The 57,254-nt window shown below is 61.8% G+C and carries 53 protein-coding genes and 1 tRNA gene (1 of these 54 running past the window's edge); 22 read left to right on the forward strand and 32 right to left on the reverse strand.

The genetic code is table 11. From position 1 onward, the window contains the following. The first annotated feature begins 70 nt into the window (after positions 1-70). Both dxs and ACK1VC_RS24090 read left to right on the forward strand, forming a co-directional pair. Positions 71-1,963 carry a 1-deoxy-D-xylulose-5-phosphate synthase gene (dxs, locus tag ACK1VC_RS24085; RefSeq protein ID WP_449118061.1) on the forward strand — a complete coding sequence of 631 codons (1,893 nt, stop codon included), beginning with the start codon at positions 71-73 and terminating at the stop codon, positions 1,961-1,963. Between the two features lie 124 nt (positions 1,964-2,087). After that, positions 2,088-3,959, forward strand: coding sequence for a TonB-dependent receptor domain-containing protein (locus tag ACK1VC_RS24090; protein WP_191087226.1), 1,872 nt, complete (start codon positions 2,088-2,090; stop codon positions 3,957-3,959). Here the strand turns inward: ACK1VC_RS24090 and ACK1VC_RS24095 are convergent. The 12 genes from ACK1VC_RS24095 to nrdR all read right to left on the reverse strand — a co-directional run bounded on the left by ACK1VC_RS24095 (position 3,937) and on the right by nrdR (position 12,742). Beyond that, entirely contained in the window at positions 3,937-4,749 is an 813-nt protein-coding gene (locus tag ACK1VC_RS24095) for a cobalamin-binding protein (protein WP_060519265.1), read from the reverse strand. The two genes, ACK1VC_RS24090 and ACK1VC_RS24095, sit on opposite strands and share 23 nt — an antisense overlap. Continuing rightward, complete coding sequence (locus tag ACK1VC_RS24100) at positions 4,749-5,168, reverse strand: hypothetical protein (protein ID WP_016484702.1); 420 nt, start codon at positions 5,166-5,168, stop codon at positions 4,749-4,751. Before ACK1VC_RS24100 ends, ACK1VC_RS24095 begins: the two co-directional genes overlap by 1 nt. Continuing rightward, positions 5,165-5,782: a GTP cyclohydrolase II gene (gene ribA, locus ACK1VC_RS24105; RefSeq protein WP_016484701.1), complete on the reverse strand. Its 618-nt coding sequence runs from the start codon at positions 5,780-5,782 to the stop codon at positions 5,165-5,167. Before ribA ends, ACK1VC_RS24100 begins: the two co-directional genes overlap by 4 nt. Before the next feature lie 233 nt (positions 5,783-6,015). Further along, positions 6,016-6,759: a substrate-binding periplasmic protein gene (locus tag ACK1VC_RS24110; protein WP_016484700.1), complete on the reverse strand. Its 744-nt coding sequence runs from the start codon at positions 6,757-6,759 to the stop codon at positions 6,016-6,018. A 15-nt stretch (positions 6,760-6,774) separates the two neighbouring features. Next, positions 6,775-7,278, reverse strand: a complete 504-nt coding sequence (locus ACK1VC_RS24115; RefSeq protein ID WP_003255391.1) for a phosphatidylglycerophosphatase A family protein — start codon at positions 7,276-7,278, stop codon at positions 6,775-6,777. Further along, complete coding sequence (gene thiL, locus ACK1VC_RS24120) at positions 7,275-8,243, reverse strand: thiamine-phosphate kinase (protein ID WP_016484699.1); 969 nt, start codon at positions 8,241-8,243, stop codon at positions 7,275-7,277. The genes ACK1VC_RS24115 and thiL overlap by 4 nt, the downstream gene beginning before the upstream one ends. An 18-nt stretch (positions 8,244-8,261) precedes the next feature. Beyond that, positions 8,262-8,762: a transcription antitermination factor NusB gene (gene nusB, locus ACK1VC_RS24125; protein WP_016484698.1), complete on the reverse strand. Its 501-nt coding sequence runs from the start codon at positions 8,760-8,762 to the stop codon at positions 8,262-8,264. Then, the gene (ribH, locus tag ACK1VC_RS24130) at positions 8,759-9,235 is read right to left on the reverse strand and encodes a 6,7-dimethyl-8-ribityllumazine synthase (RefSeq protein WP_003255395.1); all 477 of its coding nucleotides are present in this window, start codon (positions 9,233-9,235) and stop codon (positions 8,759-8,761) included. The genes nusB and ribH overlap by 4 nt, the downstream gene beginning before the upstream one ends. 91 nt (positions 9,236-9,326) lie before the next feature. Next, the gene (gene ribBA, locus ACK1VC_RS24135) at positions 9,327-10,418 is read right to left on the reverse strand and encodes a bifunctional 3,4-dihydroxy-2-butanone-4-phosphate synthase/GTP cyclohydrolase II (protein ID WP_016484697.1); all 1,092 of its coding nucleotides are present in this window, start codon (positions 10,416-10,418) and stop codon (positions 9,327-9,329) included. Positions 10,419-10,436: 18 nt separating this feature from the next. Next, positions 10,437-11,102: a riboflavin synthase gene (locus ACK1VC_RS24140; protein ID WP_016484696.1), complete on the reverse strand. Its 666-nt coding sequence runs from the start codon at positions 11,100-11,102 to the stop codon at positions 10,437-10,439. 42 nt (positions 11,103-11,144) lie between these two features. Further along, entirely contained in the window at positions 11,145-12,275 is a 1,131-nt protein-coding gene (gene ribD / locus ACK1VC_RS24145) for a bifunctional diaminohydroxyphosphoribosylaminopyrimidine deaminase/5-amino-6-(5-phosphoribosylamino)uracil reductase RibD (protein ID WP_016484695.1), read from the reverse strand. Between the two features lie 2 nt (positions 12,276-12,277). Then, positions 12,278-12,742 (reverse strand): transcriptional regulator NrdR, encoded by a 465-nt coding sequence (gene nrdR / locus ACK1VC_RS24150; protein ID WP_003255402.1) that lies wholly within the window; start codon positions 12,740-12,742, stop codon positions 12,278-12,280. A gap of 106 nt (positions 12,743-12,848) precedes the next feature. Between nrdR and ACK1VC_RS24155 the strand changes: the two genes are divergently transcribed. From ACK1VC_RS24155 to trxA, 3 genes are read left to right on the forward strand one after another with little or no spacing between them, the layout of a single operon-like run. Further along, positions 12,849-13,301 (forward strand): YbaY family lipoprotein, encoded by a 453-nt coding sequence (locus tag ACK1VC_RS24155; RefSeq protein WP_016484694.1) that lies wholly within the window; start codon positions 12,849-12,851, stop codon positions 13,299-13,301. Beyond that, complete coding sequence (locus tag ACK1VC_RS24160) at positions 13,302-13,961, forward strand: class I SAM-dependent methyltransferase (protein WP_016484693.1); 660 nt, start codon at positions 13,302-13,304, stop codon at positions 13,959-13,961. It abuts the gene before it with no gap. A gap of 31 nt (positions 13,962-13,992) precedes the next feature. Next, positions 13,993-14,865 (forward strand): thioredoxin, encoded by an 873-nt coding sequence (trxA, locus tag ACK1VC_RS24165; protein ID WP_016484692.1) that lies wholly within the window; start codon positions 13,993-13,995, stop codon positions 14,863-14,865. A gap of 135 nt (positions 14,866-15,000) precedes the next feature. Here trxA and ACK1VC_RS24170 read toward each other — a convergent pair whose 3' ends face one another. After that, positions 15,001-15,345: a hypothetical protein gene (locus ACK1VC_RS24170; RefSeq protein ID WP_191087225.1), complete on the reverse strand. Its 345-nt coding sequence runs from the start codon at positions 15,343-15,345 to the stop codon at positions 15,001-15,003. A gap of 130 nt (positions 15,346-15,475) precedes the next feature. On the opposite strand from ACK1VC_RS24170, the gene ACK1VC_RS24175 reads away from it, so the two are divergent. From ACK1VC_RS24175 to ACK1VC_RS24195, 5 genes are all read left to right on the forward strand, one after another. After that, positions 15,476-16,051: a DUF2796 domain-containing protein gene (locus tag ACK1VC_RS24175; protein WP_191087224.1), complete on the forward strand. Its 576-nt coding sequence runs from the start codon at positions 15,476-15,478 to the stop codon at positions 16,049-16,051. Continuing rightward, positions 16,052-16,762 (forward strand): ABC transporter ATP-binding protein, encoded by a 711-nt coding sequence (locus ACK1VC_RS24180; protein WP_191087223.1) that lies wholly within the window; start codon positions 16,052-16,054, stop codon positions 16,760-16,762. Continuing rightward, positions 16,762-18,027, forward strand: a complete 1,266-nt coding sequence (locus tag ACK1VC_RS24185) for an ABC transporter permease (RefSeq protein ID WP_191087222.1) — start codon at positions 16,762-16,764, stop codon at positions 18,025-18,027. The genes ACK1VC_RS24180 and ACK1VC_RS24185 overlap by 1 nt, the downstream gene beginning before the upstream one ends. Before the next feature lie 126 nt (positions 18,028-18,153). Further along, the gene (locus ACK1VC_RS24190; RefSeq protein ID WP_060519277.1) at positions 18,154-18,666 is read left to right on the forward strand and encodes a DUF3299 domain-containing protein; all 513 of its coding nucleotides are present in this window, start codon (positions 18,154-18,156) and stop codon (positions 18,664-18,666) included. A gap of 109 nt (positions 18,667-18,775) precedes the next feature. Then, entirely contained in the window at positions 18,776-19,459 is a 684-nt protein-coding gene (locus tag ACK1VC_RS24195) for an OmpW/AlkL family protein (protein WP_014589498.1), read from the forward strand. On the opposite strand, the gene ACK1VC_RS24200 is transcribed toward ACK1VC_RS24195, so the two are convergent. Next, positions 19,447-20,652: an MFS transporter gene (locus tag ACK1VC_RS24200; protein ID WP_191087221.1), complete on the reverse strand. Its 1,206-nt coding sequence runs from the start codon at positions 20,650-20,652 to the stop codon at positions 19,447-19,449. The genes ACK1VC_RS24195 and ACK1VC_RS24200 overlap by 13 nt on opposite strands. Positions 20,653-20,754: 102 nt before the next feature. On the opposite strand from ACK1VC_RS24200, the gene ACK1VC_RS24205 reads away from it, so the two are divergent. Continuing rightward, positions 20,755-21,198 (forward strand): winged helix-turn-helix transcriptional regulator, encoded by a 444-nt coding sequence (locus tag ACK1VC_RS24205; protein ID WP_070086749.1) that lies wholly within the window; start codon positions 20,755-20,757, stop codon positions 21,196-21,198. A gap of 131 nt (positions 21,199-21,329) precedes the next feature. Here ACK1VC_RS24205 and ACK1VC_RS24210 read toward each other — a convergent pair whose 3' ends face one another. Next, on the reverse strand, positions 21,330-22,262 hold the full coding sequence (locus tag ACK1VC_RS24210; protein WP_191087220.1) for an NAD-dependent epimerase/dehydratase family protein: 933 nt from the start codon (positions 22,260-22,262) through the stop codon (positions 21,330-21,332). Then, on the reverse strand, positions 22,255-23,139 hold the full coding sequence (locus ACK1VC_RS24215) for a sugar nucleotide-binding protein (protein WP_024717608.1): 885 nt from the start codon (positions 23,137-23,139) through the stop codon (positions 22,255-22,257). Before ACK1VC_RS24215 ends, ACK1VC_RS24210 begins: the two co-directional genes overlap by 8 nt. A 396-nt stretch (positions 23,140-23,535) precedes the next feature. On the opposite strand from ACK1VC_RS24215, the gene ACK1VC_RS24220 reads away from it, so the two are divergent. Next, the gene (locus ACK1VC_RS24220) at positions 23,536-24,438 is read left to right on the forward strand and encodes a hypothetical protein (protein WP_191087219.1); all 903 of its coding nucleotides are present in this window, start codon (positions 23,536-23,538) and stop codon (positions 24,436-24,438) included. 16 nt (positions 24,439-24,454) lie between these two features. Then, a complete protein-coding gene (locus ACK1VC_RS24225) occupies positions 24,455-25,249 on the forward strand; it encodes a TSUP family transporter (RefSeq protein WP_024717609.1) in 795 nt (264 codons plus the stop codon). A 76-nt stretch (positions 25,250-25,325) separates the two neighbouring features. Here ACK1VC_RS24225 and ACK1VC_RS24230 read toward each other — a convergent pair whose 3' ends face one another. Further along, positions 25,326-26,135: a helix-turn-helix domain-containing protein gene (locus tag ACK1VC_RS24230; protein WP_023047574.1), complete on the reverse strand. Its 810-nt coding sequence runs from the start codon at positions 26,133-26,135 to the stop codon at positions 25,326-25,328. A 178-nt stretch (positions 26,136-26,313) separates the two neighbouring features. Here ACK1VC_RS24230 and ACK1VC_RS24235 point away from each other — a divergent pair, with 178 nt between their 5' ends. Continuing rightward, entirely contained in the window at positions 26,314-27,756 is a 1,443-nt protein-coding gene (locus ACK1VC_RS24235; RefSeq protein ID WP_191087218.1) for an alanine/glycine:cation symporter family protein, read from the forward strand. Positions 27,757-27,828: 72 nt separating this feature from the next. After that, the gene (locus ACK1VC_RS24240) at positions 27,829-28,818 is read left to right on the forward strand and encodes an asparaginase (RefSeq protein ID WP_411911050.1); all 990 of its coding nucleotides are present in this window, start codon (positions 27,829-27,831) and stop codon (positions 28,816-28,818) included. A gap of 106 nt (positions 28,819-28,924) precedes the next feature. On the opposite strand, the gene ACK1VC_RS24245 is transcribed toward ACK1VC_RS24240, so the two are convergent. The 10 genes from ACK1VC_RS24245 to ACK1VC_RS24290 form a co-directional block, all read right to left on the reverse strand. Continuing rightward, positions 28,925-29,020: transfer RNA gene (locus ACK1VC_RS24245), tRNA-Sec, on the reverse strand. Between the two features lie 6 nt (positions 29,021-29,026). Continuing rightward, complete coding sequence (selB, locus tag ACK1VC_RS24250) at positions 29,027-30,949, reverse strand: selenocysteine-specific translation elongation factor (protein WP_197884294.1); 1,923 nt, start codon at positions 30,947-30,949, stop codon at positions 29,027-29,029. Then, complete coding sequence (selA, locus tag ACK1VC_RS24255; protein ID WP_060519289.1) at positions 30,946-32,373, reverse strand: L-seryl-tRNA(Sec) selenium transferase; 1,428 nt, start codon at positions 32,371-32,373, stop codon at positions 30,946-30,948. Before selA ends, selB begins: the two co-directional genes overlap by 4 nt. Positions 32,374-32,527: 154 nt before the next feature. Next, on the reverse strand, positions 32,528-33,454 hold the full coding sequence (fdhE, locus tag ACK1VC_RS24260; protein WP_191087216.1) for a formate dehydrogenase accessory protein FdhE: 927 nt from the start codon (positions 33,452-33,454) through the stop codon (positions 32,528-32,530). 4 nt (positions 33,455-33,458) lie between these two features. Further along, positions 33,459-34,115 (reverse strand): formate dehydrogenase subunit gamma, encoded by a 657-nt coding sequence (locus tag ACK1VC_RS24265; RefSeq protein ID WP_016484674.1) that lies wholly within the window; start codon positions 34,113-34,115, stop codon positions 33,459-33,461. Then, a complete protein-coding gene (gene fdxH / locus ACK1VC_RS24270; RefSeq protein WP_016484673.1) occupies positions 34,112-35,062 on the reverse strand; it encodes a formate dehydrogenase subunit beta in 951 nt (316 codons plus the stop codon). Before fdxH ends, ACK1VC_RS24265 begins: the two co-directional genes overlap by 4 nt. Then, positions 35,062-38,130 (reverse strand): formate dehydrogenase-N subunit alpha, encoded by a 3,069-nt coding sequence (fdnG, locus tag ACK1VC_RS24275; protein ID WP_139138803.1) that lies wholly within the window; start codon positions 38,128-38,130, stop codon positions 35,062-35,064. Before fdnG ends, fdxH begins: the two co-directional genes overlap by 1 nt. Before the next feature lie 128 nt (positions 38,131-38,258). Further along, positions 38,259-39,020 (reverse strand): SDR family NAD(P)-dependent oxidoreductase, encoded by a 762-nt coding sequence (locus tag ACK1VC_RS24280; protein WP_016484670.1) that lies wholly within the window; start codon positions 39,018-39,020, stop codon positions 38,259-38,261. Positions 39,021-39,044: 24 nt separating this feature from the next. Further along, the gene (locus ACK1VC_RS24285) at positions 39,045-39,830 is read right to left on the reverse strand and encodes a sulfite exporter TauE/SafE family protein (protein ID WP_016484669.1); all 786 of its coding nucleotides are present in this window, start codon (positions 39,828-39,830) and stop codon (positions 39,045-39,047) included. 31 nt (positions 39,831-39,861) lie between these two features. Next, positions 39,862-40,887, reverse strand: coding sequence for a TauD/TfdA family dioxygenase (locus ACK1VC_RS24290; RefSeq protein ID WP_060519291.1), 1,026 nt, complete (start codon positions 40,885-40,887; stop codon positions 39,862-39,864). 410 nt (positions 40,888-41,297) lie between these two features. Between ACK1VC_RS24290 and ACK1VC_RS24295 the strand changes: the two genes are divergently transcribed. Next, a complete protein-coding gene (locus ACK1VC_RS24295; protein ID WP_191087215.1) occupies positions 41,298-42,692 on the forward strand; it encodes an aminotransferase-like domain-containing protein in 1,395 nt (464 codons plus the stop codon). A 562-nt stretch (positions 42,693-43,254) separates the two neighbouring features. On the opposite strand, the gene ACK1VC_RS24300 is transcribed toward ACK1VC_RS24295, so the two are convergent. Beyond that, a complete protein-coding gene (locus tag ACK1VC_RS24300; RefSeq protein WP_191087214.1) occupies positions 43,255-44,148 on the reverse strand; it encodes a LysR family transcriptional regulator in 894 nt (297 codons plus the stop codon). 237 nt (positions 44,149-44,385) lie between these two features. Here ACK1VC_RS24300 and ACK1VC_RS24305 point away from each other — a divergent pair, with 237 nt between their 5' ends. From ACK1VC_RS24305 to ACK1VC_RS24325, 5 genes are all read left to right on the forward strand, one after another. After that, entirely contained in the window at positions 44,386-45,546 is a 1,161-nt protein-coding gene (locus ACK1VC_RS24305) for an alpha/beta hydrolase (RefSeq protein ID WP_224372430.1), read from the forward strand. A gap of 112 nt (positions 45,547-45,658) precedes the next feature. Then, entirely contained in the window at positions 45,659-46,879 is a 1,221-nt protein-coding gene (locus ACK1VC_RS24310) for an MFS transporter (protein WP_191087213.1), read from the forward strand. A gap of 138 nt (positions 46,880-47,017) precedes the next feature. Continuing rightward, complete coding sequence (locus ACK1VC_RS24315; protein ID WP_191087212.1) at positions 47,018-47,659, forward strand: NAD(P)H-binding protein; 642 nt, start codon at positions 47,018-47,020, stop codon at positions 47,657-47,659. Between the two features lie 104 nt (positions 47,660-47,763). Beyond that, the gene (locus ACK1VC_RS24320; protein ID WP_191087211.1) at positions 47,764-48,918 is read left to right on the forward strand and encodes an MBL fold metallo-hydrolase; all 1,155 of its coding nucleotides are present in this window, start codon (positions 47,764-47,766) and stop codon (positions 48,916-48,918) included. 77 nt (positions 48,919-48,995) lie between these two features. Then, positions 48,996-50,222 (forward strand): NTP/NDP exchange transporter, encoded by a 1,227-nt coding sequence (locus ACK1VC_RS24325; RefSeq protein WP_224372426.1) that lies wholly within the window; start codon positions 48,996-48,998, stop codon positions 50,220-50,222. Positions 50,223-50,498: 276 nt separating this feature from the next. Here the strand turns inward: ACK1VC_RS24325 and ACK1VC_RS24330 are convergent, their stop codons facing one another. Continuing rightward, positions 50,499-51,047: a single-stranded DNA-binding protein gene (locus tag ACK1VC_RS24330; RefSeq protein WP_016484656.1), complete on the reverse strand. Its 549-nt coding sequence runs from the start codon at positions 51,045-51,047 to the stop codon at positions 50,499-50,501. Between the two features lie 9 nt (positions 51,048-51,056). Beyond that, entirely contained in the window at positions 51,057-52,451 is a 1,395-nt protein-coding gene (locus ACK1VC_RS24335) for an MFS transporter (RefSeq protein WP_016484655.1), read from the reverse strand. A 129-nt stretch (positions 52,452-52,580) separates the two neighbouring features. Here ACK1VC_RS24335 and uvrA point away from each other — a divergent pair, with 129 nt between their 5' ends. Further along, positions 52,581-55,415 (forward strand): excinuclease ABC subunit UvrA, encoded by a 2,835-nt coding sequence (gene uvrA, locus ACK1VC_RS24340; RefSeq protein ID WP_023048326.1) that lies wholly within the window; start codon positions 52,581-52,583, stop codon positions 55,413-55,415. Between the two features lie 73 nt (positions 55,416-55,488). On the opposite strand, the gene bfr is transcribed toward uvrA, so the two are convergent. After that, the gene (bfr, locus tag ACK1VC_RS24345; protein ID WP_003255449.1) at positions 55,489-55,953 is read right to left on the reverse strand and encodes a bacterioferritin; all 465 of its coding nucleotides are present in this window, start codon (positions 55,951-55,953) and stop codon (positions 55,489-55,491) included. 163 nt (positions 55,954-56,116) lie between these two features. Next, positions 56,117-57,254, reverse strand: the 3' portion of a protein-coding gene (locus ACK1VC_RS24350) for a catalase (RefSeq protein WP_145913432.1). 302 nt of this gene lie beyond the right edge of the window; only the last 1,138 of its 1,440 coding nucleotides appear in the window; its start codon lies off the right edge, out of view; it ends in the stop codon at positions 56,117-56,119.

Consider the following 57,254-nt stretch of genomic DNA (forward strand, 5'->3'; position numbering starts at 1 on the left):
TGCAACCGGTCTTGGCCGCAGCAGCCCGGGTCCATCAGTTGCCGCTGACCAACTGGTGTGCCAGCTGGTTGTGGCGACGTTTCAAGAGATCCCCCGCGAACGCCCGGTCACGCCGTTGCTCGACCGCGCTGACACGCCTGTCGGCCTGCGCCGGTTGGCCGAAGCCGACCTGGAGACCCTGGCCGACGAACTGCGCCAGGAACTGCTCTACACCGTGGGTCAGACCGGTGGGCATTTTGGTGCCGGTCTGGGCGTGATCGAGCTGACCATCGCCCTGCACTACGTGTTCGACACCCCGGACGACCGGCTGGTGTGGGACGTGGGCCACCAGGCCTACCCGCACAAAATCCTCACCGGGCGCCGTAACCGCATGCTCAGCCTGCGCCAGAAGGACGGCATCGCCGCCTTCCCGCGCCGCAGCGAAAGCGAGTACGACACCTTTGGCGTCGGCCACTCCAGCACCTCGATCAGCGCCGCATTGGGCATGGCCATTGCCGCCCGTCTGCAGAACAGCGCACGCAAGTCGATCGCGGTGATCGGCGACGGTGCGCTGACTGCCGGCATGGCCTTCGAGGCGTTGAACCACGCCCAGGAAGTCAACGCCGACATGCTGGTGATCCTCAACGACAACGACATGTCGATTTCGCGCAATGTCGGCGGCCTGTCCAACTACCTGGCCAAGATTCTCTCCAGCCGCACCTACGCGAGCATGCGCGAAGGCAGCAAGAAAGTGCTGTCGCGCCTGCCGGGCGCCTGGGAAATCGCCCGCCGCACCGAGGAATACGCCAAAGGCATGCTGGTGCCGGGTACGCTGTTCGAAGAGCTGGGCTGGAACTACATCGGCCCGATCGACGGCCATGACCTGCCGACCATGATCGCCACCCTGCGCAACATGCGTGACCTGAAGGGCCCGCAGTTCCTGCATGTGGTGACCAAAAAGGGCAAGGGCTTCGCCCCGGCCGAGGTCGATCCGATCGGCTACCACGCCATCACCAAGCTGGAGCCGGCCGACAAGCCTGCCGCGCCGAAGACCGTCAGCGGCCCGAAATACTCCGCCGTGTTCGGCCAGTGGCTGTGCGACATGGCCGCTGCCGACAACCGCCTTGTGGGTATTACCCCGGCGATGAAGGAAGGCTCGGACCTGGTCGACTTCAGCGAGCGTTACCCGGAGCGCTACTTCGACGTGGCGATCGCCGAGCAACACGCTGTGACCTTGGCAGCCGGCATGGCCTGCGAAGGGAGCAAGCCGGTGGTGGCGATCTACTCCACCTTCCTGCAGCGTGCCTACGACCAGCTGATCCACGATGTAGCGGTGCAGAACCTCGACGTGCTGTTCGCCATCGACCGCGCCGGCCTGGTTGGCGAAGACGGCCCGACCCACGCAGGCAGCTACGACCTGTCTTACCTGCGCTGCATCCCGGGCATGCTGGTGATGACCCCGAGCGACGAAAACGAGCTGCGCAAGATGCTCAGCACCGGACACCTGTACAACGGCCCGGCAGCTGTGCGCTACCCGCGCGGTACCGGCCCGAATGCGCCGATCAGTGGCGATCTGGACCCACTGGAAATCGGCAAAGGCGTGGTTCGCCGCCAAGGCGAGAAAGTCGCCCTGCTGGTGTTCGGCGTGCAGCTGACCGAGGCCATGCAGGTGGCCGAGCAGATCAACGCCACGGTGGTCGACATGCGCTTCGTCAAGCCGCTGGACGAAGCCTTGGTGCTTGAACTGGCTGGCAGCCACGGGCTGCTGGTAACCATTGAAGAGAACGCCATCATGGGTGGCGCGGGTGCAGCGGTGGGCGAGTTCCTTGCCAGCCAGGCAGTGCTCAAGCCGCTGCTGCACCTGGGCTTGCCCGACATCTACGTCGAGCATGCCAAGCCTGCGCAGATGCTGGCTGAGTGCGGGCTGGATGCGGCCGGGATCGAAGCTTCGGTAAAAGCCCGCATGGCCAGGCTCGGCCTGTAATCCCTGGGGCCGCTTTGCGGCCCATTCGCGGGGCAAGCCAGCTCCCACAGGTCCATCACGCTTTTCGAGAACATTGACAATCCTGTGGGAGCGGGCTTGTCCCGCGAATACTTTGGGGCTGCCCATGAAACCATCCGCCTGTGCCGCACTACTCTGTGCCCCCACATTCCTGCTAGCCGCCGAGCGCGACGACGCCCTCAAGCTCCCCGACGTGCTGATCAGCGCCAGCCGCCAGGTCGAGTCGCGCACCGCCACCAGCGCTGCCAACACCGTCTTCACCCGTACTGACATCGATCGCCTGCAACCCGCCAGCGTCACCGACCTGCTCAGCCGCGTGCCCGGCGTGCAAGTGGCGCCAACCGGTGGCCGGGGCAGCCTGCCTGGCATCTTCATCCGCGGCACCAAGGCGGCACAAAGCCTGGTGCTGGTCGATGGGGTGCGCATTGCCAACGCTACCTCTGGCGACAGCGGCCTGCAGTTTCTGAACGTCCACCAGATCGAGCGGGTGGAAGTGCTGCGCGGCTCGCGCTCGGCGGTGTACGGCAGCGACGCCATTGGCGGGGTAATCCAGATCTTCACCCGTCGCAGCAATGGCCCCGGCCTGCAGCCGCGCCTGCGCATGGCCGCCGGCAGCAACCAGACATTCCAGCGCAGCCTGGGGCTTTCTGGCGGCAGCGACGCGACCCGCTTCAACCTTGGCGCCAGCCTGGATGAAACGGCCGGCATCGACTCGACCGGGCCGTCCTTCGCCAGCGATGGCGACCACGACGCCTACCGCAACAAGGCATTCAACCTGAGCCTGAGCCATACCTTTGGCGAACGCTTCGAGGCCGGCCTGAACCTGCTCGACAGCCGTGGCCGCAGCGAGTACGACAACCCGTTCGGCGGCTTCGACCCGGTTACCTTCGAAAGCTTCGGCCAACAGCCGTACACCGATTTCAGCGTCAGCAGCCTGGGCAGCTACTTCGACGCCCAGCTCACCGACATCTGGCATTCGCGGCTGGAACTGGCCCACAGCGAGAACCGCGACGACAAGCGCGACAAGCTCAGCGCCGAACGCTTCGTGTTCAACACCTACCGTGATCAAGTCACCTGGCAGAACGACCTGGCCCTGGGCGAGCGGAACAGCCTGCTGCTGGGTGGCGACTGGTACGAAGACCGCGTGCACGCCAGCACCGACTTTACCGAGGACAGCCGCTGGAACCGCGCCGTCTTCGTCCAGCACCGCTACCAGGGCGAGCAGTTCTCAACCGAGGTGGGCGTGCGCCATGACCGTAACCAGCAGTTCGGCGGCCAGACCACCTGGAGCGGCAGCCTGACCATACCGTTGAACGCACAGAATGATGTGCTGCTGTCCTACAGCGAGGGCTTTCGGGCGCCAACCTTCAACGACCTCTATTACCCCCAGTTCAGCAACCCGGACCTGGACCCCGAGCACTCCAGAAGCTACGAGCTGCAATGGCGCAGCCAACTGACGACGCACAGCCGCCTGGAAGCCTCGCTATACCGCACCGATCTGCGCGATGCGATCGTGTTTGGCCAGGACTCGGTACCCCGCAACGTGGCCTCGGCACAGATCAACGGTTTCGAAATGGCATTGGCGCAACAGTGGGACGCCTGGCACAGCCAGCTGGGCCTGGCACTGATCGACCCGCGTGACCGTGACAGCGGCCACACTCTCGCCCGCCGTGCACGCCGCACGTTAAGCCTGGATCTGGACCGTGAGCTCGGGCGTTTCGCCGCGGGGGCAAGCTGGCAAGCGGTCAGCGGCAGCTACGACGATGAGGCCAACCGCAACCGCATCGGCGGCTATGGTGTGCTCGGTCTGCGCGGTAGCTGGGCCGCCACTGATGAACTGAAACTGGAAGCGAAGCTGGATAACCTGCTGGACCGGTCTTACAGCCGCGCCCTGTACAGTTATGAGGGGGCCTATCACCCCTACCGTGAAGAAGGCCGTACGCTGCTGTTCAGCGTTACCTGGACGCCGGCGCTTTAGCCGCGAGCACTGCGCACAAACGGGCGGTGGCTTCGATCATCTGCCCACTGGGCCGCTCAATGCCTTTGTCGGGTATCACCAGCAAACTGCCATCGGCAACCGCACGCAGTTGCGGCCAGGCCTTCCAGCTTGCCAGTTGCGCTTGATCACCCGCCAGGATGACCTGTGGATTTCGCAGCAGCACAGACTCCACATTCACCTGCGGCGCTGGTTGGCTGAGGTCGGCGAACACATTGCGCGCCCCGCACACGGCCAGGGCATCGCTCACCACCTGCCGGCCACCCAGGGTGTACAACGGCTGGTCCCACACCTGATAGAACACCTGCAAGGGCTCGTCACGCCGGTACTGCTGGCGCAGCTGCCGCAGCCGTTCCCGCAGGGCCTGGGCATATTGATGGCCTTGCCCGGCACGGCCGATACGCTCGGCGATGGCTTCGATCTGCGCGATCAACTGGTCGATGTCACGGGGCTCTGCACTGAAGGTGGCAATGCCCAGGCGCTTGAGCTGGTCGCGCTGGGCAGGTGGCACGCTGCCCGGCCAGAGCAGCAGCAAGTCAGGGCGCAGGCTGAGCAGGCGCTCCATGTCCAGTTGACCTTGGCGCCCTACCGAGGGCAGGTCGCGCAGGGCTGCCGGCCGTTCGCCACCGTCGAGCACGCCGACCAGCAGGTCGTCGGCCTGCAGTTCAAGCATGATTTCAGTCATCGAAGGCGCCAGGCTGACCACCCGCAAGGGGTCAGCGGCCAGCGCGGTACAGGCGAACAGCGCCAGCAGGCCAGGGAGAAAGCGCATCAGCCCAGTTGGCGCGGAATGCGATAGAGGTACAGCACCACCACGGTGGACAACGCCAGCAGGATCTGCGGCACCGCCTCCAGGCCGACCAGTACAGACAGTGCGGCGACCCAGGCCGGCAAGCAGGCGTACAGCATGGCCATGCGCCGCACCCGCGCCAGTTCGATCCAGGCAGCGGGCTCTTCGCCCGTGCCGAGCACCTTGGAGGTGGCGATCAGTGCGCGCTTGTAAGCGCCGAAGCGCGGCAGGCTGAGGAACATGGTCGCCGCGCCGGCGATGAACAGTGGCATGGCCAGCACCGGGATCAGCGCGTCACCACCACCAAAGGCCCAGGCCATGACCGGCAGCGGCACCAGGCCAACAGCCAGGTACTGCCACCAGGCCAGTGCCAGGCGCCGCTTGACCTCGGCGCGGGTCACGCCTGGGGCACCTCGCCCTGGTGTTCATTGCCCAGCATGTGGCCGAGTTTACCGGCCTTGGTCGCCAAGTAGTAACGGTTGTGCGGGTTGTGGCCGGTGTGCAGCGGTACACGTTCGGCAACCACGATATTCATGTCGGTCAGGGCTTTGACCTTGCGCGGGTTATTGGTCATCAGGCGCAGGGCTTTCACGCCCAAGTGCTCCAGCATCGGCAAGCAGATGGCGTAGTCGCGCTGGTCGGCGGCAAAGCCCAGGCGTTCATTGGCTTCGACGGTATCGGCGCCACCATCCTGCAGCTCGTAGGCGCGAATCTTGTTCAACAGGCCGATGCCACGGCCTTCCTGACGCAGGTACAGCAGTACCCCACGGCCTTCACGGGCGATCGCCTGCAGCGCGGCTTCCAGCTGCGAACCGCAGTCACAGCGCTGGCTGAACAGGGCGTCGCCGGTCAGGCACTCGGAGTGCAGGCGCCCCAGCACCGGCTGGCCATCCGCAATGTCACCCAGGCTGAGCACTACGTGCTCGCGGCCAGTGGCTTCGTCGAGGAAGCCGTGCATGGTGAAGGTCGCGAATGGCGTCGGGAGTTTAGAGGCGGCAACAAAGACGACGGGCACGTTGTGCTCCTGGAATAAGTTGGAAATTTCTCGTGGGCCGATTGTATCAGCCGGTTGCAGGCTGTGGGCGGGCTGAATACCGCGGGTTAAGATCGAAAAGTTCGATGCTTAGGTTCACCAGGCCCGGCCTTATCGCCGGCAAGCCAGCGCCCACAGGTACTTCACAGGATCCGAAGCCGCGGTGATCCTGTGAGCGCTGGCTTGCCGGCGATGGAGTGCGAAGCGCCCCTGCTTCAATGGGGTTTGCTGTCTGCAGTGAACGGGTACGGCTGTTTCCAGTGCTCGAAAATCGGCTTCAGCTCGCCGCTGCGCACCAGTTCGTCCATGCGCTTGTCGAACAGGTCACTCAGGGCCTTGGCCTGGCCATTGTGGGCAAACGCCAGGTACAGCGGTAATTCGGCCACATGGTTAAGGCGGAAGCGCTCGGGGTGGGATGACTGGCTGAGGACGTAATTGACTTCGGTCAGCGCATCAATGTAGAAGTCCACCCGGTCATGCTCGAGCATCGGCAGAATGCCTTCGCGGCGCTGAATTTCACGGAATTCATGCACATCTGGCAGGTAGCTGCCGTAATCGTAGCCACGCACCCAGGCCAGGCGATACTTGCCCACGTCCTGCGCAGTGGGCACAGGTTTGCTGGCAAGCCCCAATGCGTAGATGTGGTCGACGTCGAAGTGCCAGCGTGGGTACAGGTTGTCGTCGTTCTCTTGCTTGTACGAGCCCACCCAGGCATCGGCTTCGCCGCGTTTGACCAGCCCGACTGCACGGCTGTAGGGCGCGCTCTGGGTCACCACCTGGACCCCTGCCGGCTCGAACACCTTGCGCAGTACGTCCCAGGCCACCCCGGTACCGTCAGCGTTGGTGTAATCGAGCCATTCTTCACTGACCAGGTGGATCTGCTTGGGCACGCCTTCAGCAGCTGCCACCCATGGGGCAACGCTCAGCAGCACTGCCAACAGCAACGTCCTTATGGCCATTCACGCGCTCCCTGTTCAGGCAACCGCCCACACCAGAACCTGCATGCCCAGCCAAGCAAACACGCCGGCCAGGATATCGTCGAGCATGATGCCGACACCCCCGTGCACATGGCGGTCGATCCAGCGGATCGGCCATGGCTTGAGGATGTCGAAGAAGCGGAACATCAGGAACCCTGCCAGCAACCACTGCCAGCCCTCCGGCACCAGCCAGAGGGTGATCCACATGCCGACAATCTCATCCCAGACAATGCCTTCATGGTCGTGTACGCGCAAGTCATTGGCGACTTTGCCGCACAACCAGAAGCCAAACAGCATGCTTACGCCCAGCAACAGCCAGTAGCCCCAGTCAGGCAGCATCTGCCACAACGGGATGAACGGTATGGCCACCAGCGAACCCCAGGTACCCGGGGCCTTGGGCAAGGTACCCGAACCGAAGCCAAAAGCGATGAAGTGCCACGGGTTGCGCCAGACCGAAGGCGGAACAAACTCCGCAGGCACCTGATTGGGGTGATCGGTCACGGTGTCTCCCTAAAGTGTTGATAGCCCCGCTGAACGGGGGTGATGTCCCGGCCCTGCACATCGCGCAAGGTGACGCCCTGCCCTTCGAGCACACGACCAATGGTATGCACCTCGACCACGCCAAGATCAGCCAAGGGTGCCAGCGCCTCAGGCGGCAGCGTAAAGGCCAGCACGTAATCATCGCCACCGGCGAGGGCTGCCTGCACTGCTGCTTCGCGGCCGAGGAAAGCCTCTACAGCAGGAGACACTGGCACCTGGGCCAGGTTCACCTCCAGCGCAACGCCGGACGCCTTGGCGATGTGCCCGCAATCAGCGAGCAGGCCGTCAGAGATGTCCAGCGCCGCCGTGGCCCGACCACGCAGCAGCGTTCCGAGGGTGAGCTGCGGCATTGGCGACCAGTAATGGGCCAGCAGCGGCTCGGCCTGTTCAGCAGGCGCCTCGCGCTCGCCCAGCACCAGCGGCAGCGCGCCGGCCGCCTTGCCCAGCACCCCGCCAACGCACAGCAGGTCGCCTGGCCGTGCACCGCTACGGCGCAACGCCTGGCCTGTCGGTACACGGCCAAACACGGTAACGGTTATGCTCAGCGGGCCTCGGGTAGTGTCACCCCCGATCAGGCTCATGCGGCAACGGTGGGCCATGCGGCTGAGGCCGTCAGCATAGGCTGCCAGCCAGTCAGGGCCAACATCAGGCAAGGTCAGGGCGAGGGTGAAGCCGATCGCAGTTGCACCCATGGCGGCCAGGTCACTGGCGGCCACGGCCAGCGAACGCTGGCCAAGCAGCAGCGGATCGCAAACAGCGGGAAAATGCACCCCGGCGACCAGGGTGTCGGTCGACACCGCCAGTTGCTCACCGGGGGGAAGGGCCAGCAGGGCGCAATCGTCGCCGATACCCAGGGCCACGCCTTCGCCGCCCTGCGCACAAGGCGCGGCGGCGAAGTAATGGTTGATCAGCTCGAACTCACCCATGGCTCGGCAGCGCCAGAATCAGCGCTTGTTCGCCTTGACTTCGGCTTCACGCAGCGACGGTGCCAGCTTGTCCAGCACGCCGTTGACGAACTTGTGGCCGTCGGTGGCACCAAAGACCTTGGCCAGCTCGACACCTTCGTTGATCACTACGCGGTACGGTACGTCGACGCGCTTGATGAACTCCCAGGTGGACAGACGCAGCACGGCCAGCTCGACCGGGTCGAGCTCTTCCAGCGTCATGGTCATGCAAGGCGCCAGGGCCTTGTCGATTTCGCCCTTGCTTGCCGGAACCCCATGCAGGATTTCACGGAAATAGGCACCGTCGACATCGGTGAAATCGTTATCCACCCGGAACTGCGCTTCGATCTCGTTCAGCGAATGCTGCGCCATGTGCCACTGGTACAGTGCCTGGGTCGCGAGCTTGCGGGCTTCGCGGCGCTTGGCGCTCTTCGAGGGCTTGCCGGCATCCGCAGGTTTTGGATCGCGCGGGTTGAAACGATCGCTTTCGTCGCTAATCACTTGGCCTCCAACTGCGCCAGCAGGCTGACCATTTCCAGTGCGGACAGGGCAGCTTCAGCACCTTTGTTGCCGGCCTTGGTGCCGGAACGCTCGATGGCTTGCTCGATGGAGTCGACGGTCAGTACGCCGAAGGCCACTGGAACACCGAACTCCATGGACACCTGGGCCAGGCCCTTGGTGCATTCGCCCGCCACGTATTCAAAGTGCGGGGTACCGCCACGGATCACAGCGCCCAGGGCGATGATCGCGTCGTAGGCGCCTTGCTGGGCGACCTTCTGTGCTACCAGCGGGATTTCAAATGCGCCCGGGGCACGGATGATGGTGATGTCGCTTTCGCTGACACCGTGGCGTACCAGGGCATCAACGGCACCGCTTACCAGGCTTTCAACGACGAAGCTGTTGAAGCGGCCAACCACCAAAGCATAGCGACCTTTGGGGGCGATGAAGGTACCTTCGATGGTCTTCAGGGTCATTCCGATATTCTCATCTTCAAGAGCGAGGCCGCATACAAGCGGCCTCGACAGGGGTCTGGACTCGAGCAGAGGGCGTCAATGCCGCCTCAAGTCACTCGGAGGGCACGTATTCTACAACTTCCAGATCGAATCCGGATATCGCGTTGAACTTCATCGGCGAACTCATCAGGCGCATCTTGCGCACACCGAGGTCGCGCAGGATCTGCGAACCGGCACCCACGGTGCTGTAGGTAGTCGGTGCCTTGGCGGGTGCATCGCCCGCGCTTTCGCGGATGTGGGCCAGCAACACGTCGCCGTCCAGCGGGTGACCCAGCAGCAGCACCACGCCACTGCCAGCCTCGGCCACGGCAGCCATGGCAGCACGCAGGCTCCAGCGGCCTGGCTGCTTGACCAGCAACAGGTCGCGCAGCGGGTCCATGTTGTGCACACGCACCAGGGTAGGCTCTTCGGCGCAGATCTTGCCCAGGGTCAGGGCCATGTGCACGTCGCCTTCGACCGCGTCGCGGTAGGTGACCAGGTTGAACTCGCCCAGCTCGCTCTCCACCGGCTGCTCGGAAACACGCTGCACGGTGCGCTCGTGGATCATGCGGTAGTGGATCAGGTCGGCGATGGTGCCGATCTTCAAGCCGTGCTCGGCGGCGAACACTTCCAGCTCGGCGCGACGCGACATGGTGCCGTCGTCGTTCATCACTTCGCAGATCACGCCGCTTGGCTCGAAACCGGCCATGCGTGCGAGGTCGCAGGCGGCTTCGGTGTGGCCGGCACGGGCCAGGGTACCGCCGGGCTGGGCCATCAGCGGGAAGATGTGGCCAGGGCTGACGATGTCTTCGGCCTTGGCGTCCTTGGCAGCGGCGGCCTGCACGGTGCGTGCTCGGTCGGCGGCGGAGATGCCGGTGGTTACGCCTTCGGCGGCTTCGATCGATACGGTGAACTTGGTGCCGAAGCCCGAGCCGTTGCGCGGCGCCATCAGCGGCAGCTTCAGCGTTTCGCAACGCTCGCGGGTCATCGGCATGCAGATCAGGCCACGGGCGTGCTTGGCCATGAAGTTGATATGTTCGGGCAGGCAGCATTCGGCCGCCATGATGATATCGCCTTCGTTCTCGCGGTCTTCGTCATCCATGAGGATGACCATTTTGCCCTGGCGGATGTCTTCGACCAGTTCTTCGATGCTGTTGAGCGCCACGCGGCACCCCCTTCTCAATCAGGATTTCAAGAAGCCGTTGGCGGCCAGGAAGCTTTCGGTAATGCCACTGCCCTTGCTCGGTTCGGCAGCCTTGTCACCCAGCAGCAAGCGCTCCAGGTAACGGGCCAGCAGGTCGACCTCAAGGTTTACCCGACGCCCTGCGCGGTAGTCGGCCATGATGGTTTCGGACAGGGTGTGCGGGACAATGGTCAGCTCGAACTCGGCGCCATTGACCTCATTGACCGTCAGGCTGGTGCCGTCGACGGTGATCGAACCCTTGTGGGCGATGTACTTGGCCAGCTCCTTGGGTGCACGCACACGGAACTGGATGGCGCGGGCGTTATCGCTGCGCGAGATGATTTCGCCGACGCCGTCGACATGGCCGCTGACCAGGTGCCCGCCCAGACGGGTGGTGGGGGTCAGGGCCTTTTCCAGGTTGACCTTGCTGCCGCTCTTGAGGTCGATGAATGCGGTGCGTTTGAGGGTTTCGACGCTGACATCGGCCCAGAAGCCATTGCCCGGCAGTTCGACGGCGGTCAGGCACACACCGTTGACGGCGATGCTGTCGCCGAGCTTGACGTCGCCCAGGTCAAGCTTGCCGGTGTCGACGTGGACGCGCACATCCCCCCCCTTGGGGGTGAGGCTGCGGATGGTGCCGATGGATTCGATGATGCCGGTGAACATGGGGTCTTCCTCAAAAACGGTTTGCACGGGGCAAGCCCGGCATTATACGCCGGGCGCCGGCAGGGGGATGGCCGTGACCCGCCAGTCATCGCCCACTGCGCGCATTTCGGTAATTTTCAATCGCGGCGCTTCGCTCATCTTGTCCAGCGGCCACTCCAGCAATGGGCGGGCGTCGGAGCCGAGGAAGGTGCCAGCGACGAACAGCTGATACTCGTCGACCAGGCCTTGGCGGGCAAAGGCGCCGACCAGGCCGGCACCGGCTTCCAGGAGGATTTCGTTGACGCCGCGGGCGGCCAGGGCCTGCAACAGCGCCGCAAGGTCGACCTGGCCATTGTCGCCCGGCAAGCTGAGCAGTTCGTGGCCGGCAGCGGCATAGCGCGGGTCATCTGCGACAGCGGTCACCACCAGTGCCGGGCCGGCCAGGAAGAACGGCGCAGCCAGTGGCAGGCGCAGGCGGCCATCGACCAGCACTCGCAGCGGGGTGCGGCTGAGTGCCAAGGCGGTGGTTTCGGCGTCCAGGCCCAGCTCGGCGCCACGTACGGTCATGCGCGCATTGTCGGCCAGCACACTGGCAGCGCTGGTCAGCACCACGCTGGCACGGGCACGCAGGCGCTGCACCGCCGAACGGGCAGCGGGGCCGGTGATCCACTGGCTTTCGCCGCTGGCCATCGCGGTGCGGCCATCCAGGCTCATGGCCAGCTTGGCGCGCACGAACGGCAGGCCGTGTTCCATACGCTTGAGAAAGCCTGGGTTGAGCGCGCGGGCCTCGGCTTCGAGCACGCCACTGGCCACTTCGATGCCAGCCTCGGCCAGGCGCCGCAGGCCCTGCCCTGCCACTTGCGGGTTAGGGTCCTGCATGGCTGCCACCACCCGCGCTACGCCAGCCTTCACCAGTGCTTCGGCGCACGGCGGCGTGCGGCCATGGTGGCTGCACGGCTCGAGGGTAACGTATGCACAGGCGCCACGGGCACGCTCACCGGCCTGGCGCAGGGCATGCACCTCGGCATGTGGCTCGCCAGCACGCACATGCCAGCCTTCGCCCACCACTTCGCCATCGCGTACGATCACGCAACCTACGCGCGGGTTGGGGTGGGTGGTGTACACGCCCTTACGCGCCAGCTGCAGCGCGCGGGCCATGTAGTGGGCGTCAAGGATGGCGGCTTGGCTGGGCATGTTCACTCTTTAGCCGGCTCACGGGCCAGGCGGTCGATTTCTTCGCGGAACTCGTCGAGGTCCTGGAAGCGTCGGTACACCGAGGCAAAGCGGATATAGGCCACCTCGTCGAGCTTGCGCAACTCGGCCATGACCATTTCTCCCACCACCAGCGATTTGACTTCGCGCTCGCCAGTGGCACGCAAGCGGCTTTTGATGTGCGCCAGCGCCGCTTCCAGGCGCTCGACGCTGACCGGCCGCTTTTCCAGCGCCCGCTGCATGCCGGCGCGCAGCTTTTCTTCGTCGAAAGGCTGGCGCGTGCCGTCCTGCTTGATCAGCCGGGGCAGCACCAGTTCGGCGGTTTCGAAGGTGGTGAAGCGCTCGCCACAGGCCACGCATTCGCGGCGGCGGCGCACCTGCTCGCCCTCGGCAACGAGGCGAGAGTCAATGACCTTGGTGTCGTTGGCACCGCAAAAGGGACAGTGCATGGTGGCAGGCAACAAAAAAAGGGAGGGCCATGGTAGCGCATTGCACTGGCAAGACAAGCCAAAGGGGTTAACATCCATGGGAAATCTGCCCGTGAAGGACGACCCCATGCACTACCGAGCGCTCGTTGTGCTGTGCTGCGCCGCCCTGCTCGCTGCCTGCGGCAGCGACAGGCCGAAAACCGATACGCCCCCGGCGCCCACGCCAACCCGCTCGGCCAAACCGGCCGAAGTACTGGGACCGCTGCCGGCCTACCAGCGCGAACTGAGCGGCACCTTGCTGGAAATCCCGGCAGGTGCCGACGTGGAACTGGCCTTGCTGGTCATCGACGAACGCGACCGCCCGCAACGCCTGCTGGCCAGCAGCAACCTGACCGGCACCGGCCAGGCCCTGCCCTACCACCTGCGCTTCAACCCCGAAGCGTTCCCGGCCGGCGCGCGGGTCGAGCTGCGTGGCCGCGCCAGCAGCTCCGGCCAGTTGATCATGCACCTGCCACCGGTGCGTATCAGCCAGGCCCAAACCCAAGCCACCGGCCCGCTGCGTTTCGAGAAGGCGCCGTAAGTGGCACCCGTGGCCCTGCAACAGGCCCTCAGCGGCCTGATCGGCGAAGCGCGCCTGATCGTCAGCGAGCTGCCCGGCTGTGACCTCAAGCTGTGGTTGATCGACGACCAGAACATGGACCGCGCCTTCAGCAGCGAAGAAACCCGGCGCATCCTTGAAGAGCCGCCCTACTGGAGTTTTTGCTGGGCCAGTGGCCTGGCCATGGCCCGCTACCTGGCCGAGCGCCCGGAGTGGGTGGCCGGCAAGCGCGTGCTGGACTTTGGCGCCGGCTCAGGTATCGCCGGTATTGCCGCCGCGCGCGCCGGTGCATTGGAAGTGGTGGCCTGCGACCTCGACCCGCTGGCCCTCGATGCCTGCCGCGCCAATGCCGCGCTGAATGGGGTCGAGCTTAATTACAGCAGTGACTTTTTTGCCGAGGACGACCGCTTCGACCTGATCCTGGTCGCCGATGTGCTGTACGACCGCGCCAACCTGCCGCTGCTGGACGCCTTCCTCGGCCGCGGCCGCCAAGCGCTGGTGGCCGACTCGCGCGTACGCAACTTCTGCCACCCGCTGTACCAACAGCTGGGCGTGCTCGAAGCGCTGACCCTGCCGGACCTGGCCGAGCCACACGAATTCCGCAGGGTCAGCCTGTACCACGCCAGCCGCGACGCCTTATAGTGGTGCCATTCACGAGTTTGCGAGAGTCGCGATGACCCAAGACACGCCTTACATTTTCGACGCTACCGATGCCACCTTCCAGCAACTGGTAATCGAGAACTCCTTCCACAAGCCGGTGCTGGTGGACTTCTGGGCCGAGTGGTGCGCGCCCTGCAAGGCACTGATGCCGTTGCTGGCCAAGATCGCCGAGGGTTACCAGGGCGAGCTGCTGCTGGCCAAGATCAACTGCGACGTGGAGCAACAGGTGGTTGCCCAGTTCGGCATTCGCAGCCTGCCGACCGTCGTGCTGTTCAAGGACGGCCAGCCGGTGGACGGTTTTGCCGGGGCTCAGCCGGAATCGGCGATTCGCGCCATGCTCGAGCCGCACGTGCAGATGCCCGCTGCACCCGTCGCTTCGCCGCTGGAGCAGGCCAAGGCGCTGTTTGCCGAAAGCCGCTTTGCCGAAGCCGAAGCGTTGCTGCAGGCACTGCTGGGTGAGGACAACAGCAACGCCGAGGCGCTGATCCTGTACGCCCGCTGCCTGGCCGAACGTGGCGAGCTGGGCGAGGCCCAGGTGGTGCTGGATGCGGTCAAGACCGACGAGCACAAGGCTGCACTGGCCGGGGCCAAGGCCCAGCTGACCTTCCTGCGCCAGGCCGCCAGCCTGCCAGAAGTGGCAGACCTGAAAAGCCGCCTGGCGCAGAATCCGCAGGATGACGAGGCGGCCTATCAGCTGAGCATTCAGCAGCTGGCGCGCCAGCAGTACGAAGCGGCGCTGGATGGGCTGCTGAAGCTGTTCCAGCGTAACCGTGGCTACGAGAACGGGCTGCCGCAGAAGGCGTTGCTGCAGGTGTTCGAGCTGCTGGGGGGGGATCATCCGCTGGTTGGCGTTTATCGCCGCAAGCTGTCGGCGGCGATGTTCTGACCTGGTGGCATTTGCGAGGGCTTCGCCCTCGTTCGCGGGCATGCCCGCTCCCACAGGTGTGCACAGCTCCCAAGTGCGGTGAAATCCTGTGGGGGCGGGCATGCTCGCGAAGAGGCCAGAACAGGCAATACCAATTCACCCAACCCAGTGATAGACCGGCGCATCCACGCCACTTTCCACCTTCACCTCACTGCTGTGCCGCAAGCGCACCAGCAGCCGTTTGCCTGCCGCCGTGCTTCCCGCCAGCCCTTCCAGCCGGTCCAGCAACTCCGGCCCGCTCATCTGCCCGGCAAGGCGCAACACATCACGCGCGGCGGTCCATTGCCCGTCATCCTGGCGCGGTGCCGCCACTGTAAGCGTCGCAGCACCTTGAACCACTGCAGGCACCTCGATTTGCTTACCCAGTTGCGCCCACTCTTCAGGCGCCAGCTCGATGGTCAGGTCCACCGGCCAGTCACCAATCTGTCCACGAATTCTCATGATGCGTTCCTTGAGCCCAAGTCAATGCAGCCATGCTACCGCAACATGAAACCTTAGCCACGCAGGCTGGCGGCGCGCAGAAAAGTTGTTATAACATAACTCAATCTTCCAGCCCGCTCCGGAGTCGTCCATGCGTCGCCTGCTGCTCGCCCTGCCCTTCGCCTTGCTGCCACTGGCCGTGGCCCATGCCCACGATGACCATGATCATGATCACGCCCATGGTACGCTCGGCGCCCACGAGCATGGCGTGGCCAAGCTCAACGTCGTGCTCGATGGCAACACCCTTGAGCTGGAGCTGGACAGCCCGGCGATGAACCTGGTGGGCTTCGAAAATGCCGCAAGCAGTGATGCCGACAAGGCCAAGGTCGCTGCCGTGCACCAGCAACTCGAACAACCCCTCAAGCTGTTCGGCCTTTCTGCAGCAGCACACTGCAAGGAAGAACAGCAGGAACTGGAAAGCCCGTTGTTCGGTGACGCCGCGAAAGCTGACGACGATGACGATGAACACGCGCATGGCCACCCGCACAGCGACATCGGCGCCCATTACCAACTGACCTGCGCCAACCCCGAAAAACTCACACAGTTCGACCTGACGCCCCTGTTCAAGGCCTTCCCGGCCACCCAGAAAATCAACGTGCAACTGATCGGCCCCAACGGCCAGAAAGGCGTGGAAACCACGCCTGCCAAGGCAGTGGTCGCCTTCTGAATGAACCAGCCGCTGATCGAACTGCATGACCTGGTGTTCGCCTGGCCAGGTCAGCCGCCGCTGCTGGCTATTCCGGCATTCCACCTGAACGCGGGTGAAGCCCTGTTTCTCAAGGGCCCCAGCGGCAGTGGCAAAACCACTTTGCTGGGCCTGTTGGGCGGGGTGAACGTGCCGGCGCAGGGCAGCATCCAGTTGCTCGGGCAGGACCTCGGCAAGCTGGGCCAGGGTGCCCGTGATCGCTTTCGGGTCGATCACACGGGCTACATTTTCCAGCAGTTCAACCTGCTGCCATTCCTCTCGGTACGTGAGAACGTCGAGCTGCCCTGCCGCTTCTCGCGCAGCCGCAAGGCACGCGCCGAGCAGCGCCACGGCAGTGTCGACCAGGCCGCAAGCACGCTGCTCGCCCACCTGGGCCTGGACGACCCGGCCCTGCTCGCCCGCCGCGCCGACAGCCTGTCGATCGGCCAGCAGCAGCGCGTCGCCGCTGCCCGCGCCCTGATCGGTCAGCCGGAGCTGGTGATTGCCGACGAACCGACCTCGGCGCTGGATGCTGACACACGCGAAGCGTTCATCCGCCTGCTGTTCGATGAGTGTCGCGCTGCCGGCACCAGCTTGCTGTTCGTCAGCCACGACCAGAGCCTGGCGCCCCTGTTCGACCGTCACCTTTCCCTGGCCGACCTCAACCGCGCCGCCAAGCCCCGGGAGGCCTGATGTACCTGCTCCGCCTTGCCCTGGCCAGCCTGGCCAACCGCCGCTTCACCGCCTTTCTCACCGCCTTTGCCATCGCCCTTTCGGTGTGCCTGCTGTTGGCCGTGGAGCGCGTTCGCACCGAAGCTCGCGCCAGCTTCGCCAGCACCATCAGCGGCACCGACCTGATCGTCGGCGCCCGTTCCGGTTCGGTGAACCTGCTGCTGTATTCGGTGTTTCGCATTGGCAACGCGACCAACAACATCCGCTGGGAAAGCTTCCAGCACTATGCGCAGGACCCGCGAGTGAAATGGGCGATCCCGATCTCGCTGGGCGACTCGCACCGCGGCTACCGAGTGATGGGCACCACGACGGATTACTTCAGCCATTACCAGTACGGCCGCCGCCAGCATCTTGAATTGAGCCAGGGGCGTGAGTTCGCCAGCGACCCGTTCGAGGTGGTGCTCGGCGCTGAAGTGGCCGAGGCGTTGCACTACAAGCTGGGTGAGAAGCTGGTGCTGGCCCACGGCGTGGCCGCCATCAGCCTGGTCAAGCATGATGACAAGCCATTCACCGTGGTCGGTGTGCTCAAGCGCACCGGCACACCGGTCGACCGCACCCTGCATATCAGCCTGGGCGGTATGCAGGCCATCCATATCGACTGGCACAACGGCGTACCCGCCCGTGGCGCTGGGCGCATCAGCGCCGAGCAGGCACGCACGATGGACCTGCAACCCACAGCCATTACCGCGTTCATGCTGGGCCTTAACAACAAGATCGCGACCTTCAGCCTGCAGCGCGAGATCAACGAGTACCGCAGCGAGCCGTTGCTGGCAATCCTCCCGGGCGTGGCCCTACAGGAGCTATGGAGCCTGATGGGCACGGCGGAACAAGCGTTGTTCGTGGTCTCGCTGTTCGTGGTGCTGACCGGCTTGATCGGCATGCTCACGGCAATTCTCACCAGCCTCAACGAGCGCCGCCGGGAGATGGCGATCTTGCGGTCGGTCGGGGCCAGGCCGTGGCATATCGCGGGGCTGCTGGTACTGGAAGCGCTGTCACTGGCAGCGGTCGGGATCGTGGCCGGGCTTGGCTTGCTGTATGCGGGGATTGTCCTGGCGCAGGGGTACGTGCAGGCCAACTATGGTTTGTATTTGCCACTGGCTCTGCCGAGCGCACATGAATGGACCTTGCTGGCTATCATCCTGGGGGCGGCGTTGCTGATGGGCAGCGTGCCGGCGTGGCGGGCTTATCGGCAGTCGCTGGCCGATGGCCTGTCCATACACCTCTGAGTGCGCGTAATGATCAGACACCTCACCGCCTGCTTCGCGGGCACGCCCGCTCCCACAGGGTTCTCCACTAGCCTCAGGCCTTGTAGAGGACCTGTGGGAGCGGGCATGCCCGCGAAGAGGCCGGCCATGCGCATGCTGCTGGCCCTGCTGTTGCTGGTGGCGATGCCTCTTTGGGCCGCCGAACCCAAGGAGCTGGACTGGCCCGCCCTGATCCCCGAAGGCGCCCCGGTCATCCCGCCACAACTGGCGCCGCTGCACGACATGTCACAGCTCAGCAACGCCCTGGCTGCCGAATCTGCCCCGCCCGCGCGTCAGCAAGCCCCCGACGCCCCGGTTGTAAAAGAGCTCGACGGCCAACAGGTCAAGCTGCCTGGCTACATCGTGCCACTGGAGGTCAGCGAAGAAGGCCGCACCACCGAATTCCTGCTGGTCCCTTATTACGGTGCGTGCATCCATGTGCCGCCGCCACCGTCGAATCAGATCGTGCACATTTTCAGCGAGATGGGCGTGCGTGTCGAAGACCTCTACCAGCCCTACTGGATCGAGGGAAAGCTGCAGGTTAGAGCCTCCAGCAGCGAACTGGCCGACGCCGGCTATCAGATGGAAGCCGAGAAAATCTATGTTTATGAGCTGAGATGAGAACTGTTTCGAATTCGTGAAGACGCTTCTTTGAGCTGGGTCAAACTTTCTGTTTAACCACCTCCGTACCATTGGACTACTCGATTAATAACGTCCTTTGGGAGCTTCCATGAACAAGTCCTTGCTCGGCGCCTCGCTTGTGGCCCTTGCGCTCGCCGCCCCTGCCGCCCACGCCTATCAGGCGGGGGACATGATCTTGCGCGCAGGCGCAATCACCACTGCCCCGAACGAGAGCAGCGGCGACCTGAAGTTCGACGGCAACAAAGTGTCGGGCACCAAAGCGACCCTGGACAGCGACACCCAGCTGGGCCTGACCTTTGCCTACATGCTCACCGACCACATCGGCCTGGAACTGCTGGCAGCCACCCCGTTCAAGCACACCGTCGGCGTAAAAGGCCTGGGCGGCGGGCTGGACGGCAAACTGGCCGACATCAAGCAACTGCCACCGACCCTGTCGCTGCAGTACTACCCAATGGAGCCGAATTCGCGCTTCCAGCCGTACGCCGGCGTGGGTATCAACTACACCCTGTTCTTTGACGAAGACCTGAGCAGCGCACGCAAGCAACAAGGCTTCAGCAACCTCAAGCTGCAGGATTCGGTAGGTATTGCCGGCCAACTGGGTATGGATTACATGCTGACCGACAACCTGCTGGTCAACGCCTCGGTCTGGTATGTCGACATCGACACCAAGGCCAGCGTCAACGGCCCGACCGCGCTGGGTTACAGCAAGACCAAGGTCGACGTCGACGTCGACCCGTGGGTGTACATGGTCGGCCTTGGCTACAAGTTCTGACCTGAACACTGCAGGGCGGCTTCGGCCGCCCTCGCGCGTTGCAACCAGAGCCAGTAGCCCAGCGCTGCCGCACTGAAGGCCATGCCAAGCCCACACACCGCAGCCCACCCCCAATGGGCATGCACCCAACTCGCAAGCACCGCCCCCAGCCCGCTGCCAAGCGAATAGCAGCACATGTAGGCACCGATCAAGCGGCTGGCCATCGCGCCGCGCCCTGCCAGTAACAGGCTCTGGTTGGTGACATGCACCGCCTGCACGGCAAAGTCCAGCATCAGCACGCCTAGCACAAAGGCTATCAGGGACTGCCCGACAAAAGCGGTGGGCAACCACGACAGCGTCAGCAGCGCCAGCGCCAACCCGGTGGTGCGCTCTCCCAGCCCCCTGTCGGCCAAGCGACCGGCGCGCGCTGCCGCCAGAGTACCTGCAACACCTGCCAGGCCGAACAGGCCAATTTCGGCATGGCTCATAGCCAATGGCGCAGCACTGAGGGGCATGACCATGGCGCTCCACAGCACGCTGAACGCGGCAAAGATCAATACCCCAAACACCCCGCGCTGGCGCAGCAGCGTGTCTTCCCGATACAAACGGAACTGGGACACGAGCATCGCCCGGTAGCCAGGCCGGTGCATCAACGGCTGCCTGCTGGGCAGGCTGCGCCACAGCACCACGGCCAGTAACATCAGCAGCCCTGCGGCAACCAGATAAACACTTCGCCAACCGGCCAGGTCGGCTAGCCCGCCCGCCACCAGCCGCGCCAACAGAATCCCCAGCACAATGCCACTGGTGACGGTGCCCACGGCCTGCCCTTGCTCGCCAGGCGAGGCGAGGCTGGCCGCATGCGCCACCATTACCTGCACCATGACGGCCATCAGCCCGGTAATGGCCAAGGCCAGCAGTAACATCGCCCAGTTCGGCGCCATGCCCACGCCGACCAGCGCCAGCGCCGAGAACAACAACTGCCCGAGCAACAGGCGCTTGCGATCGACCAAGTCCCCCAGAGGCACGATCAGCAGTAGCCCCAGGGCGTAGCCTGCCTGGGTGGCGCCGACCGCCCAGCCAATCTGCTGCTGCGCCACCCCCAGGTCGGCAGCCATCGACTCGAGCAGAGGCTGGGCGAAGTAAACCGTCGCCACCGCCATGGCGCTGGTGGTGGCAAGCAACAGGATTATCCAGCGTGTCAGCAAAGGTGTCATAAGGCCGGCCTCGTCCATCTGGTTTCGATTTGAAACCACATACTGGCTATTTAGCAAATGTGGTTTTAATCTGCAACCAGATAATCAACACAGGTTTGACCCATGCTCGATGAAAACAATGCGCAGTGCCCCGTAGCCCGGGCGCTGGAGGTGCTGGGTGATCGCTGGGCACTGATGATCCTGCGCGATGCCTTTGACGGGCTGCGGCGGTTCAGTGAATTTCAGAAGAACCTGGGGCTGGCCAAGAACATCCTCGCCTCGCGGCTCAAGCTGCTGGTGGAGAGCGGATTACTGGCGCTGCAGCCGGCATCGGATGGCTCTGCCTACAAGGAATATGTGCTGACCGAGAAAGGGCTGTCGGTGTTTCCGGTGGTGGTTGGCTTGAGGCAGTGGGGGGAGCGATACCTGTTTGAAGCGGGGGAAGCGCGTTCTGAATTGTTCGAGGCTGCCAAAGGGCAGGCCATCGAGACATTGCAGGTGCGCGCTTTGGATGGGCGGGTACTGGGGGCCGAGGATTGCCTGCGCAGGGTTGTGCGGCATGGGTGATTTTTGGGGCTGCTGCGCAGCCCATCGCGACACAAGGCCGCTCCCACACTGAGCGCAAGTCAATTGGCTGCACGCTGTCCCTGTGGGAGCGGCCTTGCGTCGCGAAAGGGGCGCAAAGCGCCCCCAGGGGCTCAGTGTTTACCGAGAAGCTTGGCCAGGCCCTCGACCATCGGCGTCGCCTGCGGAAACTCGAACCGCGCCAGCAACCGCTGGTTATCCGCCCGCGAATGGCGAATGTCACCGGCACGCGCCGCCACATGCGTAATCGCCGGCAAGCTGCCCACCACCTTCTCAAGCGCCACCAGCAACTGGTTCAGCGAGGTAGCCTGGTTGAGGCCGATGTTCACCGCCCCCTCCTCGACCTGCGGCTGCTCCAGCGCCTGCACCATCACCTGCACCAGGTCGCCCACGTAGAGGAAGTCGCGGGTCTGCTCGCCATCGCCGAAGAGGGTGATCGGCAAGCCCTGCACTGCGCGCTCGCAGAAGATGCTGATTACCCCGGAATACGGTGAGGACGGGTCCTGGCGTGGCCCGAAAATGTTGAAGAAGCGGAACACCACCGGCTCCAGCCCATGCTGACGGCGGTAGAAGTCCAGGTACTGCTCACTGGCCAGCTTGTCCACGGCATAGGGGGTCAGCGGCGCCTTGGGCGTGTCTTCGGCAATCGACTCGCCTTCGCCATTGTTGCCGTACACCGCCGCACTGGAGGCGAACAACACCCGGCGCAGCCCCTGCACGCGCATGGCTTCGCACACGTTCAGGGTGCCAATGAAGTTGCTCTGGTGGGTACGCACCGGGTCTTCGACCGAGGCCTGTACCGAGGCCACCGCCGCCAGGTGCACCACGGCACTGCAGCCTGCCGCGGCCTGCATGACCAGCCCGGCGTCGGCGACATCGCCTTCGATCAGTTCCAGACGCGGGTGGCCAACCTGCAGGTTGCTGCGCCGGCCGGTGGAGAAGTCGTCGAGAATGCGTACGGCGTAGCCCTTGTCCAACAACGCATCGCACAGGTGGGAGCCAATGAAGCCGGCACCGCCGGTGATCAGGATGGGGGCGTCAGCCATGGCGGTAGAACCGGTCCAGTAGAGGCGGCAGGCCGGCGCGCCAGGCGCGCGGCTTGATGCCGAAGGTATGAAGGATTTTCTTGCAGGCCAGTACAGCGTTCTGCGGCTCTTCGCTGGCATCCGGCCGTGCGGCATGGGCCTGCGGTGTCGGCGCCTGCACCGCCAGCTGGCGGTGTTGGCCTGCTTCGGTAAGAATCGCCTGGCCCAGCGCCAGCGGCGTGGTCGCCTCGTTGCCGGCGTAATGGTAAGTGCCCCACAGCGGCGCACTGCAATCGAGTTGCTTGAGCACCGACAGAATCACCCGTGCGGCATCGTCGACCGGTGTCGGGTTGCCACGCCGGTCATCGGCCAGCAGCAGCTCCTGCGGTTGCTCGGCACGGGTCAGGAAGCGGCCCAGCGAGCCGTCGATGCTCTCGTCGAGCAACCAGCCGAAGCGCAGCAGTACGTGCTGCGGACAGGTCGCGCGCACACTCTGCTCGATGCGCCACAAGGCCTGGCCACGCAGGCCCAGCGGCACGGGCTCGTCCTTTTCGCTGTAGGCCGTTGCCCGCGAACCATCGAATACCCGGTAGCTGGAAGGTTGCACCAGGGTGATCTGGTGGTGCTGGCACAGCTCTGCCAGCCGCTCCACCGCCCGCTCCTGTTGAGCCAGGCGTTGCTCGCTGACCGACTCGGCCTGGAACCAGTCGAAGTAATAGGCCAGGTTGACCAAGGCGTCGGGGCGGTGATCGTCGAGCAACTGAGTGAGGTTGGCCGGCGTCCAGCCATTCTCGGGAGGGCGCGGCGCCAGGAAAGCAATGTCCTCCTCGGCCCCAAGACGAATCAGCGCTTGCCCGAGGGCATTGCCACCACCCAACAGCATTAGGCGCATACGCATAGAGTCAGCAGATCCGAGAGGTTGATGAAGGAAAGGGGTCATTTTGCGGTTTCCGGGCGGGGAAGTCCAACCCTGAGGCTGACAGCACTACCCACCCAAGACGATTCCTACCACACCCATAGACATTCCCTACAGCTCGCAAGGGCTCCACCTTACATCATCGGTAAAAGGTCTCTGGCTAAATAGTCTCCGCCCTAACAAGAAGAGTCACCTTTACCTACATACAAGGAGAATAAAAATGGAAGGGGTAAACGCTAAGGCCGGAACCGAGACCCTTCATCTCACATTTAGTAAAATGCAAGCCAGCATACTTGATCACGGCTCACGACAAACTGCCGCTGTCGGCGGCCCAGATGTCGCGGAGCTGCTCCCCTATCTGCCTGTCAGGCAAAAATCTTGAAGAATTCACTGGATGACGCACAGCTTGCTTTGCTAGAAATATTTGCCTCCGGAAAAGCAGCAGCACTTGAATTCGCTGCAATGAAAGTTCCTAACGTGGGCCCTGTACCGAGCGAGCTGGCAGACATTGATATTTTGAAGATCGATCCGGTTACCGTCTATATGGCCTCACGAAACCAGATTCTTTTGAGCCTTGTCGACTACCGCTCATTCGCTTTTGATATCGACAATGGCGGTATGCAAGTACGGCTTGTTGGAAATTTCAAAGGTGGCGGAGTGCGATTGCTACCGAATGAACTCAACCTGCATCAAGCCGAACTGAGCTCCCATGCAGGCGTTCAACTGGGCCCACACACTGAACCTCCTTACAACTGCTCAGTTCAGTTCGAGGGTGAGCATTCCCCTGCTCCAAGCGCATTGATCCTGAGTGCAAGATGGAATCCATTACAGGAACCGACCAAACTCATACCCGTGCGCAATGCGATCTCAAATCTCAACGGCCTTGAGGCACTGGCGCTATCTTCCAAGTCATTCTGCTTTACCCGCAGCGACTGCTTCGTGAAGGATGAGAGTCAGGCGACGATCGCAAATTCGATTCTTCAGTTCGATGTTAGAGGCGATTTCACCCTCCGATATAGCAGCTATAGGCACTCACTGCATGATGAAGCTAACCATTCGACACGACAGGCTTATCAAACATTGCGAGACTTGCTGGACAAAGAGCAACCCTACGATTTCCTGCCAAGCCCCGACTCTGCACTATTGATCAATAATTGCCAGGCACTTCACGCCCGCGACGTCATCAAGGACAACCGCAGACTGCTGGTTCGACTATTTGGGTACTCACCTGATGCCCGGCCTGTGATTTTACAACAAGACCCATTGATCGTACGCGGCTAAGGCGGGGAAAAGAAAAGTGGAGATTGAAGTTTCAATACTCTTGGCGCTGGCCTCTGTCGCCTTGCTCGCCGGTTTTTTTGATGCGATAGCAGGAGGCGGAGGATTACTCACGTTACCAGCTTTTTTCATTGCAGGTGTCGACCCATTGGCTGCAATGGCTACCAATAAATTTCAGGCCTCTTCAGCAAGTGTTTCAGCAGTGTGGGCGTTCGCCCGAAAGAGAATGATCCAGTGGCGGACTGGCTGGCCGATGGCCGCTTTGTCGTTCGCGGGGGGCGTTACAGGCGCGTTGTCGATCAGCATGCTCGATAAAGCGCTCCTCGAGTCAATTGTCCCCATCTTGCTAATTACAGTAGCCGGCTATTTTACGTTCAGCCCCAAGCTTGGTACCAAGGATCGTCGGCAGAGGATGTCGTATCTGGGCTTCACGCTGGCAGTTGCGCCAGTCATTGGTTTCTACGACGGGATCTTTGGACCAGGCACGGGTTCGTTTTTCATGGTCGCTTTCACCTTACTCTTGGGTCAGCATCTTATGCAGGCGATCTGCAACAGCAAATTGCTCAATGCATCCTGCAACCTAGGCGCCCTTTCAGTCTTTGCCTTTAGCGGCGCAATCATCTGGCCTTTAGCCCTGGCAATGGCGCTTTGTGCCATTGTTGGCGCCCAACTCGGCGCACGTTGCGCTATCTACTTCGGACCACGGCTAATCAAGCCACTGCTGATCACTGTTTGCTGCTTGATGTCCTTGAAGCTTTTACTCGATGAGGGGCGTCCGGCTGGGGAGTGGTTGCGGCAACTTAGTCTTTTCTGAACAGTCATTGAGCCGGGAGCACCGCCCCTTTCCAACAGGTGAGGCCCCGGCAACAAGACCCGTACAGGCACTCAATCTATTCAATCTCAAACAAGCTGTTGCGCAACGGCCCCACACTCAACCGCTCACGCACATCATCATCTATTCGCGGATCATCCGGGCGGTACAGTTTCACCTGCCGATATGCATTGATGCGATTGATCTCCTCGCCCAGGTACTCCCACACCACCCGGGTGCAGGCCGGGTTGCGCCGGTCGCCGCTGGAAACCCCGGCCTTGAGGCCGTTCAGGCGGGTGATGCGGCTTTTGAAGCTGGGGATGAGAATGGTCTGGCTCATTTCGTTGAAGGTGAGCGACTCGTAGTCGATGAGGAACACCCGGTCCTGCAGCTGGAACGCCGCGCCCAGGTAGCGGCAGCGCACCTCGGCATGCTGGTCCGTGGCACTGGAACGTTCCTGGCGCTCCTGGCGCTCGAACAGGAAACGGCCGCGCTCCTCCCACAGGTGCACCAGCGAGACCAGGATCGTGCCCGGCACCGACATGCAGTTGGAATACTCGAAGTAATAACCGCAATAGCGCGACAGGTTGCCCGCATGGTCATGCAGCGGGCGGAACAGTTCGCTGATCGGGTCGCTGGGCTGCTCGGCAAGGGTCGACACCCGCGCACCGATCAGCCGGGCGAACTGCTCGGCCGGCAGGTTCAACTCGTAATCCTCGACCCCGAAGAAATCGCCAATGCGCTTGAGGTTGAAAGCCGTCGGACGGCTCTGCCCGCTCAGGTACTTGTTGAACTGAGCGCGGTTGATCGAGAGCTGCCGGCAAACTTCGGAGATAGAGCGGTAGTGGCTGCAGGCCAGTTTGAGGTTGGTGGCGAAATGCTCACTCATGTGCGGAACCCAGGTGACGCGAATGGCGCCATTGTAGCATCAAGTAGCATCAACTCAGAGCAACCCGCGAAATTGTAACCACTCTTGTCATGGCCAACCATTCGCCCCAACGCATAGCGGTGCGCCTGCCGTCCGCTGGTCTTTCCACACGAAGAATAAGAATCGAGGTCATTTTCCAATGCTCGAAGTACTCAACGATTTCCTTTCGGGGAAACTCCTCATCGTGCTGATCGTAGGGCTGGGTAGCTACTTCACTATCCGTTCGCGTTTCGTGCAGTTCCGCCATTTCGGCCACATGTTCACCGTTTTCAAGGAATCGCTGCGTGGCCAGGCAGGCCAGCTGAGCTCCTTCCAGGCTCTGATGCTCAGCCTGGCCGGCCGCGTAGGTGCCGGTAACATTGCCGGTGTCGGTATTGCCGTGACCCTGGGTGGCCCGGGCGCCGTGTTCTGGATGTGGGTCACCGCACTGGTGGGCATGTCCAGCAGCTTCTTCGAGTGCACCCTGGCACAGGTCTACAAGCGTGCAGACGGCGACGGCCTGTACCGTGGCGGCCCGGCGTACTACATCCAGCACGGCCTGAAGCGCAAAAGCATGGCCATCGTGTTCTCGATCCTGCTGCTGGTCACCTACGGCTTCGCCTTCATCGGCCTGCAGTCGTACACCGTGACCCACTCGCTGCAGAACGCCTTCAACTTTGCCCCAAGCCAGACCGGCATCGTCCTGGCAGTGCTGCTGGCCATCACCTTCATCGGCGGCATCAAGCGCATCGCCGCCGTGTCGGACCTGCTGGTCCCGATCAAGACCCTGGCCTACATCGGCGTGACCCTGTACGTGATCGGCACCCAGATCGAACACGTGCCGGCCATGCTGGAAACCATCTTCAAGAGCGCCTTCGGCCTCGACCCCGCGTTCGCCGGCCTGCTCGGCAGCGCCATCGTCATGGGCGTGAAGCGTGGCGTGTTTGCCAACGAAGCGGGCCTGGGCAGTGCGCCGAACGTCGCCGCCGTGGCAGCCGTGAAACACCCGGGCGCCCAGGGCGTGGTCCAGGCCTTCAGTGTGTTCCTCGATACCTTCGTGATCTGCACCTGCACCGCGCTGCTGATCCTGCTGTCGGGCTTCTACACCCCGGGCTTCGAGGGTGACGGCATTGTCCTGACCCAGAACTCGCTGGCCGCCGTGGTCGGTGACTGGGGCCGTGTGTTCGTCAGCGTGGCGCTGTCGCTGTTCGTGTTCACCTGCATTCTCTACAACTACTATCTGGGCGAAAACAGCCTGCAGTTCCTCACCCGCAACCGTGTGGTGCTGATGGTGTTCCGTGGCCTGGTGCTGGCACTGGTGGTGTGGGGCTCGATGCAGGACCTGTCGACCGTGTTCGCCTTCGCCGACATCACCATGACCTGCCTGGCTTTCGTCAACCTGGTGGCCCTGGCCCTGCTGTTCAAGGTCGGCCTGCGCGTCATGCGTGACTACGACGACCAGCGCAAGGCCGGCATCGGCCAGCCTGTGTTCGATTCGTCCAAGTTCGCCGACCTGGACCTGGACCGCAATGCCTGGCCTGCCAATCCGCAGGTGGAAACAGCCGCTGACAAAGCAGCCGTCCAGGCTCAGCCGCAGCGCTGATATCCTCCCCTGCCCAGCCGCCCCTTCCGCGGGCGGCTTTTCTTTCTCCGCTCACCGCTACGGATGTTTTCCATGCGTGCAGTCAAGAATCTTCTCGTTCTCTACACCGGTGGCACCATCGGCATGCTCGAAACCCCGGAAGGCCTGGCGCCGGCCGGTGGCTTCGAAGCGCGGATGCGCGAACACTTCGCCCACATGGCCGACGCGCCCCGGCTGCAATGGACCTTGCAGGAACTGAACCCGCTGCTCGACAGCGCCAACATGCAGCAGCACAACTGGCTGGCGATGCGCGATGCCATCGTCGAAGCCGTGGAGGTGGCAGGCCATGATGGCGTGCTGGTGCTGCACGGTACCGACAGCATGGCTTACAGCGCTGCGGCGTTATCGTTCTTGCTGCTGGGTTTGCCAGTGCCGGTGCTGCTGACCGGCTCGATGCTGCCGGCAGGTGCCACAGACAGCGATGCCTGGGCCAACCTGTGCGGCGCGTTGCAGCAGTTCGAATCCGGCCTGGAGGATGGCGTGCAGCTGTACTTCCATGGCCAGTTGCTGCATGGCTGCCGGGCATCAAAGTTGCGCAGCGAGGCGTTCGATGCCTTTGCTGCGCTGCCGCGCCATCGTGACGGCGAGCGGGCCCATGTTATCCCTGCCGAACTTGGCTACAAGCATCCGCGTCAGCCGGTCAACCTGGCGATCGTGCCGGTGTTCCCCGGGCTGCAGGCCGCGCACCTGCAAGCCTTGATCGACAGTGGTGTGCAGGGCTTGCTGCTGGAGTGCTACGGCAGCGGTACCGGGCCGTCAGATGACCAGGCGCTGCTGAGTGTGCTGAGCGCAGCACGCCAGCGCGGCGTGATGCTGGCGGCTATCAGCCAGTGCCCTGAGGGTTCGGTGGTATTCGATACCTATGCGGCGGGTAACCGCTTGCGTGGGGCCGGGCTGGTCAGTGGCGGTGGCATGACCCGTGAAGCGGCGCTGGGCAAGATGGTTGCGCTGCTGGGGGCGGGGTTGGATGTGGATACTGCAGAACAGTGGTTTGCCCTGGATCTGTGTGGGGAGCGGGCTTAGGCTTCACCCTTCAGGGCCTCTTCGCGGGTGAACCCGCTCCCACAGGTACCGTGCAAGTCCCAAGAGCTGTGAAGCGCCCCGTAGAGCCCCGACAGGCGAATGAAAATGGCGGAAGGCAGCGGGAGTCGAACCTGCCCGGGAACGGCTGCCGTCCCCAACCGGGTTTGAAGCCCGGCCGCGCCACCGGGCGCGATTGCCTTCCTTGAACTCAGTGCCTGGCCTGTTGCTGGGCCAGGGCGCTGTCGGCGCGGATGTGACGCTGGTCGGCCACCCTGCGGGTCAGGCCGATGCGGTCGAAATATTCCAGAATCTGCACACTGCGCTTGCGACCGATGCCCAACATATCGCGAAACGCGGCCACCTGCACTATCGGCGTTTCGCCGGCCTGCCCCAGCAACAGCTCTGCCATGCGCTGTAGTGTCGCTTCGGGGTAGAACAAGTCACGCACCACCTGGTGCACCACACCGAGCCGAGCCAGCTTGCGCAGCAGCAGGCGCACGTCGGCTTCGGCGCAGTTTTCCTCATTTGCCAGCGTCCTGACCCAGGGCGGATCGTACTGCCCGTCCAGCAACTTCGGCTGCAAGCGCGCCCACAACGCACTGTCGGCTTCGCTCAACTGCACCTTGTGATCGGGCAGATGCATCCACGGCCCGCTGCTGGCGATGGCGCCGTCGTGGAGCAGTTCGTCCAGCAGGCTGACGAATGCCGGCCGCTCCAGGGGCAAGGCCGCAAAGCGGCGCAGGCGGTCTCGGTCCGGGCCAAGCTGGTCAGGTTCCTGCTCATGGAACCGCGCCAACTGCTCCACCACCTGTTGCTTCAGCGCCAGCCACTGGCGGTTGGCAAACAGCAGTTGCCCCTGCCGCGTGGCCACCACCCATACATCCTCCGGCAGCTGCCATGTTGCACGCGGGCGATTGAACTGCCGCTCGAGCCGCTGGGGGTCAATACCACCGGGCGCGGTAGCGAGCAGTGCTGGCAAGGCCTGCTCCAGGTCCTCGGTATCTCGTAGTACCTGCAACTGGCGCAGGCGCTCATCGCTGCGGCGCTGCCGGCTTGGCGCGAACGGGTCCAGTACTTTGCCGCCCCCCAAAGTACGCTGGGCACGCTGGTCACGCAGCACCAGGCGATCGCCGTGCACGGCCTGCAACGGCGCGTTGAGCAGCAGCTGGGCGAACATGCGCTGGCCCGCCACCAAGGACTCGCCTTCGAGCAAGGCCACGCGGGCGGTTACATCCTGGGTGCCGAGGTGCACGTGTACAGCGCTGAAATGCTCAAACGTGCGGGGCTCGCCCGGCAGCAGGTTCAGCTCGATATCCACCCGCACGCTGGGCGCATGCAGCCACTCAGGCACCAGCCAGTCACCCCGATGCACGTGCTCCAGCGCCAGGCGTTCGGCCGTGATATTCAACGCCACCCGTTGGCCCGCCTCAGCCACCAGCGCGGCCTGGTTCTGCGCATGCAGGCCTCGTACCCGCACCGGTTTGCCGGCCTTGCCCAGCAACAAGGTGTCACCGGCACTGACGCGCCCCGCCAGCGCCGTGCCGGTTACCACCACGCCGGCACCGGTAACCGCGAAAGCACGGTCCACAGCAAGACGAAAACCGCCGCTATCGCTGCGCTGCCGCACCGTGGCTTCGGCCTCCAGCAAGGCCTGACGTAGCGCAGCTACGCCTTCCCCACTGATGCTCGACAATGGAAACTGCTGCGCCCCGGCATAGGGCCCGCGCGCCAGCAGCTCTTCGACTTGCAGCTTAACTTCGGCCACGCGCAAGGGCTCGACGCGGTCGCATTTGCTGATCGCCACCAAAGCCTGGGGAATGCCCAACAGCTCGATGATCGCCAGATGCTCGCGGGTCTGCGGCATGACCCCGTCGTCGGCAGCCACCACCAGCAACACCAAGTCGATACCCTGGGCACCAGCCAGCATGTTGTGGATAAAACGCTCGTGACCCGGCACATCGATGAAGCCGGTCAGCGGTGCACCTTCAACCAGCGCCGCGTAGCGATAGCCCAGGTCAATGGTCATGCCGCGTGCACGCTCCTCCTGACGCTGGTCGCCGGCCTGCCCGGTCAGCGCCTGCAGCAGTGCGGTCTTGCCATGGTCGATATGGCCGGCGGTGCCGACGATCACTGCACCGGCCCCAGTTGCAGGGTGGGTAACTGCGCCAGCCACTCGGCTTCGTCATCCAGTTGGCGCAGGTCCAGCCACAGAGCGTCGTCATCGATACGGCCGAGCACCGGTACCGGCAGGCCGCGCAGCGCCCGCTCCAGCACATGCAGGCTGCGCCCTCGCAACTTCTTCGATACCTGCGGGCGCAGGCACAGGGCTGCACTGGGCAGGCGCGCCACCGGCTGGCTGCCACTGCCGATCATGCCCAGCGCCGGCTCCACGCTGACAGCCCATTGCTCACCGAGGCGAGCCTTGAGCTCAGGGGCCAGGCGTTCGGCCTGGGCCTGTATGTCGGCCTGGCTACGGGTCAACAGACGCAGGCTGGGCAGGCGCTCGGCCAGGCGGTCAGGGTTGCGGTACAGCGCCAGCACCGCTTCGAGTGCAGCGAGGGTGATCTTGTCGACGCGCAGCGCACGCTTGAGTGGGTTTTTCTTGATCCTGGCAATCAAGTCCTTGCGACCGACGATAATCCCGGCTTGCGGCCCGCCCAGCAGTTTGTCGCCGCTGAAGGTGACGATGTCGGCACCGTCGGCCAACGCCTGACGCACCGTGGGCTCGGCGGGCAAGCCCCAGCGGGTGAGGTCCAACAGGCTGCCACTGCCCAAGTCTTCGAGCAGCGGCAGTTCATGCTGGTGGGCGATGCGCGCCAGCTCGGCCGTGGGTACATGGGTGGTGAAGCCCTGGATGCTGTAGTTGCTGCAATGCACGCGCATCAGCAAGCCGGTGCGCGGGCCGATGGCAGCCTCGTAGTCGCGGGCGTGGGTGCGGTTGGTGGTGCCGATCTCGTGCAACTTTACGCCAGCACGGGCCATGATGTCGGGGATACGGAATGCGCCGCCAATCTCGATCAGTTCTCCCCGCGAAATGATGCCTTCTTTGCGTGCACCCAAGCTATTGAGCGCCAGCAACACAGCGGCAGCATTGTTGTTGACCACGGTGACGGCTTCGGCACCGGTCAGCTCGCGGATCAGGCCTTCGATCAAGTCATCGCGGTCGCCACGTTTGCCGGTGGCCAGGTCGAACTCCAGGTTGAGCGGATAGCGGGCGGCGGTTTGCATGGCCTCAATGGCTTCTTCCGGTAGCAAGGCGCGGCCCAGGTTGGTGTGCAGCACGGTGCCGGTGAGGTTGAACACGCGGCGGACCTGGCTTCGTTGCTGGGTGGCCAGGCGCTCGCCGGTGCGACCCAAGAGGATTTCGGGGGCCAGTTCGGCGGGGGTGAGTTGGCCTTGCCGGGCGGGTTCGCGCAGGTCGTCTAGCAGTTGGCGCAGCGTATTCAGCACGCCCTCGCGGCCGTGGCGATCGATCAACGGGAGGCAGGCCGGGTGGCGCAGGAGGGTGTCGATGGAAGGCAGGCGTGGGGTGTTATCGGCGAGGCTTGAAGACATCAGGTACTACCTTGAGCTGGTCCGTTGTCTGTTCTGGCCTCTTCGCGGAGCAAGCCCGCTCCCACAGGTATTGCACCGATGTCAAAGCAGGTACTGTACCTGTGGGAGCGGGTTTACCCGCGAAGAAGGCAACTCGGTGTTTCAGTGTAGACACTCACCCACCACCCGGGGCGAGCATCAGGTTGGGCGCCAGGCGATGAAAGCCCTCCTCGTCCAGGCGCATATCCAGCGCCAGGCTGGCCAGGTCATCGGCCAGCGGTTCGGCCGCCGCGTCGTTCTCCAGGTAGTTCTGCTTCAGGTAGCTGTTGCACCCCGGGCAGCATTCGGCGCGCAGCGGCGCCTTGCCCGGCGCGTGGCGGTCATCCTCCAGGCTGGTGTAGCGCAAGTCCTTGCTCGACTCGCAGTACACGCATTTGACCCGCACCACATGCCATTCACAGGCGCACAGCGAACAGGCCAGATAACGCAAACCATTGTGCTTGCCACGGTTGCGCACCACCCCGGCCGTAGCCGGCGAACCGCACGCCGGGCACTGGGCCAGGCTACCGGCGGGCTTGAGTTCAGGCGCCGGCAGCGCCAGCAACCAACTGGACCAGGCTGCCTGCAGCGCAGCCCCCAGGAACGGCACCAGTGCTGCAGGCACCGCATCGTACTGGCCAGCCAGCAAGGCAATGCCCCAGCCTTTGCGCTGGTGGTCATCACTGCCGCGCAGCGCCTGCAACGCCTCCCCCATCGGGCCGGTTGTTGCGCCGCTGAAGTGCTCTAGCAGGGCTTGCAACCAGACAAGCCACGGCCCTTCACGCACCAGGCTGTCGGCCGCCAGCGGCGGCAAACCATGGCTTATGCACAGGCGCTGGCGCTCCTCGGCCACCGGCATGCCGGCGGGGGGGTTATCCACAAGCTGCTGCTGGATGCGGCATAACCGTGCAATCAACTGCAGGTAGTCACCAAGGGCATTGCCTTCGGCCAGTTGCTCAAGGCGTGCGGCACGCAGCTCGAACAGATTGGCGGGGGGCAGGTGCAAAAACGGCGGCGCTACTGCCGACGCTTCAATCTGCCCGGGTTCGAGTATCGTGCTCAAGCGCTTATCCTTCTTTTCGTCCGTGATTGCCCGGTGTCTTGTCACCTGTGACTTCGCGGTACCACAACGCATGGTGCTTGCGCGCCCAGGCACGGCTGACCCAGCCGTGCAGCATGGCGCCGATCGAGCCCTTGATCCAGATGCCGGCGTAAATGTGCACGATGATGCTGAGAATCAGCACGAAGCCCGCCAGCGCGTGAGCCAGCGACGCCAGGCGAATCGCGCCGATGTCGAAGAAATGGCTGAAATACGCCCGCCAGATCACCACGCCGCTAACCAACAACACCAGCATGCACAACAACAGGGTCCAGAACAGCAGCTTCTGCCCTGCGTTGTACTTGCCGATGGGGGGTACGCCGTCCTCGCGGTTGACCATCACCCGATCAATGCGGCGCAACCACAGGCGGTCGTTGGCGGTGATGAAGTTGGCGCGCCAGAAGCGCACCACCAACCCGAGGAAAAACACGAACATCGCCACGCCCATGAACGGGTGCAGGATGCGTGTCCACGGCCCGCCGCCGAACAGATGGCTTAACCAGAACAGCGCCGGGTGAAACAGCGCCAGCCCGGAAAGCCCGGCCATGAAGAACAGAATGGCGACGATCCAGTGGTTGGTCCGCTCGTTGGCGGTGTAGCGCAGGATGGGTTTGTTGTCGTTCATGGCCGCTGCTCCCCTTGCCCACCGGGCTGCTTCGGATCGTAGACATGCACCGCGGGGTCCACTTGGTGCACGCTGTCATCGGGCGGCGTCGGGTGTTCGTCTTCCTCTACCCGCTGCGGGCCAACCCGCACGTAGTGGAAGAACCCCGCCAGCACCGCTGCGCCCATGGCCAGCAGCGCCAGCGGCTTGGTGAAGCCTTTCCAAAGCCCCACCAGCGGGCTGATCACCGGCTGGTCCGGCAGGCCGGCGTACAGCCTCGGCGTGTCGGCATGATGCAGCACGTACATCACGTGGGTGCCACCGACGCCGTCCGGGTCGTACAACCCCGCCTTGTCGTAGCCCCGTGACTTCAGGTCGACGATGCGCTCGGCAGCGTGCACCTTCATCTCGTCCTTGCTGCCGAACACGATCGCACCGGTCGGGCAGGTTTTCACACAGGCCGGCTCCAGGCCCACGCTGACGCGGTCGGAACACAGGGTGCACTTGTAAGCCTTGTGGTCCTTTTGCGAGATGCGCGGGATGTTGAACGGGCAGCCGGTGATGCAGTAACCGCAACCAATGCAGTGGTCCTGGTTGAAGTCGACGATACCGTTGGCGTGCTTGATGATCGCCCCCGGGCTGGGGCAGGCCTTCAGGCAACCGGGGTCGGCGCAGTGCATGCAACCATCCTTGCGGATGAGCCACTCCAGGTTGCCGTCGTCGCGCTCGTGCTCGGTGAAGCGCATCAGGGTCCAGGTCTCGGCGGTGAGGTCCTGGGGGTTGTCGTAGGTACCGTGGTTGTGGCCGACCTCGTCACGCAGTTCGTTCCACTCCGAGCACGCCACCTGGCAGGCCTTGCAGCCGATGCACTTGGTGGTGTCGATCAGCTTGGCGACTTCCTGCTGCTGACGTACCGAAGACGGTACGGTGGTGGTGGCCGAGCGGGCGATGATGTCTTGGCTGGCCATCAGAGTTTCTCCACTTTGACGAGGAACGACTTGGACTCCGGCGTCTGCGTGTTGCCGTCACCAAGGAATGGCACCAGGGTATTGGTCAGGTAGCCATGCCGCGTTGCGCCGGTGAAGCCCCAATGCAACGGGATGCCGATCTGGTGCACGGTCTGGTTGTTGACCTGCAGCGGGCGAATCCGCTTGGTCACTACCGCCACCGCATCGATATGCCCGCGCTTGCTCGACACCCGCACCCGGTCGCCGGCCTTGATGCCTTTCTCATTGGCCAGCACCTCGCCTATCTCGACGAACTGCTCGGGCTGGGCAATGGCGTTGAGCCGGCAATGCTTGCTCCAGAAGTGGAAGTGCTCGGTCAGCCGGTACGTGGTCGCCGCATAGGGGAACTCGTCGTGCGTGCCGAGGGTGTCCCACACCGAGTCGAAAATGCGCCCGGCCGGGTTGCTGACCACCTTCTTGTTCTGCGGGTGCAGCGGGTTGATGCCAATCGGTGTTTCGAATGGCTCGTAGTGCTCGGGGAACGGGCCTTCGGCCATTTTGTCGATGGCGAAGAAACGCGCCACGCCTTCGGGGTTCATGATGAACGGGTTCATCCCCGCTTCCGGTGGCGAGTCGACCTTGAAGTCCGGCACGTCGGTGCCGGTCCAGGCCTTGCCGTTCCACCACACCAGGCGCTTTTTCTCCGGGTCCCACGGCTTGCCTTGTGGGTCGCTGGAGGCACGGTTGTAGAGGATGCGGCGGTTGGCCGGCCAGGCCCAGGCCCAGTTCTGCACCTGATGCATGCCGTAGGGGTCGCTGTTGTCGCGACGGGCCATCTGGTTGCCCTGCTCGGTCCAGCTGCCGGCGAAGATCCAGCAGCCAGACGCGGTGCTGCCATCGTCCTTCAGTTGCCCGAAGCCCGACAGCTGCTGGCCAGCTTTGAGCATGGCGCCGGTGGCGTCGGTAACGTCGGTGACTGCCCAGCCGTTCATCTCCTTGGCCAGCTCCTCCGGGGAGGGCTCTTCAGGGATCTTGTACGGCCAGCTGATGTTCATCAGCGGGTCGGGGTAGGCGCCGCCCTCGGTCTGGTAGCGTTGACGCAGGCGCAGGAACAGCTCGCTCATGATCTGCACGTCGGTGCGGGTCTCGCCAGGGCCGTCGGCGCCCTTCCAGTGCCACTGCAGCCAACGGCTGCTGTTGACCAGCGAGCCGTCTTCCTCGGCGAAGCAGGTGGTGGGCAGGCGGATCACTTCGGTCTGGATACTGGCCGTGTCGACGTCGTTGAACGGCCCGGCATTGCGCCAGAACTCCGAGGTCTCGGTAGCCAGCGGGTCCATGATCACCAGCCACTTGAGCTTGCCCAACGCCGCAGTCACGCGGTTCTTGTCCGGCAGCGCAGCAATCGGGTTGAAGCCCTGGCATACGTAGCCGTTGACCTTGCCTTGGCTCATCATCTCGAACATGCGCAGCACGTCATAGGCAGGCACGTCGAGCTTGGGCAGCCAGTCGTAACCCCAGTTGTTGTCTGCCGTGGCGTTGGCGCCGTACCAGGCCTTCATCAGGCTGACGTGGAACTTGCCATAGTTCTGCCAGTACGACAGCTGCCCAGGGCGCAATGGCTTGGAAGCGCGCTTGTCGATGTAGCTGGCGTAGTCCTGCTCGGCATCGCCAGCCAGGGTCAGGTAACCCGGCAGCGAGTTGGACAGCAGGCCGAGGTCGGTCAGCCCCTGGATGTTGGAGTGCCCGCGCAAGGCGTTGACCCCGCCACCCGGCATGCCGACGTTACCCAACAGAAGCTGGACCATGGCCGCGCTGCGAATGATCTGCGCACCGATCGAGTGTTGCGTCCAGCCCAGCGCATAGAGAATCGTCATGGTCTTGCCCGGTACCGAGCATGTGGCGATCTCTTCCCAGACCTTCATCATGGCATCCTGCGGCATGCCACAGATCATGCTGGCCAGTTCCGGGGTGTAGCGGCTGTAATGCTGCTTCATCAGCTGGAACACACAGCGAGGGTGCTGCAGGGTCGGGTCGACTTTGGCAAAACCGTCCTCACCCAGCTCGTAACCCCAGCCGGACTTGTCGGCATACACACGCTTGGTCTCGTCGTAGCCGCTGAACAGCCCATCCTCGAAGCCATAGCTCTCTTTGACGATGAACGACACGTCGGTGTAGTTGCGCACGTACTCGTGCTGGATCTTGTCAGTACTCAGCAGGTAATTGATCAGCCCGCCCATGAAGGCGATGTCGGTACCGGTACGGATCGGCGCGTAGTAATCCGCGACCGAAGCGGTACGGGTAAAGCGTGGGTCGACCACGATCAGCCGCGCCTTGTTGTGCGCCTTGGCCTCGGTCACCCATTTGAAGCCGCACGGATGCGCTTCTGCTGCGTTGCCACCCATCACCAGGACCAGATTCGCGTTGGCGATATCGGACCAGTGGTTGGTCATGGCGCCACGGCCGTACGTCGGGGCAAGACTTGCCACCGTCGGGCCATGTCAGACACGTGCCTGGTTATCGAACCCCAGCATGCCTGTTGCGCGGACGACCTTGTGGGTCAGGTAGCCAGCCTCGCTAGAGGCGGCGGAGGCAGCAAGAAAACCGGTGGTAAGCCAGCGGTTGACAGTTTGCCCCTGGGCGTTCTTCTCGATGAAGTTGGCGTCGCGGTCCTGCTTCATCAGGCCGGCGACGCGGTCGAGCGCCTCATCCCAGCTCACCCGCACCCACTCCTTGCTGCCAGGCTTGCGCACCTCGGGGTACTGCAGGCGGCTTGGGCTGTGGATAAAGTCCAGCAGGCCGGCACCTTTCGGGCAGAGCGTGCCACGGTTGACGGGATGGTCGGCGTCACCTTCGATGTGGATGATGCTCTGTTTAACGTTTTTGCCCGCATCGCCCTGGCTATACAGGATCAAGCCGCAGCCGACCGAGCAGTAGGGACAAGTGTTACGGGCTTCTTTGGTATGCGCCAGTTTGAAGTGGCGCACCTGCTCGGCGAAGGCCGGCGTCGGGGCCATGCCCAACGCTGCCAGGCTCGAGCCTCCAAGGCCGACTGCGGCGACCTTGAAGAATTGCCGACGGTTGAGGTCCATCGTGCACTCCTGATCAGGTTTCGGGCGCTCGGGGCATTGCCGGCACCTCGGGTCATCACGGTGGCGGCAAAGTGATGCCGCCAACCGTTAAGACTAGTCAAGAATGGCAAAAGTGCGATTGATCCCGGTCAGCACCGCGGCAGATTGCGCGCCACGTTCAAGGCTGCACTGCTCTGCGCCACCGGCATGATTTCGAGCGTATTGATGTTTACGTGTGGCGGCTGTTCGGCGATCCAGGCAACCATGGCGGCAATGTCCTCAGGCAGGATTGCCTGCACATCACGGTACAACGCATCCACCGCATTCAGGTCGCCGTTCAGGCGTACCACCGAGAAATCGGTCCCGGAACACAGCCCAGGCTCGATGTTGCTGACCCGCACGCGGGTGCCTGCCAGATCGGCGCGCAGGTTCAGGCTGAACTGACGCACGAATGCCTTGCTTGCGCCATAAACATTGCCACCCGGGTAGGGGTAAGTGCCGGCAATCGAACCCATGTTGATGATCATCCCACTGTCGGCTTCGACCATCTGTGGCAACACCGCATGGGTGACCATGGCCAGGCCGGTTATGTTTGTGTCGATCATGCGCTGCCAGTTCTCGGCGCTGCAGGCCTGAGCCCGCTCGATACCCAGCGCCAGGCCTGCGTTGTTGACCAGCACATTGATGCTCGACGCAGCTTCGTTGATCTGCGCCACTGCTGCGCTGATCGACTGCCCATCAGTCACATCCAGCGCCAGTGGAATGAAGTTGTCGCCAAGCTCATGCTCCAGTGCCTGCAGCTTGTCCATACGGCGGGCACCACCGATCACACGGTAGCCCTTGGCAACCAAGGTGCGGCATATAGCTCGGCCAAAGCCTGAGGAGGCGCCAGTCACGAATGCAGTTTTCATCAGGTTTGTCTCCCAGAGGTATTGTCAGACCAGGTACTTCACGCCCAGGCTGGTGAACAGGCACAGCATGGAAAACACCAAAACCTTGCGTACCACGTCATTCCCTTTGCGCAGTGCTAATGCACTGCCCATGTGATTGCCGAGGATGTTGCATGCCACCAGCGGCAACGCCAGCAGATAGACAACCTTGCCGGCCATGATGAAGGCGACCAGCGCACCGATATTGGAGGCGAAGTTGAAGGTCTTGGAGTTGGCCGAGCTGGAAACCAGGTCCATGCGCAGCAGGTAGTGAAACGCGATGATGAACATGCTGCCGGTACCTGGGCCGAAGAAGCCGTCGTAAAAGCCGATGGCCAGACAGGTCAACGGCACGACGGTGTAGAGCATCCGCGCCGACAGCACTCGCTCCTCTATCGGGCGGTCCTTGGGGGTGAGGAAAATCAGAATGCCGAAAGGGATCAATGCAAGGATGATCTTGCCCACGGTTTCCTGAGAGATCGAGACAATCAGGTGCGCTCCCAGGTAGGCGCCGAGCAGTGAGAAAGGTACGCCAACCAGTGCCACCTGCCAGACCATCTTGCTGTTGGCCAGGAAGTTGCGGATCGCGGCCAGCGTACCCAGCGTACTGACCAGTTTTTCCTGCCCCAGCGCTACCTGAGGCGGCATGCCCACCAGCAAAAACCCTGGCACCAGAAACAACCCGCCGCCCCCGGCAATGCTGTCCACAAAGCCCGCGACAAAGGCAATGGCGCCCAGCAGCAGGATCGCCAGCAGCCAGTGTTCCGCCCAGTAAGCGCCTAACAGTTCCATAGCAGTAATTCCGTCGAAAAATGAAGAGAAATCAGGAGAGCACTTCGTAAAGGTGATCGGCCCGGGCAAAGCGCACCCGGTTCAGGTCGTTGACCGCGAACACCCGTAGCAGCCAACGGTCAGCACCGTCGTTCTGCGGCTCGAAACCATCACGGGCATGCAGCACGCGCTGGTTCTTGAAGATCATGAAATCGCCTGGCAGCAGCAGGTGAGGCTCATCGAAACGCCGGGTTTCCAACAGACCGCGCAGGGTGGCCAGGGCCTGCTCGGCTCGCAGGTTCAGCCCGTGGGTGTTCTCGCTGTCGAAGCGGCACAGCCACTCGCCTGAATGGCCGCGCACCAGTACCGGCAACTCAGCGGTGCAACGGCGGTTACCGGTGAACGAATCAGGGCGGCGGATTTCGAACTGCGCTTCGCACAGTTCACGCACGGTGGCCAAGGGCAGCGACGCGATCACTGCGTCAAGGTTGACCAAGGTGGTACTGATACGCGGGTCACAGCGCATACCGAAGAACGACAGGTATTCCGGGCAGCAGGAAACACTACCCAGCGGCTCGGAGGACAATGGCAGGTCCGGATTGTCGACGTGATAGGAGAAGCGCAGCCGCGAGCCATGTGAACTCTTTTGGCTGGATGAAGTACGGGCAGGGATTACATGGCGAAACAGACGCCCGTCATTTTCACCCTCGTAGACAACCGGGTTGATGCCCATCAGATGCTGCATGGTCAGGCTGACAAGACAGGCAATCGGCGTGCTGCGCGGGCTGAGCACACCAGAGTAAGGGGTCGGAGGCACATCGCGATCGCGTGGGCAATTACGCACAATCATGCTGGTCAGTTGCGGATCCTCAACGAAACCCCGGATTTGCTGGCACAGTGCTTTGCCCAGGACCTCTTGCGCCTGCTCCTTGAGTTGCGGGTAAAGCTCTTTGCTGGTTTCGAAATCGAGCGGCGTATTGCTCAGCAAGGTTTGCCAGGCGCTGGAGACTACCCAGGGCAGGCGGATTTCCAGTGAGGTTTGAGGCTCGGCTGCTTGTTGCAGGTGTGCGCTTTCCATTTCAGGTGCTATTCCATTGGCCATTCGGTGTCTTGCTATGCCGGGCAGACGCGGCAGTTTTTGAAACCGTTCACACTTGAGCGATACGAGCGAGAGGTGCCGCTCCAGGCACCACCACATTGCATCGACTCAATCATTGTAATTACAAAAATAAACTCGATTCAATTACTTCGATTGGCCGATTGCCACCATCATTGAATCGACTCAATCAACTTATTGATTTCAAAAGATTTCTTTTAGCAGCGCTTTTAACGCGTGATCACGCGCTTGCACACCGGGCCAAGGCGAGCCCGCAGTGATACGCGCCGATTCGCACCAATAGAGTTAATTCACACATCGGAAACGCGATTACCCCGATAAGAGCTTTCGTGCTAGGCTTCCGCGTTCTTGCAGATTCTGGTGCCATTTCCATGTGGGTTCCTCACTACAGCGACCTGGCGCAGCCGGTCTACCTGATGATTGCCGATGCTCTTGAACAGGACATTGGCAATGGCCGTCTGGCGCCAGGCGACCGCCTGCCAACACTCAAGGATCTCGCCGAGTCATTACAGGTGACGCCTGGCACTATCGGACGCGCCTATGACGAGGCCGCCAAAAGGGGTTTGGTGGTTGGCGAGGTTGGTCGGGGGACTTTCGTCCTGCAGCAACGGCCGGCGCGTGCCCCTGCCCCCACCGCATCTTTGCGGCCAGCACCGCCCAAACATGAAAGCGGCCAGATTGACCTTTCGATCATCAAGCCCAACGACGCGCACATGGCCGACTGGCTGCGCAGAGCAATTACCGAGCTGGCCTCATCCCCCGACCTTGACCAAGTGCTCGACTACGTTACTGACGGTGGCCATGCGACGCACAAGCAGGCTGGCGCCAGCTGGGTTCAGCGCTGGCTGCCCGACGCTCGCGCGCAACAGGTGGTGCTGACCTCCGGCGCTCAACATGGGCTGCTGGTGGCCATCAGCAGCTTGTCGAAAAGCGATGATGTGATCCTCTGCGAGTCGCTCTGCTACCCCGGCATCATCTCCCTTGCCCACAGCATGGGCCGCCGTTTGCGCGGGGTAGCCATGGACGAGCACGGCCTTATTCCGGAGGCCTTGCGGGCCGCCTGCCAGGAGCACCGGCCGTCGCTGCTGGTATGTGTGACCACTCATCAGAACCCGACCAATTCGGTAATGCCGCACGCGCGCCGCGAGGCTATCGCGCAGATTGCCCGCGAGTTCGACCTGTTCATCGTGGATGACGATATCTACGGTTTCCTCGAACCGGCGCCTGACTACAAACCCTTGGCCGCCTATGCACCTGAGCGCTCGGTGTACCTGACCAGCCTGTCCAAAAGCGTGCTGCCGGCCCTGCGTATCGGCTACCTCTACGCGCCGCCACAAACGCTTTCACGGTTGTCGTCCATGGTGCGCAGCAGCGTCTGGATGCCCTCCCCGCTGATGGCCCAGTTGGCCAGCAACCTGATCAACAGCGGTATGGCCGATCAGCTGGTGCGGGAGCAGCAGGAAGAAGCCGCCGCACGGCAGCTCATGGCACAGGAAATCCTGGGCAGGTACAAGATTCGCAGCCAGCCCAACAGTTTCCATATCTGGCTGGAACTCCCTGAACCATGGACCAGCGATGAATTCGCCAACCTGGCGCGCAACAATGGCGTCACCGTGGTCAGCGGCAGCCAGTTTCTGCCTGAGCGCACACCCGCCAGCAGTGGCGTGCGTATCGCCCTGATGACGCCAAGCCGTGCCGAACTCAGCTTTGCCTTGACCAAACTCGCCAGCTTGCTGGATTCATCCGAACCACGGCTTTTCTACTAGCAATGAGCGAGGGTGAAGGGTGCTCACGAATCCGCTGACACGCCGGCGGCATTGGCATCAGTGGCGCAACGCCGAGTCCTCAACATGCAGCTTGGCTACGCGGCGGGGCGCGGCGCTCCCTCAGTATCGGAGGGGGCGCGCATAAAAAAACCCAGGGAAATGCCCTGGGTTTTCGATGTAGCGGACGCGTTACCGGTCGTGTCAGAACGGTTGTATTCACAAAAAATCGTCAACAAATCAGATTTTTCCTTGTGAGCCAACGCTTTGGGAATGAGGCACGTAACATATGCCCAAAAAACGTAAACAAAGCCAGGATTTGAAGCACTGTTGTTTACACTTTTCATCCAGCCGGTCGTACACCTAAGTCGGGACCAGAACGGGCTGATCTCCCAATCTGCAACTAGGCCAAGCTCGGCCGTGGTTCGGCCAGCTTTCGCGAGGCCTGCCGTAGGCAGAGTCGACATTAACTGCTTGAACCGTACCTTCCAATCGGAGCTGGGATCGATTCTCTCTAGCAAAGCCTGGACAACATTTGCTCGGGCAATAATGCGGCCTCGACAATTCAGAATTGGTACCGCAAAGCTTGTACCACCAGGGTGAAGGCTGGGGAGGGTTGGCGACGGCTGGGATAGTAGAGGTAGTAACCTGGAAATAGAGGGCACCAGTCTTCTAGCACACGCAGCAGTTTTCCATCCTCCAGGTGAGGTGAGAATTCCTCTTCTGGAAGCCAGGCGATACCTAATCCTGCAACGGCAGCGTCGACGATATTAGGCGAGGTATTGAACGTGAGCTGCCCATCCACACGGACATTCACCTGTCGCCCCCTTTTCTGAAAATCCCAGACGTAGAGCCCACCTGAGCTCTGCATCCGCTGGTTGATGCATCTGTGCTGGATAAGGTCTTTGGGTGTTTTTGGCTTCGGGTGCTCCGCGAAGTACGCTGGAGAGGCAACAACGGCCATACGTAGCTGCGGGCCAATGGGCACTGCGATCATATCCTTATCGATCGTGTCGCCCATACGAACACCTGCGTCGAAGCGATCGTTGACGATGTCCCGAAGGCCGTAGCTCACATCAAACTCGATGTTTATGTCAGGGTGCTCAAGCAAAAAAGGCGTGAGCTTGGGCAGCAAGGTCGTGCGTAAGATGTGATCACCGCTTGTGATCTTGACCGTGCCCGCAGGCTTGTCTCGCAAGGCCGTCAGCTCGTCTAGCTCGGCTTCAATCTCATCAAATCGATGCCCAATGGCATTCAGCAGGCGCTCACCCGCAACGGTCAGCGAGACGCTGCGGGTAGTACGTGTCAGCAGCCGAATCTGCAAGCGCGCCTCTAAGCCACTCACGGTTTGGCTTAGGGCCGACTGGGTCACGCCTAGGAGAGCAGCTGCACGCGTGAAGTTCTTCTCGCGTGCGACGGTGACGAATGAAAGCAGATCATTGAAATTTCGTTTGGCCATGCCGCAAGTATCTCACAGATGATTGATAAGCCGTGCTTATAGGATCTGTAAGCATTAAGTAGCTAGTCAGATGACTGATTGGAGCAGACCATTGTAGCCATCATCAACGGATGGCATACGGACTGCTAAGGGTCGCGCTCGTGTCCTGGCATTGAGCAGGCCGCCCAGCTCGCTATGCACCGTTGAGCATTCCCTGGCTCCCAATTCCGAGAGCCGTTGAAATCAATGGAGATCCTGATGAGCGAGTCTTCTCAAACCACTTTAGATCACCCGGACGCAGCAAAGTCTGGCGTTGGGCGTCGCACAATGTTGAGGATGACCAGCACCGGAATTGCGGCAATTACCGTTGGTGCAGCGCTTCCTGATGGCGCCTTTGCCGCAAGCGGCGTGCAGCTCGACAGCAAGTGGGACAAAACCTTTCCCAAGAGCGACAAAGTCGACCACAAGAAGGTGACTTTCAAAAACCGCTACGGCATTACTTTGGCGGCCGATCTGTACCGCCCGAAGAACACGGCAGGCACGCAACTACCAGCGTTAGCAGTCAGCGGCCCCTTCGGAGCTGTCAAAGAACAAGCCTCCGGTCTGTACGCTCAGGTGATGGCTGAGCGTGGCTTTGTCACAGTCGCTTTCGACCCGTCGTTTACAGGCGAAAGCAGTGGCGAAACCCGAAACATCGCATCCCCAGATATCAACACCGAAGACTTCAGCGCTGCTATCGACTTCTTGGGACTGCTGCCCTACGTCGACCGGAACCGCATTGGCGTCATTGGCATTTGTGGTTACAGCGGGATGGCGCTGACTGCAGCCACAAGCGACTCCCGAATCAAGGCGGTCGCCACTGCATCGATGTACGACATGTCCCGTAGCATGAGCCGAAGCTACAAAGACAGTTACACCACAGAGCAACGCCACAAGGTGGTCGAATACCTGAGCCAGCAGCGTTGGGCTGATGCAGAGCTTGGTAAGCCTGCATTGGGGTACCACGAAGTACCGTTTGATGAGAACGGCAACATTGTGAAGGGCCAGCGCGTATTGCCAGAAACGCTGCCGAAGGATCCGAATCCGGTTTTAGCGATATTCTTCGATTACTACCGTACTCCGCGTGGCTTTCACCCAAGAGGGGTTAACTCGACGACGGCGTGGACTGCAACCACTCCTGTGTCGTTCTTCAACTTCCCAATGTACGCGAACATCGAAATGATCTCTCCACGGCCAATTTTACTGGTCGCTGGCGAGAACGCTCACTCGCGCTACTACTCCGAGGACGTCTTCAAGGCGGCCTCGAACCCTAAAGAGCTGTTGATTGTGCCCAATGCGGATCACGTGGATCTGTATGACCGCATGGACAAGATCCCCTTCGACAAGTTGACAGCATTCTTCCAGCAGCATCTGGCTTGAACACGAGCCCCTGACGAGCTGAAACACGCCTAGTGCCAATGACAAGGACGCCCATTCTGTGAATGGGCGCGGTCAGTTGCGTCAGCCCGTTGGTACACACAGTGAGTAATCCATGACAAATCAAACGAGTAGCGCCACGTTAGGCTCTGCGCTTTCAAAAAATGACGGTGAACCGCGCTCCTACTGGAGCGGTGTATTCGCAATGACTCTCTGCGTTTTTGCGCTCATCGCATCCGAATTCATGCCGGTGAGTCTGCTCACACCCATTGCTGCCGACCTCCATATCACCGAAGGGATGGCGGGCCAAGGTATCGCAATTTCGGGCGCCTTCGCGGTTCTCACAAGCCTGTCGATCACCTGGATCGCCGGCAGTATGGATCGAAAGGCAATGTTGCTGGGCTTCACAGCGTTGATGGGCGTTTCAGGCGCAGTTGTCGCATTGGCTCCGAATTACTTGGCCTATATGGTCGGCCGCGCGCTTATTGGCGTTGTAATCGGGGGCTTCTGGTCGATGTCCGCAGCGACTGCAATGAGGCTGGTACCCAGCGAGCAGGTGCCTAAAGCGCTTGCGATCTTCAACAGCGGTAACGCTCTGGCTACGGTCATTGCCGCCCCTCTGGGAAGCTATTTAGGCGCCATGGTCGGGTGGCGCGGCGCCTTCCTTGCTTTGGTACCCATCGCCATTCTGGTTCTGGCTTGGCAATGGTTTAGCTTGCCCTCCATGAGAGCTGCCCCAGATAGCGCCGCCTCCAGCAACGTTTTCAGACTGCTCAGAAAGCGGCCTGTGGCATTGGGCATGGCTGCCAGTGGTGCGTTCTTCATGGGCCAGTTTGCTTTGTTCACCTACGTGCGGCCCTTCCTTGAAACCGTGACACATGTCGGTATCACCACGTTGTCGCTCGTTCTGCTGGTCATCGGGGTGGCGGGTTTCATCGGCACCGCCTTGATAGGTACTTTCCTCAAAAGGGGACTCTACCGGACCCTCATCATCATCTCGATTTTGATGGCCGTGATCGCTCTCACGCTAATCCCCATGGGCGCCTGGGTCGTTCCTGTAGCCGTGCTCTTGGGGCTGTGGGGCTTGATGGCCACTGCTGCTCCAGTTGGATGGTGGAGCTGGGTAGCCCAAGCCATGCCAGATAACGCTGAGGCCGGCGGTGGCCTGATGGTAGCTGTCGTTCAATTGTGCATCGCACTGGGGTCAACGGTGGGCGGTGTGCTGTTCGACACGAGCGGATACCGAAGCACGTTTATCGCGAGCGCGACCGTTCTTTTGGTCGCGGCATTCCTCACCTTCCTCACATCGCGATCGCAAGTATCTCGCTCAGCATGAGGCTCAGATATGAGAACCAACACACTCCTCCAATACTTCGCAGCGTCGATTCTTGCTCTCGGGGCGACGCTCTCTCATGCAGGAACCGGCTCACTTGAAGAACCCCACAAGATTGACTCTTCCCAGGATGCCTTGAACATGAAAAACGTCATTCTGATTGGCGCGAATGGACATACGTCAAAAGAAATCATCCCGCGGTTACTGGCCCAGAAGGATGTGAAGCTGACTTTGTTCCTACGGCGTGCAAGTCGGATGCAGGACATGCAAAGTGACCGAGCGGCCGTCGTCGAAGGTGATGCCTCAAATTTGACTGATCTGACCCGAGCTATCAGTGGTCAAGAAATCGTTATCAGCACTATGGGCGGTAGTGATCTTGCGCAAAAGACAGACAATATCCTGCAGGCCATGAAAGCAGTAGGTGCGCGTCACTTTATCGTGACCAGCGCAGGAGGAATCTATGACGAGCTGCCTGAGCCATTCAACAGTTGGGACAAGCGTCGAGTAGGTGACGACCGCGAGATCAACTTGAAGGTGGCTGAGGAAACCGAACGTTCAGGTCTGACGTATACCGTTCTGCGACCTGTTTGGCTCACCAACAGCACTACCGACGTTTACGAGCTGACCCAAAAAGGCGAGACCTTCAAGGGGACGGAAACCTCCCGGGCAAGCCTTGCGCGACTGGTCGCGGACATCGTTTCGAATCCAGCCCGGTTTGCAAATCAAAATCTAGGGGTTAGCCAACCAAACACTGATGGAGACAGGCCTGCCGCTTATCGCTAAACGCTAAGCCTGCGTTGTGAATTCCCGATTTGCCGTGCTCGTCGATCCGACGCGTACGGCAGATTGCTGGGCTAATCACATCTATCTACCTGGGTGCTGTCACCATGAAAGGGAAAACTCTTCGCGTTCTTGCGAGCTTAGCCGTCGTCGGCGTTCTGATGGCGGTCAGTGTCATCATCTACATGCGGCAGCCAATGTTTGGAAGTCTTCCCGACGGAGACCGGCTTGCACGTATTGAGCGTTCCCCAAACTACGCGAACGGCCAGTTCCTAAACCAAGTCCCAACCTCCATTAAAACTACCGAGCAGTCTGAACTCTCCATGTGGGCGCAGACCCTGTTTGGTGAGAAAGGCCAGCCCCGACCAGTAGGCAGCATCCCGTCGATCAAGACAGATTTGAAAGCAATTAACCCTAATGACGACGTTGTCGTGTGGCTGGGGCATTCCTCGTACTTAGTCCAGCTCGATGGCCAGCGCATCCTGATCGATCCCGTTTTTAGTGAGAACGCGGCGCCTGTGCCATTGGCAAACATGGCGTTCGCCGGCACCTCCATCTACACCGCTGAAGACATGCCTGAGATCGATGTACTGCTGATCAGCCATGACCACTACGATCACTTGGACTATCCATCGATCCAAGCGCTTAAAAGCAAGGTTCGTCAGGTAGTAGTAGGACTGGGCGTGGGCGCACACTTTCAGGCGTCGCGTTATGACCCAAGCCTGGTGCGTGAATCAGACTGGAACAAGACTGTAGAGGTGGCGCCTACCCTCAAGATCGACGTAGCGCCAGCGCGTCATTTTTCTGGTCGCACTTTTGATCGTGACCGATCGCTGTGGGTGAGCTTCGTAATCACGTCGTCCAACCGCCGACTCTTTTTTAGCGGTGATACGGGTTATGGCGGCCACTTCAGTGAGATCGGCAAGCGCTTTGGCCCCTTCGATTGGGTTGCCTTGGACATGGGACAGTACGACCCTCGCTGGGCAAACGTTCACATGAACCCCGAGCAGGCCGCTCAAGCTGCAGAAGATCTGAATACGAGAGTGTTGATGCCGACCCACGTCGGGAAATTCTCCCTTTCCCCACATGATTGGGATGATCCATTCAGACGTATAACCGCTGCGAGCCGAGGCCGGGCCTACGCGCTTTGGACGCCTCAAATTGGCCGATCAGTCTTCCTGGACGGTCGGCAGCAATCGTTCACCACATGGTGGGAGAGTCATCCTCACGATCAGATAGCGACTCAGGCTAAGGGGGAGTAATGCGCTGGCGGCCATCTACTTCTTGGCGTCGCTTGGCCGACGTTCGTCCAGAGGAAGCCTCCGCCGTGCTCTGGGCCATGCTGTACGTCATCACATTGTTCCTGGCGTATTACGTTCTGCGGCCGATCCGGGATGAATTGGGGGTGGCCAGCGGCATCGATAATCTGTCCTGGCTATTCGCTGGGACATTGCTTGCGATGTTGGTAGCAACCCCGCTTTTTGCACTTGCGGTCCGCAGCTTGACTAGGCGGCAATTCATCGCCCTGTCTTATCGTTTCTTTGGGGCCAACCTGGTGATGTTCGCGGGGCTGCTGCAATTCGCCCCTTCGGAGTGGCAGATCTGGATTGGCCGGACGTTTTTCATCTGGGTATCAGTATTCAACCTTTTCGTAGTGTCGGTGTTTTGGTCCTTGATGGTCGACCTTTTCGACAGTCAACAAAGTAAGCGCTTGTTCGGACTGCTTGCCGCTGGCGCTACCATCGGAGGGATTCTTGGCTCGGCGATCACCACCAGCCTGGTGGCGCATCTCGATCGTATCTGGTTGATGGCCATTGCCACCGTTTTTTTGGAGCTTGCCGTACTCGCTTCTCGCCGGCTGACACGCATCGCACCGACGTTGCAGCCTGAAGACCTTCAAAAGAAACCTGAGCAGCCAATAGGGGGCGGGATATTGTCAGGTATGGTCCACACCCTTCGGTCGCCTTATCTGGGTGGGCTAGCGCTTTTTATCCTGCTGTACTCAGTGACCTCGACCTTCCTCTACTTCCAGCAAGCAAACATCGCCCAAGCAAGTTTTCCTGACAACAAGGCAAGAATCGCCTTTTTTGCCAATATCGACCTGGTGGTCAATGTCATCACCCTGTTCCTCCAGGTGTTTCTGACGGGGCGATTCATCCAGAGGTTTGGAATCGTGGCAACACTCTGCGTGCTGCCTCTGGTGAGCTTGATGGGGTTTGTGGCGCTCGCTGCGAGCTCAAGCGTCATCGTCGTTGTGGTCGCCCAGGTCGCCCGCCGTGTAGCTAATTTTGCGCTTGCCCGGCCAGCTCGTGAGATCCTGTTCACCTCAAGTGATCGGCAGGATCGTTACAAGGCGAAGAATTTCATCGACACGGTTGTTTATCGGGGAGGGGATCAGGTCGCGAGTTGGGGCTACACCGGTCTAGCCGGACTGGGCTTGACGCTCGGCCAGATTCCCTTGATTGCAGTTCCCCTCTCTGTCGCCTGGCTCGGCTTGTGCGTTTGGCTAGGGAAGACCCATCAAGCGCAGCAGAAGAAATCTACCATTCGGTTGGCCTCGGATTGAGCTACGGTAGGCGAGCCGCTGCCACAATGTGCCTTAATAAACTCTGTCAGTTGCCTTTGTTCTGCAGGAGTTGGCGTCAATTCAAAGCAGGAATTATTTAGTTCTCTCTGTACAAAAGCGCATGACATCTTTGAGTTCGGGCACACTTGGAGTGTCCGAACTTTCTTGACGCTATTGAGTGCAGCCCTTACCCCGCAGAAATCTGTAGACAATAAAAAAGCGAAGCCAAATCAATGGCTTCGCTTCTAATGTTTACGGTTCTGAAGAACCTACACTTCAGAACGGAATATCGTCATCAAAGCTGTCAAAGTCCGCAGCCGGCTGAGGCGCGGGCTGTTGCGGCGCCGGGCGCTGCGGGGCCTGTTGCGGGCGCTGAGCCTGTTGGCGAGGCGGTGCCTGGTTGTATTGCTGGGGCTGGCCACCCTGGTTGTAGTTGCCGCCACCCTGGTTGTACGGGTCGCCGCCCTGCTGCTGACCCTGTGGACGGCCGCCAAGCAGCTGCATGGTGCCGTTGATGTCGACGATGATCTCGGTGGTGTAGCGCTTGATGCCGTCTTTTTCCCACTCGCGGGTCTGCAGCTTGCCTTCGATGTAGCACTGCGAACCTTTGCGCAGGTACTCGCCGGCGATTTCGGCAACCTTGCCGAACAGCGACACACGGTGCCATTCGGTACGCTCGACCTTCTGGCCCGACTGCTTGTCGGTCCACTGCTCGCTGGTGGCCAGGCTCAGGTTGGTCACGGCGTTACCGTTGGGCAGGTAGCGGACTTCGGGATCCTGGCCACAGGTGCCGACCAGAATGACTTTGTTAACCCCACGGGCCATAACGTTCTCCTAGGCTTCGCACGCCGAAGAGGCCGGGTTAACCAGGCGCTCAAGGGTCGTACGGTCCAAAATTTTCGTATCCAGTTTGATATAGATGGCGGCTTCGTCTTCCACCACAACGGCGTCGGTTACACCCGGCACGGCCATCAGGCGCTCGGTCAGGCCGGCTTCCCGGACTGCCTCTGGCGTCAGCGGCATGCGCAGGCTGGTCACATAGGGCGGCTCGTTCATGCGCAACGCGACGACCAGCCAGATGGCACACAGTACCGCGCAACCGAGGAACACCATGTTCAGCCCGCCGTGCTGGAATAACCAGCCACCGAGGATTCCTCCCAAGGCAGCGCCGAGGAACTGGCTGGTGGAATAAACCCCCATTGCCGTCCCCTTGCCACCGGCAGGCGACACCTTGCTGACCAGCGAAGGCAGCGAAGCCTCCAGCAGGTTGAATGCGGTAAAGAATACCACGGTGCCAATCACCAGTCCGCGCAAACCGTCAGCCCACTCCCAGAAGTATATCTCTGTCAGCAGCAGGACACTGACCGCGCCAGCCAACACGCGTTTCATCTTGCGCTTTTTTTCGCCGTAGATGATGAACGGGACCATTGCAAAAAATGAGATGAACAGCGCGGTCAGGTATACCCACCAGTGCTCCTCCTTGGGCAGCCCCCCGCGCTCGACGAAGGCCAGGGGCAATGCGACGAAGCTGGCCATGAGGATGGCGTGCAGCACGAAGATGCCCAGGTCCAGGCGCAGAAGGTCCGGATGGCGCAGGGTCGGGCCGATGGCCTGGCGTGCCACACCCGACTCACGGTGCTGCAAAATGCTGTGCGTGTTGGGCACGACAAAAGCGACCAGCAGGATGCCGACCAAGGCAAGCCCGGCCGTGGCCAGGAACAATCCTGACAAACCGAAGGCACTTGTCAGCAATGGGCCGACGACCATGGCGACAGCGAACGACAGGCCGATGCTCATGCCGATCATGGCCATGGCCTTGGTCCGGTGTTGCTCGCGGGTGAGGTCGGACAGCAGCGCCATGACTGCGGCAGAAATCGCCCCGGCGCCCTGCAGGATACGCCCGGCGATCACCCCCCAGATGGAGTCGGCCTGTGCCGCCAGCACGCTGCCCAGGGCAAAGATCACCAGCCCCAGGTAAATCACCGGCCGACGGCCGATGCGGTCGGAAATCATGCCGAACGGGATCTGCAGTACCGCCTGGGTCAAGCCATAGGCACCGATGGCCAGGCCGATCAGCGCTGGCGTGGCGCCGGCCAGGTCCATGCCGTAGGTGGCCAGTACCGGCAAGACCATGAACATGCCCAGCATACGAAAGGCAAAGACCAGGGCAAGGCCGCCAGCGGCGCGGGTTTCGCCGCCACTCATGCGCTCGTTGTGGGTGTCGTGCATGGATTAACCTCATGTGAACCGGCGGCGATTCTATCAGTCCGACAGCTTGACGGCATCTACGCGACGCTTTGCCGCGTACTGGCAGGGCGCCGTATACTTCTTTGTTTATGCCCGCCGAGCGAGGCCGCAGTGGACAAGATCCTGATTCGTGGGGCACGTACCCACAACCTGAAGAACATCGACCTGACCCTGCCCCGGGACAAGCTGATCGTGATCACCGGCCTGTCCGGTTCCGGCAAGTCGTCCCTGGCGTTCGACACCCTGTACGCCGAAGGCCAGCGCCGCTACGTGGAATCGTTGTCGGCCTATGCCCGGCAGTTCCTGTCGATGATGGAAAAGCCAGACGTCGACACCATCGAAGGCCTGTCGCCGGCCATTTCCATCGAGCAGAAGTCGACCTCGCACAACCCTCGCTCCACGGTTGGCACCATCACCGAAATCTACGACTACCTGCGCCTGCTATATGCCCGCGTCGGCACGCCACGTTGCCCAGATCACGATATTCCGCTGGAGGCGCAAACGATCAGCCAGATGGTCGACCTGGTGCTGGAGCGCCCGGAAGGCACCAAGCTGATGCTGCTGGCACCGGTCGTGCGCGAGCGCAAAGGTGAGCATCTGGCGGTGTTCGACGAACTGCGCGCCCAGGGCTTTGTGCGGGCCCGGGTAAACGGCAAGCTCTACGAACTTGATGAACTGCCCAAGCTGGACAAGCAGAAGAAGCACAGCATCGATGTGGTAGTGGACCGCTTCAAAGTCCGTGCCGACCTGCAGCAGCGCCTGGCCGAATCGTTCGAGACCGCACTCAAACTGGCCGACGGCATCGCCCTGGTGGCGCCAATGGACGACGAGCAAGGTGAAGAGATGATTTTCTCCGCCCGCTTCGCCTGCCCGGTCTGCGGACATGCCATCAGTGAGCTGGAACCGAAACTGTTCTCCTTCAACAACCCGGCTGGCGCCTGCCCGACCTGTGATGGCCTGGGGGTCAAGCAGTTCTTCGACACTAAGCGCCTGGTCAATGCCGAACTCACCTTGGCCGAAGGCGCCATACGCGGCTGGGACCGGCGCAACGTGTACTACTTCCAGATGCTGGGTTCGCTGGCCGCGCACTACGGCTTCAGCCTGGAGGAACCGTTCGGCGAGCTGTCGGCCGAACACCAGAAGGTCATCCTGCAAGGCAGTGGCAAACAGACTGTCGACTTCAAGTACCTCAACGACCGTGGCGATATCGTCAAGCGCTCGCACCCGTTCGAAGGCATCGTGCCGAACCTGGAGCGCCGCTACCGCGAGACCGAGTCGGCCACCGTGCGCGAGGAACTGGCCAAATTCCTCGGCACCCAGCCTTGCCCGGATTGCCGGGGCACCCGCCTGCGCCGTGAGGCACGCCATGTCTGGGTAGGCGAAAAAACCCTGCCGGCAGTGACCAACCTGCCCATCGGTGAGGCCAGTAGCTACTTTGGCGAACTGACCCTGACCGGGCGCCGCGGTGAGATTGCTTCGAAGATTCTCAAGGAAATCTGCGAACGCCTGCAGTTCCTGGTCAACGTCGGCCTCGACTACCTGACCCTCGACCGCAGCGCCGATACCCTCTCCGGGGGCGAAGCGCAGCGTATCCGCCTGGCCAGCCAGATCGGCGCCGGCCTGGTCGGGGTGATGTACATCCTCGATGAACCGTCTATCGGCCTCCATCAGCGCGATAACGACCGCCTGTTGGCTACCCTAAACCATCTGCGAGACCTGGGTAATACAGTGATCGTGGTGGAGCATGACGAGGACGCCATTCGCCTGGCCGACTACGTGGTCGACATTGGCCCTGGGGCCGGTGTGCACGGTGGGCAGATCGTCGCCGAAGGCACGCCGCAGCAGGTCATGGACCACCCCGACTCATTGACCGGTAAATACCTGTCCGGCCGCAAGAAGATCGTCGTACCCGGCAAGCGCACGCCCCGCAACAAAAAACTGCAGCTCAAGCTCAAGGGCGCGCGCGGCAACAATCTGCAGAACGTCGATCTGGAAATCCCGATCGGCCTGCTGACCTGTGTGACCGGGGTATCCGGCTCGGGCAAGTCGACGCTGATCAACAACACCCTGTTCCCGCTGGCAGCCACTGCCCTCAATGGTGCAAGCACCCTGGAAGCGGCCCCGCACGGCAGCATGGACGGCTTGCAGCACCTGGACAAGGTGGTGGATATCGACCAGAGCCCGATCGGCCGCACCCCGCGCTCGAACCCGGCGACCTACACCGGCATCTTCACGCCGATCCGCGAGCTTTTCTCCGGCGTGCCGGAATCGCGCTCACGCGGCTACGGGCCGGGGCGCTTCTCGTTCAACGTCAAGGGCGGCCGCTGCGAGGCTTGCCAGGGCGACGGCCTGATCAAGGTAGAGATGCACTTCCTGCCGGACATCTACGTGCCATGCGACGTGTGCAAGAGCAAGCGCTACAACCGCGAAACCCTGGAGATCAAGTACAAGGGCAAGAACATCCACGAGGTGCTGGAAATGACCATCGAGGATGCCCGCGAGTTCTTCGACGCAGTACCCGCGCTGGCGCGCAAGCTGCAAACGTTGATGGATGTGGGCCTGTCGTACATCAAACTGGGCCAGTCGGCCACCACGCTGTCTGGCGGTGAAGCGCAGCGGGTGAAGTTGTCACGCGAGCTGTCCAAGCGCGATACCGGCAAGACCCTGTACATCCTCGACGAACCTACCACAGGCCTGCACTTTGCTGATATCCAGCAGTTGCTGGACGTACTGCATCGCCTGCGCGACCACGGCAACACTGTGGTGGTGATCGAGCACAACCTGGATGTGATCAAGACCGCCGACTGGCTGGTGGACCTGGGGCCTGAGGGTGGTTCCAAAGGAGGCCAGATCATTGCCTGCGGTACACCCGAAGAGCTGTGTGAGATGAAACAGTCGTATACCGGGCATTACCTGAAGCCGCTGCTGGCACGTGATCGGGCCTGAATGTTTCCGATGCAATGAAAAGCCCCTGGTACCGTCGGTGCCAGGGGCTTTTTTTGTTGAAACTGTGGATTAATTACATCTGCGATTGCAGGTAGTTCTCCAGACCAATGGCCTTGATCAGCCCTTGCTGCTTTTCCAGCCAGTAGGTGTGATCTTCCTCGGTGTCAGCCAACTGCGCTCGAAGAATGTCACGGCTGACGTAGTCCTTGTGCAGCTCGCACAGCTCAATGCCTTTACACAGGGCGCCACGCACCTTGTATTCAAGTTTGAGGTCAGCCTCGATCATTTCCGGCACGGTGCTGCCGACTTCCAGGTCGTCCGCGCGCATGTCAGGGGTGCCTTCGAGCATGAGGATGCGACGCATCAGGGCATCGGCGTGCTGCGTCTCTTCTTCCATCTCGTGATTGATGCGCTCGTAGAGCTTGGAAAGGCCCCAGTCTTCGTACATGCGCGAATGGATGAAATACTGGTCGCGTGCCGCCAGTTCGCCCTTCAGCAGCGTGACGAGGTAGTTGATTACGTCTGGGTGGCCTTGCATCGCCATGGTTCTCCATGTGAAAACGTCTATGCCACATAGTGTGAACCAGCTTTTGCCTGCGGTCACTGAAAAAGGCGCAATCCGACGCAAAAAATCGGTTAAACAGTAGTGATATTCATTGAAAAACCGCCCAAATGAGGGCGGTTCTGCTTATCACTTAGAGTCAGGCCAGGTTGATGCCCAACGCCTTGGCAATGCCTTCGCCATAGGCCGGGTCAGCCTTGAAGAAGTACTGCAACTGGCGCTGGATCACGTCTTCGCTGACACCTGCCATGGTCCCGGCGATGTTGCTGATCAGCAACGCCTTCTGCCCTTCGCTCATCAGGCGGAACAGCGCGCCGGCATGGCTGAAGTAGTCGGTGTCCTCACGGTGATCGTAACGGTCTGCCGAACCGTTCAGAGCCAGGGGTGGCTCGGCATGGCGTGGTGACTGCTTCGGCGCCTCAGCGTAGCTGTTGGGCTCGTAGTTAGGGGCACTCCCATAGCTGCCCGTGGCCATGGAGCCATCGCGCTGGTAGCTGTTGACTGCGCAGCGTGGCGCATTCACAGGCAAGTGCTGGTGGTTGGTGCCCACACGGTAGCGGTGCGCGTCTGCGTAGGCGAATACACGGCCCTGCAGCATGCGGTCCGGCGACAGGCCAACCCCTGGCACCATGTTGCTCGGCCCGAACGCCGCCTGCTCGACTTCGGCGAAGTAGTTGAGCGGGTTACGGTTGAGCTCCAGCACGCCCACCTCTATCAACGGATAATCCTTCTGCGACCAGGTCTTGGTGACGTCGAAGGGGTTCTCGTCTCGGCTGGCAGCCTCGGCTTCGCTCATCACCTGAATGCATACGGTCCAACGCGGGTAGTCGCCACGTTCAATGGCTTCGAACAGGTCGCGCTGGGCGTAGTCCGGGTCAGTACCCGCCAGGCGTGCAGCATCTGCCGGCGCGAGGTTCTTGATGCCTTGCTGGGTCTTGAAATGCCATTTGACCCAGGTACGCTCGCCCTTGGCGTTGATCAAACTGTACGTGTGGCTGCCGAAGCCGTGCATATGCCGATAGCCGTCCGGAATACCACGGTCCGAGAACAGGATGGTGACCTGGTGCAGCGCCTCGGGCGAGTGTGACCAAAAATCCCACATCATCTGGGCGTTCTTCAGGTTGGACTGCGGATGGCGCTTCTGGGTGTGGATAAAGTCGGGGAATTTCAGCGGATCGCGAATAAAGAACACTGGCGTGTTATTACCCACAATGTCCCAGTTGCCTTCTTCGGTGTAGAACTTGACGGCAAAGCCACGAGGGTCGCGTTCGGTGTCT

Source organism: Pseudomonas sp. XP2 (assembly GCF_053557975.1).

Coding starts and splice junctions, on each gene's coding strand:
- ACK1VC_RS24175 (WP_191087224.1), top strand. CDS start 15,476: ATGCGTCGCCTGCTGCTCGCCCTGCCCTTCGCCTTGCTGCCACTGGCC.
- selA (WP_060519289.1), bottom strand. CDS start 32,373: ATGTCTTCAAGCCTCGCCGATAACACCCCACGCCTGCCTTCCATCGAC.
- trxA (WP_016484692.1), top strand. CDS start 13,993: ATGACCCAAGACACGCCTTACATTTTCGACGCTACCGATGCCACCTTC.
- ACK1VC_RS24240 (WP_411911050.1), top strand. CDS start 27,829: ATGCGTGCAGTCAAGAATCTTCTCGTTCTCTACACCGGTGGCACCATC.
- bfr (WP_003255449.1), bottom strand. CDS start 55,953: ATGCAAGGCCACCCAGACGTAATCAACTACCTCGTCACGCTGCTGAAG.
- ACK1VC_RS24095 (WP_060519265.1), bottom strand. CDS start 4,749: ATGCGCTTTCTCCCTGGCCTGCTGGCGCTGTTCGCCTGTACCGCGCTG.
- ACK1VC_RS24190 (WP_060519277.1), top strand. CDS start 18,154: ATGCGCATGCTGCTGGCCCTGCTGTTGCTGGTGGCGATGCCTCTTTGG.
- ACK1VC_RS24290 (WP_060519291.1), bottom strand. CDS start 40,887: ATGGAAAGCGCACACCTGCAACAAGCAGCCGAGCCTCAAACCTCACTG.
- ACK1VC_RS24215 (WP_024717608.1), bottom strand. CDS start 23,139: ATGCGTATGCGCCTAATGCTGTTGGGTGGTGGCAATGCCCTCGGGCAA.
- ACK1VC_RS24110 (WP_016484700.1), bottom strand. CDS start 6,759: ATGGCCATAAGGACGTTGCTGTTGGCAGTGCTGCTGAGCGTTGCCCCA.
- ACK1VC_RS24140 (WP_016484696.1), bottom strand. CDS start 11,102: ATGTTCACCGGCATCATCGAATCCATCGGCACCATCCGCAGCCTCACC.
- ACK1VC_RS24195 (WP_014589498.1), top strand. CDS start 18,776: ATGAACAAGTCCTTGCTCGGCGCCTCGCTTGTGGCCCTTGCGCTCGCC.
- ACK1VC_RS24265 (WP_016484674.1), bottom strand. CDS start 34,115: ATGAACGACAACAAACCCATCCTGCGCTACACCGCCAACGAGCGGACC.
- ACK1VC_RS24155 (WP_016484694.1), top strand. CDS start 12,849: ATGCACTACCGAGCGCTCGTTGTGCTGTGCTGCGCCGCCCTGCTCGCT.
- ACK1VC_RS24210 (WP_191087220.1), bottom strand. CDS start 22,262: ATGGCTGACGCCCCCATCCTGATCACCGGCGGTGCCGGCTTCATTGGC.
- ACK1VC_RS24170 (WP_191087225.1), bottom strand. CDS start 15,345: ATGAGAATTCGTGGACAGATTGGTGACTGGCCGGTGGACCTGACCATC.
- ACK1VC_RS24230 (WP_023047574.1), bottom strand. CDS start 26,135: ATGAGTGAGCATTTCGCCACCAACCTCAAACTGGCCTGCAGCCACTAC.
- ACK1VC_RS24235 (WP_191087218.1), top strand. CDS start 26,314: ATGCTCGAAGTACTCAACGATTTCCTTTCGGGGAAACTCCTCATCGTG.
- ACK1VC_RS24200 (WP_191087221.1), bottom strand. CDS start 20,652: ATGACACCTTTGCTGACACGCTGGATAATCCTGTTGCTTGCCACCACC.
- ACK1VC_RS24300 (WP_191087214.1), bottom strand. CDS start 44,148: ATGGCCAAACGAAATTTCAATGATCTGCTTTCATTCGTCACCGTCGCA.
- ACK1VC_RS24335 (WP_016484655.1), bottom strand. CDS start 52,451: ATGCACGACACCCACAACGAGCGCATGAGTGGCGGCGAAACCCGCGCC.
- ACK1VC_RS24090 (WP_191087226.1), top strand. CDS start 2,088: ATGAAACCATCCGCCTGTGCCGCACTACTCTGTGCCCCCACATTCCTG.
- nrdR (WP_003255402.1), bottom strand. CDS start 12,742: ATGCACTGTCCCTTTTGCGGTGCCAACGACACCAAGGTCATTGACTCT.
- ACK1VC_RS24205 (WP_070086749.1), top strand. CDS start 20,755: ATGCTCGATGAAAACAATGCGCAGTGCCCCGTAGCCCGGGCGCTGGAG.
- ACK1VC_RS24315 (WP_191087212.1), top strand. CDS start 47,018: ATGAAAAACGTCATTCTGATTGGCGCGAATGGACATACGTCAAAAGAA.
- ACK1VC_RS24285 (WP_016484669.1), bottom strand. CDS start 39,830: ATGGAACTGTTAGGCGCTTACTGGGCGGAACACTGGCTGCTGGCGATC.
- ACK1VC_RS24280 (WP_016484670.1), bottom strand. CDS start 39,020: ATGAAAACTGCATTCGTGACTGGCGCCTCCTCAGGCTTTGGCCGAGCT.
- fdxH (WP_016484673.1), bottom strand. CDS start 35,062: ATGGCCAGCCAAGACATCATCGCCCGCTCGGCCACCACCACCGTACCG.
- ACK1VC_RS24180 (WP_191087223.1), top strand. CDS start 16,052: ATGAACCAGCCGCTGATCGAACTGCATGACCTGGTGTTCGCCTGGCCA.
- ACK1VC_RS24185 (WP_191087222.1), top strand. CDS start 16,762: ATGTACCTGCTCCGCCTTGCCCTGGCCAGCCTGGCCAACCGCCGCTTC.
- ACK1VC_RS24330 (WP_016484656.1), bottom strand. CDS start 51,047: ATGGCCCGTGGGGTTAACAAAGTCATTCTGGTCGGCACCTGTGGCCAG.
- ACK1VC_RS24320 (WP_191087211.1), top strand. CDS start 47,764: ATGAAAGGGAAAACTCTTCGCGTTCTTGCGAGCTTAGCCGTCGTCGGC.
- ACK1VC_RS24295 (WP_191087215.1), top strand. CDS start 41,298: ATGTGGGTTCCTCACTACAGCGACCTGGCGCAGCCGGTCTACCTGATG.
- ACK1VC_RS24325 (WP_224372426.1), top strand. CDS start 48,996: ATGCTGTACGTCATCACATTGTTCCTGGCGTATTACGTTCTGCGGCCG.
- ACK1VC_RS24310 (WP_191087213.1), top strand. CDS start 45,659: ATGACAAATCAAACGAGTAGCGCCACGTTAGGCTCTGCGCTTTCAAAA.
- ACK1VC_RS24305 (WP_224372430.1), top strand. CDS start 44,386: ATGAGCGAGTCTTCTCAAACCACTTTAGATCACCCGGACGCAGCAAAG.
- ribD (WP_016484695.1), bottom strand. CDS start 12,275: ATGCCCAGCCAAGCCGCCATCCTTGACGCCCACTACATGGCCCGCGCG.
- ribH (WP_003255395.1), bottom strand. CDS start 9,235: ATGACCCTGAAGACCATCGAAGGTACCTTCATCGCCCCCAAAGGTCGC.
- thiL (WP_016484699.1), bottom strand. CDS start 8,243: ATGGGTGAGTTCGAGCTGATCAACCATTACTTCGCCGCCGCGCCTTGT.